This is a genomic window from Pediococcus damnosus, from assembly GCF_001611155.1.
Lineage (GTDB): Bacteria > Bacillota > Bacilli > Lactobacillales > Lactobacillaceae > Pediococcus > Pediococcus damnosus.
In genome coordinates, this window is the sequence record NZ_CP012294.1 from 1038087 (window position 1) to 1095757 (window position 57671).

The 57671-nt window shown below is 38.9% G+C and carries 55 protein-coding genes, 1 tRNA gene, 3 rRNA genes, 1 pseudogene and 1 other annotated feature (2 of these 61 cut by a window edge); of the genes and pseudogenes, 49 read left to right on the forward strand and 11 right to left on the reverse strand.

The annotated features are described in order from the left end of the window. The 9 genes from ADU73_RS04995 to ADU73_RS05035 form a co-directional block, all read left to right on the forward strand. Positions 1-167: the 3' portion of an MFS transporter gene (locus ADU73_RS04995; protein WP_062913237.1), read on the forward strand. Its footprint begins 1414 nt before the window's first position; the window shows 167 of its 1581 coding nt (coding positions 1415-1581); its start codon lies beyond the left edge, outside the window; it ends in the stop codon at positions 165-167. Positions 168-297: 130 nt separating this feature from the next. Next, a complete protein-coding gene (locus ADU73_RS05000; RefSeq protein ID WP_046872391.1) occupies positions 298-1185 on the forward strand; it encodes a LysR family transcriptional regulator in 888 nt (295 codons plus the stop codon). Continuing rightward, entirely contained in the window at positions 1186-1773 is a 588-nt protein-coding gene (locus tag ADU73_RS05005) for a pentapeptide repeat-containing protein (protein WP_046872392.1), read from the forward strand. Between the two features lie 147 nt (positions 1774-1920). Continuing rightward, positions 1921-2466, forward strand: a complete 546-nt coding sequence (locus tag ADU73_RS05010) for a flavodoxin (protein WP_081036065.1) — start codon at positions 1921-1923, stop codon at positions 2464-2466. Then, positions 2450-3193, forward strand: a complete 744-nt coding sequence (locus ADU73_RS05015; RefSeq protein ID WP_046871352.1) for an SDR family oxidoreductase — start codon at positions 2450-2452, stop codon at positions 3191-3193. The genes ADU73_RS05010 and ADU73_RS05015 overlap by 17 nt, the downstream gene beginning before the upstream one ends. Before the next feature lie 593 nt (positions 3194-3786). Further along, entirely contained in the window at positions 3787-4200 is a 414-nt protein-coding gene (locus tag ADU73_RS05020) for a cupin domain-containing protein (protein WP_046871353.1), read from the forward strand. A 3-nt stretch (positions 4201-4203) separates the two neighbouring features. Then, the gene (locus tag ADU73_RS05025; protein WP_046871354.1) at positions 4204-4527 is read left to right on the forward strand and encodes a carboxymuconolactone decarboxylase family protein; all 324 of its coding nucleotides are present in this window, start codon (positions 4204-4206) and stop codon (positions 4525-4527) included. A 62-nt stretch (positions 4528-4589) separates the two neighbouring features. Beyond that, positions 4590-5456, forward strand: a complete 867-nt coding sequence (locus ADU73_RS05030) for a DUF3737 family protein (protein WP_046871355.1) — start codon at positions 4590-4592, stop codon at positions 5454-5456. Then, complete coding sequence (locus tag ADU73_RS05035; RefSeq protein ID WP_046871356.1) at positions 5456-6628, forward strand: MalY/PatB family protein; 1173 nt, start codon at positions 5456-5458, stop codon at positions 6626-6628. Before ADU73_RS05030 ends, ADU73_RS05035 begins: the two co-directional genes overlap by 1 nt. A gap of 79 nt (positions 6629-6707) precedes the next feature. Here the strand turns inward: ADU73_RS05035 and ADU73_RS05040 are convergent, their stop codons facing one another. After that, on the reverse strand, positions 6708-7157 hold the full coding sequence (locus tag ADU73_RS05040; protein WP_046871357.1) for a DUF2188 domain-containing protein: 450 nt from the start codon (positions 7155-7157) through the stop codon (positions 6708-6710). Between the two features lie 324 nt (positions 7158-7481). Here ADU73_RS05040 and ADU73_RS05045 point away from each other — a divergent pair, with 324 nt between their 5' ends. The 7 genes from ADU73_RS05045 (at position 7482) to ADU73_RS05075 (ending at position 10943) form a co-directional block, all read left to right on the forward strand. After that, positions 7482-8312, forward strand: a complete 831-nt coding sequence (locus ADU73_RS05045) for a DUF2812 domain-containing protein (RefSeq protein ID WP_046871358.1) — start codon at positions 7482-7484, stop codon at positions 8310-8312. Between the two features lie 35 nt (positions 8313-8347). After that, complete coding sequence (locus ADU73_RS05050; RefSeq protein ID WP_046871359.1) at positions 8348-8611, forward strand: bacteriocin immunity family protein; 264 nt, start codon at positions 8348-8350, stop codon at positions 8609-8611. Positions 8612-8686: 75 nt separating this feature from the next. Continuing rightward, positions 8687-8998: a hypothetical protein gene (locus ADU73_RS05055; protein ID WP_046871360.1), complete on the forward strand. Its 312-nt coding sequence runs from the start codon at positions 8687-8689 to the stop codon at positions 8996-8998. A gap of 71 nt (positions 8999-9069) precedes the next feature. After that, positions 9070-9621: a hypothetical protein gene (locus tag ADU73_RS05060; protein WP_144010446.1), complete on the forward strand. Its 552-nt coding sequence runs from the start codon at positions 9070-9072 to the stop codon at positions 9619-9621. Positions 9622-9660: 39 nt separating this feature from the next. After that, entirely contained in the window at positions 9661-10224 is a 564-nt protein-coding gene (locus ADU73_RS05065; RefSeq protein ID WP_046871362.1) for a hypothetical protein, read from the forward strand. Between the two features lie 60 nt (positions 10225-10284). After that, the gene (locus ADU73_RS05070; protein WP_046871363.1) at positions 10285-10488 is read left to right on the forward strand and encodes a hypothetical protein; all 204 of its coding nucleotides are present in this window, start codon (positions 10285-10287) and stop codon (positions 10486-10488) included. A gap of 230 nt (positions 10489-10718) precedes the next feature. Further along, on the forward strand, positions 10719-10943 hold the full coding sequence (locus ADU73_RS05075) for a hypothetical protein (protein WP_046871368.1): 225 nt from the start codon (positions 10719-10721) through the stop codon (positions 10941-10943). Positions 10944-10962: 19 nt separating this feature from the next. Here ADU73_RS05075 and ADU73_RS05080 read toward each other — a convergent pair whose 3' ends face one another. Further along, positions 10963-11607, reverse strand: a complete 645-nt coding sequence (locus ADU73_RS05080; protein WP_062913238.1) for a helix-turn-helix domain-containing protein — start codon at positions 11605-11607, stop codon at positions 10963-10965. A 310-nt stretch (positions 11608-11917) separates the two neighbouring features. Between ADU73_RS05080 and ADU73_RS05085 the strand changes: the two genes are divergently transcribed. From ADU73_RS05085 to ADU73_RS05095, 3 genes are all read left to right on the forward strand, one after another. Further along, complete coding sequence (locus ADU73_RS05085; RefSeq protein ID WP_046871364.1) at positions 11918-12238, forward strand: hypothetical protein; 321 nt, start codon at positions 11918-11920, stop codon at positions 12236-12238. A gap of 46 nt (positions 12239-12284) precedes the next feature. Continuing rightward, positions 12285-12599 (forward strand): hypothetical protein, encoded by a 315-nt coding sequence (locus ADU73_RS05090; RefSeq protein WP_046871365.1) that lies wholly within the window; start codon positions 12285-12287, stop codon positions 12597-12599. 168 nt (positions 12600-12767) lie between these two features. Further along, positions 12768-13052 (forward strand): hypothetical protein, encoded by a 285-nt coding sequence (locus tag ADU73_RS05095; RefSeq protein ID WP_046871366.1) that lies wholly within the window; start codon positions 12768-12770, stop codon positions 13050-13052. A 223-nt stretch (positions 13053-13275) separates the two neighbouring features. Here the strand turns inward: ADU73_RS05095 and ADU73_RS05100 are convergent, their stop codons facing one another. Together ADU73_RS05100 and ADU73_RS05105 are read right to left on the reverse strand one after the other, a co-directional pair. Then, positions 13276-13905, reverse strand: coding sequence for a helix-turn-helix domain-containing protein (locus ADU73_RS05100; protein WP_056986033.1), 630 nt, complete (start codon positions 13903-13905; stop codon positions 13276-13278). A 61-nt stretch (positions 13906-13966) separates the two neighbouring features. Then, positions 13967-14683, reverse strand: coding sequence for a CPBP family intramembrane glutamic endopeptidase (locus tag ADU73_RS05105; protein WP_046872319.1), 717 nt, complete (start codon positions 14681-14683; stop codon positions 13967-13969). Between the two features lie 183 nt (positions 14684-14866). On the opposite strand from ADU73_RS05105, the gene ADU73_RS05110 reads away from it, so the two are divergent. The 3 genes and pseudogenes from ADU73_RS05110 to ADU73_RS05120 all read left to right on the forward strand — a co-directional run bounded on the left by ADU73_RS05110 (position 14867) and on the right by ADU73_RS05120 (position 18608). Further along, the gene (locus tag ADU73_RS05110) at positions 14867-15418 is read left to right on the forward strand and encodes a GNAT family N-acetyltransferase (protein ID WP_046872320.1); all 552 of its coding nucleotides are present in this window, start codon (positions 14867-14869) and stop codon (positions 15416-15418) included. 644 nt (positions 15419-16062) lie between these two features. Beyond that, positions 16063-17424, forward strand: a complete 1362-nt coding sequence (locus ADU73_RS05115; RefSeq protein WP_046872321.1) for a sugar porter family MFS transporter — start codon at positions 16063-16065, stop codon at positions 17422-17424. Between the two features lie 28 nt (positions 17425-17452). Then, positions 17453-18608 (forward strand): annotated as a pseudogene (locus ADU73_RS05120) (glycosyltransferase family protein). A gap of 530 nt (positions 18609-19138) precedes the next feature. Here the strand turns inward: ADU73_RS05120 and nagE are convergent. Beyond that, a complete protein-coding gene (gene nagE / locus ADU73_RS05125; protein ID WP_046872323.1) occupies positions 19139-21142 on the reverse strand; it encodes an N-acetylglucosamine-specific PTS transporter subunit IIBC in 2004 nt (667 codons plus the stop codon). 435 nt (positions 21143-21577) lie between these two features. Here nagE and licT point away from each other — a divergent pair, with 435 nt between their 5' ends. The 8 genes from licT to efp all read left to right on the forward strand — a co-directional run bounded on the left by licT (position 21578) and on the right by efp (position 31425). After that, positions 21578-22420: a BglG family transcription antiterminator LicT gene (gene licT, locus ADU73_RS05130; protein ID WP_046872324.1), complete on the forward strand. Its 843-nt coding sequence runs from the start codon at positions 21578-21580 to the stop codon at positions 22418-22420. 91 nt (positions 22421-22511) lie between these two features. Further along, positions 22512-24461 (forward strand): PTS beta-glucoside transporter subunit IIBCA, encoded by a 1950-nt coding sequence (locus ADU73_RS05135; RefSeq protein WP_046872325.1) that lies wholly within the window; start codon positions 22512-22514, stop codon positions 24459-24461. A gap of 14 nt (positions 24462-24475) precedes the next feature. After that, entirely contained in the window at positions 24476-25918 is a 1443-nt protein-coding gene (locus ADU73_RS05140; RefSeq protein ID WP_046872326.1) for a glycoside hydrolase family 1 protein, read from the forward strand. Between the two features lie 182 nt (positions 25919-26100). Next, the gene (locus ADU73_RS05145; RefSeq protein WP_046870766.1) at positions 26101-26298 is read left to right on the forward strand and encodes a hypothetical protein; all 198 of its coding nucleotides are present in this window, start codon (positions 26101-26103) and stop codon (positions 26296-26298) included. Positions 26299-26402: 104 nt separating this feature from the next. Next, complete coding sequence (gene ltrA, locus ADU73_RS05150) at positions 26403-27788, forward strand: group II intron reverse transcriptase/maturase (protein WP_046870767.1); 1386 nt, start codon at positions 26403-26405, stop codon at positions 27786-27788. A gap of 178 nt (positions 27789-27966) precedes the next feature. Then, positions 27967-29796, forward strand: coding sequence for a glycoside hydrolase family 53 protein (locus ADU73_RS05155; protein ID WP_052694541.1), 1830 nt, complete (start codon positions 27967-27969; stop codon positions 29794-29796). Between the two features lie 104 nt (positions 29797-29900). After that, positions 29901-30548, forward strand: a complete 648-nt coding sequence (locus ADU73_RS05160; protein WP_046872039.1) for an FMN-dependent NADH-azoreductase — start codon at positions 29901-29903, stop codon at positions 30546-30548. Positions 30549-30846: 298 nt separating this feature from the next. Next, positions 30847-31425 carry an elongation factor P gene (efp, locus tag ADU73_RS05165; RefSeq protein WP_046872055.1) on the forward strand — a complete coding sequence of 193 codons (579 nt, stop codon included), beginning with the start codon at positions 30847-30849 and terminating at the stop codon, positions 31423-31425. Positions 31426-31517: 92 nt separating this feature from the next. Here efp and ADU73_RS05170 read toward each other — a convergent pair whose 3' ends face one another. After that, positions 31518-31922: an iron-sulfur cluster biosynthesis family protein gene (locus ADU73_RS05170; RefSeq protein ID WP_046872040.1), complete on the reverse strand. Its 405-nt coding sequence runs from the start codon at positions 31920-31922 to the stop codon at positions 31518-31520. A 702-nt stretch (positions 31923-32624) separates the two neighbouring features. Between ADU73_RS05170 and ADU73_RS05175 the strand changes: the two genes are divergently transcribed. The 6 genes from ADU73_RS05175 to ADU73_RS05200 all read left to right on the forward strand — a co-directional run bounded on the left by ADU73_RS05175 (position 32625) and on the right by ADU73_RS05200 (position 38239). Next, on the forward strand, positions 32625-34070 hold the full coding sequence (locus ADU73_RS05175) for an ABC transporter permease (protein ID WP_056986292.1): 1446 nt from the start codon (positions 32625-32627) through the stop codon (positions 34068-34070). 69 nt (positions 34071-34139) lie between these two features. Beyond that, on the forward strand, positions 34140-34796 hold the full coding sequence (locus tag ADU73_RS05180) for an ABC transporter ATP-binding protein (protein WP_062913239.1): 657 nt from the start codon (positions 34140-34142) through the stop codon (positions 34794-34796). 99 nt (positions 34797-34895) lie between these two features. Further along, positions 34896-35582 (forward strand): response regulator transcription factor, encoded by a 687-nt coding sequence (locus ADU73_RS05185; protein ID WP_062913240.1) that lies wholly within the window; start codon positions 34896-34898, stop codon positions 35580-35582. Further along, positions 35582-36847, forward strand: a complete 1266-nt coding sequence (locus ADU73_RS05190) for a sensor histidine kinase (protein ID WP_056986294.1) — start codon at positions 35582-35584, stop codon at positions 36845-36847. Before ADU73_RS05185 ends, ADU73_RS05190 begins: the two co-directional genes overlap by 1 nt. Before the next feature lie 182 nt (positions 36848-37029). Then, positions 37030-37290, forward strand: coding sequence for a hypothetical protein (locus ADU73_RS05195; protein ID WP_046872044.1), 261 nt, complete (start codon positions 37030-37032; stop codon positions 37288-37290). A gap of 145 nt (positions 37291-37435) precedes the next feature. Continuing rightward, on the forward strand, positions 37436-38239 hold the full coding sequence (locus ADU73_RS05200; protein WP_046872045.1) for a Cof-type HAD-IIB family hydrolase: 804 nt from the start codon (positions 37436-37438) through the stop codon (positions 38237-38239). Between the two features lie 65 nt (positions 38240-38304). Here ADU73_RS05200 and ADU73_RS05205 read toward each other — a convergent pair whose 3' ends face one another. The 3 genes from ADU73_RS05205 to ADU73_RS05215 all read right to left on the reverse strand — a co-directional run bounded on the left by ADU73_RS05205 (position 38305) and on the right by ADU73_RS05215 (position 40680). Further along, a complete protein-coding gene (locus ADU73_RS05205; protein WP_046872046.1) occupies positions 38305-38832 on the reverse strand; it encodes a hypothetical protein in 528 nt (175 codons plus the stop codon). An 86-nt stretch (positions 38833-38918) separates the two neighbouring features. Further along, on the reverse strand, positions 38919-39512 hold the full coding sequence (locus ADU73_RS05210) for a hypothetical protein (RefSeq protein WP_046872047.1): 594 nt from the start codon (positions 39510-39512) through the stop codon (positions 38919-38921). Positions 39513-39633: 121 nt separating this feature from the next. Continuing rightward, positions 39634-40680, reverse strand: coding sequence for a tagatose 1,6-diphosphate aldolase (locus tag ADU73_RS05215; protein ID WP_062913241.1), 1047 nt, complete (start codon positions 40678-40680; stop codon positions 39634-39636). A gap of 149 nt (positions 40681-40829) precedes the next feature. Between ADU73_RS05215 and ADU73_RS05220 the strand changes: the two genes are divergently transcribed. Next, positions 40830-41282, forward strand: coding sequence for an ASCH domain-containing protein (locus ADU73_RS05220; protein WP_046872049.1), 453 nt, complete (start codon positions 40830-40832; stop codon positions 41280-41282). On the opposite strand, the gene ADU73_RS05225 is transcribed toward ADU73_RS05220, so the two are convergent. Continuing rightward, positions 41279-41776, reverse strand: a complete 498-nt coding sequence (locus tag ADU73_RS05225; protein ID WP_062913242.1) for a methylated-DNA--[protein]-cysteine S-methyltransferase — start codon at positions 41774-41776, stop codon at positions 41279-41281. The two genes, ADU73_RS05220 and ADU73_RS05225, sit on opposite strands and share 4 nt — an antisense overlap. Before the next feature lie 96 nt (positions 41777-41872). Here ADU73_RS05225 and ADU73_RS05230 point away from each other — a divergent pair, with 96 nt between their 5' ends. From ADU73_RS05230 to ADU73_RS05245, 4 genes are all read left to right on the forward strand, one after another. Continuing rightward, positions 41873-42583 (forward strand): AzlC family ABC transporter permease, encoded by a 711-nt coding sequence (locus ADU73_RS05230; protein WP_046872051.1) that lies wholly within the window; start codon positions 41873-41875, stop codon positions 42581-42583. Further along, positions 42568-42894 (forward strand): AzlD domain-containing protein, encoded by a 327-nt coding sequence (locus tag ADU73_RS05235; RefSeq protein WP_046872052.1) that lies wholly within the window; start codon positions 42568-42570, stop codon positions 42892-42894. Before ADU73_RS05230 ends, ADU73_RS05235 begins: the two co-directional genes overlap by 16 nt. Before the next feature lie 47 nt (positions 42895-42941). Beyond that, positions 42942-43145: a binding site (T-box leader), on the forward strand. Positions 43146-43211: 66 nt separating this feature from the next. Then, positions 43212-44465, forward strand: a complete 1254-nt coding sequence (gene tyrS, locus ADU73_RS05240; RefSeq protein ID WP_062913243.1) for a tyrosine--tRNA ligase — start codon at positions 43212-43214, stop codon at positions 44463-44465. Between the two features lie 475 nt (positions 44466-44940). Then, positions 44941-46251, forward strand: a complete 1311-nt coding sequence (locus tag ADU73_RS05245; RefSeq protein ID WP_062913244.1) for an IS1380 family transposase — start codon at positions 44941-44943, stop codon at positions 46249-46251. Between the two features lie 296 nt (positions 46252-46547). Here the strand turns inward: ADU73_RS05245 and ADU73_RS05250 are convergent, their stop codons facing one another. Then, positions 46548-47453, reverse strand: coding sequence for a LysR family transcriptional regulator (locus ADU73_RS05250; RefSeq protein WP_062913245.1), 906 nt, complete (start codon positions 47451-47453; stop codon positions 46548-46550). 129 nt (positions 47454-47582) lie between these two features. Here ADU73_RS05250 and ADU73_RS05255 point away from each other — a divergent pair, with 129 nt between their 5' ends. From ADU73_RS05255 to ADU73_RS05290, 8 genes are all read left to right on the forward strand, one after another. Beyond that, positions 47583-48776: an aminotransferase-like domain-containing protein gene (locus ADU73_RS05255; RefSeq protein ID WP_062913246.1), complete on the forward strand. Its 1194-nt coding sequence runs from the start codon at positions 47583-47585 to the stop codon at positions 48774-48776. A 368-nt stretch (positions 48777-49144) separates the two neighbouring features. Next, positions 49145-50722, forward strand: a 16S ribosomal RNA gene (locus ADU73_RS05260). Positions 50723-50949: 227 nt separating this feature from the next. Continuing rightward, positions 50950-53873: ribosomal RNA gene (locus tag ADU73_RS05265) — 23S ribosomal RNA — on the forward strand. A gap of 91 nt (positions 53874-53964) precedes the next feature. Next, positions 53965-54081: ribosomal RNA gene (gene rrf, locus ADU73_RS05270) — 5S ribosomal RNA — on the forward strand. The 16S, 23S and 5S rRNA genes sit together here with 1 tRNA gene alongside, the layout of an rRNA operon. Before the next feature lie 77 nt (positions 54082-54158). Further along, a tRNA-Thr gene (locus ADU73_RS05275) sits at positions 54159-54232 on the forward strand. A gap of 235 nt (positions 54233-54467) precedes the next feature. Continuing rightward, positions 54468-55844 (forward strand): cytosine permease, encoded by a 1377-nt coding sequence (locus ADU73_RS05280; RefSeq protein ID WP_046872124.1) that lies wholly within the window; start codon positions 54468-54470, stop codon positions 55842-55844. Between the two features lie 29 nt (positions 55845-55873). Next, positions 55874-57109 carry a cytosine deaminase gene (gene codA / locus ADU73_RS05285; RefSeq protein ID WP_046872125.1) on the forward strand — a complete coding sequence of 412 codons (1236 nt, stop codon included), beginning with the start codon at positions 55874-55876 and terminating at the stop codon, positions 57107-57109. A gap of 157 nt (positions 57110-57266) precedes the next feature. Continuing rightward, positions 57267-57671: the beginning of an ABC transporter permease/substrate-binding protein gene (locus ADU73_RS05290; protein ID WP_062913247.1), read on the forward strand. Its footprint extends 1125 nt past the window's final position; only the first 405 of its 1530 coding nucleotides appear in the window; it begins with the start codon at positions 57267-57269; its stop codon lies beyond the right edge, outside the window.

Below are 57671 nucleotides of genomic sequence, written 5' to 3' on the forward strand. Positions count from 1 at the left end.
CCCATGAATTTCAGCAGGTCGTGATTAGAGCCTATGATAGCGGCATGAGAACCGTGTCAATTGTGGCAGCAATCATCGTGATTGTTGGGGGCCTCGCAGCTGCAATCTTGTTGAAGAATCATGTGAGCTCGGTTGAAATTTCAGAAAATAATAAAAATGTCGAATAAGAATCATACTTAGAAACGAAGGGATTTGCCTTTGTTTCTATTTTTTTGTGTTCATAAAAGGCATGAACGCTTAAGATCCATGCCACTGATGTATACTTGAATTAATAAAAATCAGAAAAGAGGAAGTCAGATGGAATTACGGTTATTGCGTTATTTCTGGACAGTAGCTGATACGGGCAACGTTTCAAAAGCTGCAGAGCAATTACACATCACACAGCCTACGCTTAGTCGTCAGATTAAGGAATTAGAAACAGAATTGGGCTCACCATTATTTACGCGTGAAAAAAATCGTTTGGAACTAACTGAAGCAGGTTTGTTTCTAAAAAGTCGAGCAGAAGAAATTTTGGACCTCACCCAGGCCACGCAACAAGCCTTTGTGGATCGGCGGCGCCAATTGTTCAGTGGCCATATTCGGATTGGCTGCGTGGAAGCTGACAACTCTGACACCATGGCAATGATGCTGGAGGAATTTATTCGGGATTATCCGGAAGTTAAGTTTACCGTTTTGACGGGGACAAGTGATTACATTACGGATCATTTGGATAAAGGCTTGGTTGATATGGCCATTTTATTAGAGCCGATTAACACCGATAAATATCATACTTTGACGTTACCACGAACCGAAAAATGGGGTCTACTAGTCTCACAAGATTCATTTTTAGCGCAAAAAGAATCAATTACCCCTGATGAGTTGGGTGGCGTTCCGCTGATGATGGGTGCCCGTTCGGAGATCAGTACGCTGCTTTCTAGTTGGACCGGGAGTTCAGTTGATAATTTAAATGTCATTGGCTATTTTAACCTTCATTATAATATTTTGCCGTTAGTGGAACGGCAAATTGCGGCGGCTTTGGTCATTGAAGGAGCTACGATTGACAGTAACGTCCGAAAACTTAAATTTTTGCCTTTGAATCCGGAAGTAAAAACAAATTGTGTGCTGGCTTGGCGGAAAAATCGAGTCTTGTCGCCGGTGGTTTCAGAATTGGTGAAACGGTTTAAACAGGCATTTGAGGAGAAATAGATGATAAAAGATAAGAAACTCCAAGTAGCTGAGATTGTCTCAGGGGAGCGCTACGAAAATTGTACGTTCTTGGCAACGCCTGAAAAGTTCAAGGTTTCGGACGTAAGTTTCAATGACTGCACGTTTGAACAAACCGACCTTAGTTCTGGTGAGTGGTTGGACTGCACATTTGAACGCATGAATTTTGCGAATTATCATTTTGAAAAGAGTCTTTTTTATCGAGATCACTTTAATACCTGTAATTTACTGGGCACTGATTTTTCTGATAACAACTGGAAGGACAGCAGTTTTGATGATTGTCGGGTGGATTACGCTAATTTTAGTGAATCGAAATTTACAAAATGTACCGCCCAAGCTTCTAGTTTTAAAGAAACCTACTTTAGATACGTTGAATTTAAATCCGGATTTGTGACCAAGGACTGTGATTTTGATGCCGCTAGTTTTATCGGCTCGAAGCTAAAAAAAGTTGACCTATCTAAAAGTGAATTTGAAGTCTTGGAAGTTTTACCAGAGGATCTCGATGGATTAATTATTAATCAATTTCAAGCAAGTGCGCTGGTTGGTGTGCTAGGCGTGGTTGTTAAATAGATGGTATGAGTGATTAACCGCAATGGGTAATCACTTTTTTGTTGCTTAGACTATGCTTTCTGGGCATATGTGCCATTTATTTAAGCATTAGACGCCTAGTCACATGCGCTGTAGGATAACCTATGTAGTCAAGCGGCGTTACTTGGAATGGAGATGGGAAACGTGCCGGTAGTGGTTTATTTTTCACATAATGGAGAGACATTGCTGGATGGCAAACATCAACAGGTTTCGTTTGGAAACACTGAAGTGGTTGCGAAAGCAATTGCCCAGGTAGTGGATGGTGAACTTGTGCAGTTGATCCCCAAACAGGCCTATCCAGTTGACTATCAAGCAACGTTGGCGCGCGCTAAACAGGAAATGAAATTTGAACAATCACCAGAAATCGGGTCAATAAAACATGATTTTCAAAATGAGGATGTCATTTATTTAGGATATCCGATTTGGTGGGGAGCGTTGCCAATGGTGATTCAAACATTTTTGCAGCAAGTCGATTTAAGGGGCAAAAGTGTTTATCCGTTTTGTACGCATGAAGGTAGTGGGTTCGGGCGTAGTTTTCAAGAACTGCAGGAATTATTGCCAGAATCTGATGTCCAAAAAGGATTAGCTGTGCGGGGTTCGCGAGTGACCTGTGCGCAATGTGCAGTGAATAATTGGTTAGGAAAAAAAGGAGAAAAATATGTCAGTAAAAGATAAAGTAATGGTTATTACAGGAGCTTCAAGTGGCATCGGCGAAGCAACCGCTAAGTTGGTTGCTAAAAATGGTGCTAAAGTAGTTTTGGGTGCGCGTCGCGAAACACGTTTACAAGAAATTGTGAAGGACATTGAAGCTGATGGTGGCCAGGCTGCGTATCGCGTGACTGATGTTCGCAAACCAGATGAAGTTCAGGCTTTAGTTGATTTAGCTAAATCAAAGTTTGGTGGACTGGATGTTATTTTCAACAATGCCGGGATCATGCCCAATTCACCAATTAGTGAGTTACGAACAAAGGATTGGAATGACATGGTTGATATCAATCTTAAGGGTGTTTTAAATGGCATTGCCGCCGTAATGCCAATCTTCACGAAACAAAAGAGTGGCCAAATCATTACCACTTCTTCGGTCGCTGGAATCAAGAGTTTTGCTGGATCCGGTGTGTATGGCGCCACTAAATTTGCGGTTCGTAATTTGATGGAGGTCATTCGGATGGAAAGTGCTCAAGAAGGGACAAATATTCGAACGGTGTCTTTGTATCCTGCCGCAATCAATACCGAATTATTAGGCTCAATTACTGATAAAAAAGTGGCTGATAATATGGGTGAGTTTTACAAGCAAGTTGGGATCACACCTGACGCGGTAGCCCGCGTAGTTAACTTTGCGATCGATCAACCAGAATCAGTTAATGTGAATGAATTTACAATTTATCCAACGAAACAAGTTTAAATACTTGCCTAAAGGTTGAAAGTACAAAAATGACTTCAGTTACTACCATTAAACGGTTTAGTCCACCGAAATTAGGTTAACTGTCGTTCTACGGCTCACCCGGTCTGGAACGGGGTGGGCACGATTTGAAGCCAAGAGGAACACTTGTCTTCAAACTCGGCCTTATCCTAAGCGATGAATTGCTAAGGATAATTTCACCCCTGAGACCAATCGCCTCCGGACTAAGAATGTTTGATGTTTCAATAATGCTCAGTAACGCTGATATAACAACCTTTATATTGCTGTGTAGATTGCAAAGATAAGACTTAGTCTGGAAGCAAATGGGCTCAGTAGTGCCGTTTATCTTAGCGGGTTTCGCTTAGATAAAGGCCGAGCTTAGAGACGTGTATTTCGGCTCTAAGTCGTGCCCACTACGTTCCAGCCCAAATTTGCTGGAAGACGGCATTTTAGACTATTTTTTGTAGGCTAAGTCGTTTAACATCAGTTATCGAAGTGATTTTGATACTTTCAACCTTTAATACTTGCGTTAAAGTGCACTCTAAGGTTTACCATAATTAGTGAATAGTAAAAATTGAATTTGGAGGAATTTTATAATGGTAAAAAATGAAGAAGCAGTAAAAAACGGTTTGTTTGCAGTCGGTGCTAAAAATGAGGCCTTTCAGCAATTTTTCCAAGGCCAAAGTTATTTAAATAATTTGGTTGGTGAAAAAGATATTAATGTCGGGGTTGGCAATGTTACTTTTGAACCTGGTTGTCGTAACAATTGGCATATCCATCATAATGGGTATCAAATTTTATTGGTGACCGGCGGCGAAGGTTGGTACCAAGAAGAAGGTAAACCCGCACAAAAATTACATCCTGGTGATGTGGTTGTGACTCACGATGGTGTGAAACATTGGCATGGTGCTACTAAAGACAGTTGGTTCTCACATGTTGCCATCACGGCGGGAACACCAGAATGGTTAGAACCAGTTTCTGATAAAGAATATAACGCATTGGAGGACTAGAAAATGGCTAAAAAACAAACTGCAGGACGTGACAATTTAGGTGAATTTGCGCCTAAATTTGCTGAATTAAATGATGATGTCCTATATGGAGAAGTTTGGTCTCGTGAAGATAAATTATCAGCACGTGATCGTAGCATGATTACCTGTGCGGCTTTGATGAGCCAGGGATTATTCCCACAATTGGAATCACATATGAAGCTTGCCAAACAAAATGGCGTGACTAAGGATGAAATGGTCGAAATTATCACCCATTTGGCCTTTTATGCAGGTTGGCCAAAGGCATGGTCAGCATTTGGACTTGCTAAAAAGATTTATGCAGATGATTAATTAAGTTAAGGTTTAGAAGATATTTTTTCTAAGCCTTTTTGTGTTTAAGAAGGAGAGAACGAATGACAGAGTATACAGATCAGTATTTTGAAGGCGAACGACCCCTGTTTGCCGCAAAGGATGCCGTAATTACGCGCACCACGTTTGGTGAGGGGGAATCACCACTAAAAGAGAGTCACAATATTGAATTGAAGGATTCTATTTTTAAGTGGAAATATCCATTGTGGTACAGCAAACATGTTAATGTCGATCACACAATCTTTGAAACCATGTCCCGATCGGGGATTTGGTACACGGATGATATTACGATTACTAATAGTACCTTACAGGCTCCGAAGTTGTTTCGGCGCGCGCATCACATTGCGCTGAAAAATGATCACTTTTCCGATGCGGACGAAACGTTGTGGAATTGTTCTGATATTCGCATTGAAAACGTTCAGGCGCGTGGCAACTATTTTGGGATGAATAGTGACAATATTTATGTAGATCATCTGGATTTAATGGGTAACTATGCGTTTGATGGTGCCAAAAATGTGGAAGTGCATAATTCAACTTTAGTTAGCAAGGATGCTTTTTGGAACTGTGAAAATGTCACTGTATATGATTCAGTAATTAATGGTGAATACTTAGGTTGGAACACGAAAAATCTGACGTTAGTTAATTGTACAATCGAAAGTGATCAGGGTCTGTGTTACATCGATCATTTAGTTATGAAAAATTGTCGTTTGCTGGAGACGGACTTGGCCTTTGAATATTGTCGTGATATTGATGCTGATATTCAGTCTAATATTACCAGTGTGAAGAATCCGATCAGTGGGAAAATTCATGCGCAGTCAATTGGCGAGGTGATTTTGGATACCACCAAAATTAATCCAGATCAAACAACAATTGTGACAGATAAAGGAATTTCAAAAAAGAGGTCAGCATAATGGGTGAGTTTGATCAATTAATTTCTCGTCGCGGGACAGATTCCATCAAATGGCACGTAAAAGATGGCGAATTACCCATGTGGATTGCGGATATGGACTTTAAAGCGGCCCCCGCAATTCTAAAAGCAATGCGTGAAAAAGTTGATTTTGGGGTATTTGGCTATGAAGAACCGCAAGCTGCTTATTTTGAAGCAGTGGCCCATTGGTATGCAACGGAACATCAAGCTCGTCCGCAAACGGAGTGGATGCTATATTGTACAGGCGTTGTACCTGCAATCTCAGCTGTTGTCCAACACATTAGTCATGTCGGTGATAACGTGGTCGTTCAGGCGCCAGTTTACGATATTTTCTATCATTCCATCGAAAACAATGGCCGCCATGTGCTATCAAGTGACTTGGTTTATGATCGCCAGGCGCACAGCTACGCCATTGATTTTGCAGATTTAGAAAAGAAATTGGCGGAGTCCCTAACAACGTTGATGATTTTATGTAATCCGCATAATCCGATTGGTAAGGTATGGTCACGTGATGAGTTGATTCAAATTAGTACTTTATGCAAAAAACATCATGTTGTTTTGTTGAGCGATGAGATTCACGGTGATTTAGTATTTGGTGAGCCAACGTATACACCCTTATTTTCATTGCCAGCTGACTTGATTCAACACACAATTACGACTGTTTCACCAAGCAAGAGCTTTAATGTGGCTGCTTTGCATGCGGCGACGGTGATTGTACCCAACGAAAATTTGCGTGAATCAGTTAATCGAGGCATCAATAACGATGAACTGGGCGAGCCCAATCTATTGGCAATTCCGGCGACCATTGCAGCGTATACGCAAAGTGCTGATTGGCTACATGCCTTAAAAGCTAAACTGGTTGAAAATCGAAAAGTGGTTGATCAGTTTGTTTCAACTGAACTTCCTGAAGTTCAATTGGCATCCGAAAATGCCACGTACTTATTGTGGTTTGATGTGAGTCAAGTTACTGATGATGCCGAAAAACTAACGGCATTTATCCGCGAACAAACGGGGCTGTTTTTGTCAGCAGGGACGGTTTACCGTGGTAATGGTCGTTACTTCTTGCGCATGAATATTGCGTGCCCAACCAAGATGGTTGAAGATGGCTTACACCGATTGAAAAAAGGTATTACAGAATTTAAGACACAAAAGTAAAAAATGAACTAATCTTTGAAGTTCAAGATTACTAGATAGTAATCAAGAGCACATCGATTAGTTCATTTTTTTGGATAGATTACTGGGGATGCGTTTCATCTTGTAAGGTGCCATCCTTTTTGTAAACTTTAACGGCTGAATCTTTGTTTTTAACAATTTCACGAGCTCGTTTGATGGCAGCTTCTTTGGTGGAAAAACTTTCACTAGGTTGTTTGCCACCCTCAGCTTTAACTTGCCATTGCTTATCTTCGTAGTAGACAGTTTCCTTGGCATCTAAAAGACGAGAATGGCTTTTATCGCCATCATGGTTATCGTGTTTTGTCGGGCTAGGTGTGTTCTTAAATGCTGTTTTTTCTTTGGGACTTGCATCGGCATACCAGCGTTCGGCCTGTTTCATGGCAATGGGAATGACGCGATCATCGGGATAACCGTCAGCAAGCAAAGCGTTAGCGATATCAATGGCCTTTTTCCGTTCAAGCTCTTTCATATTCTTCATTGAAGCGGGGTAATCTTGTGCGTCCCAGGACATAAAAAATCCTCCTTAAAATAACGATTAGTGGTTGTCTATAGTTAATAGTATATAGATGTGAAGGATTAGGAGAAAAACATTTGCTTAAAAAGATCAGTGCTTAATTTTATATAATTGAACTTCAATCGCCCTACTAGATTTAAAAGGCGAGGAGGCTTATTAGCGGAGACAGAAGGTATTTTACAAGTCTTATAAGTACAGACAAAAGAATTGAGTTTTTCTGAGTGGATGGTGCTAATATGATTTTTGAAGAGAGGGCCTTCTTTTTGTAAGAAACAAAAGTAAGCAACTAAATTTGAATTTAAAAGATATGGGGATTTTTAAATGAAAAAGGTTAAATTTTTTATTAAAGGATCGAAAAACGAACAGGACTGGCTAAATAATTTTAGTGAAAAAGGGTGGAAATTATCCCATGCTGGTAAACTAATGTATTCTTTTGAATTCGATAAAACTCCATCATATATTCTAACTAATTATTCAAAAGAATTAGTTGCGGAAAAGACATCCAAAAATTCGAGAGTTGAATTAATTCAAAACTTAAAAATAAAAAAGCCAAGTTTTTTTGTACAATATTACAGTACAACAGACGAGCACTTAGTTCTACCTAAAGGGGAAAGTGATCTAATTGTTAGCGGAAAAATCGCTAATATCTATAAAGATAGAGCTACTTTATCACAAATAATATGGGTTTTTGCCGGATTTTTATTATTCTTAGGTAGGATAATTTATATATCAGTTAACCATTTGGCACCAATGCAGGGGTTGGGAATGCTAAGTAATTTTGTGAATAGCAATTTATTTTGGATGTTACTTATTTCTTGGTTATTGATTTTGCTGGTCATTCTAGGGGCTTCAAGCAAATTTAGAAAAATAGATGCGAATTACAGAATGCAAACCAAGGACTACCAGGGAACTTATTTACCTAATAAGTATGTTGAAATTAATACTGATAGAAAACCATTTGATATCCAACTTTTTGCTGATGTTGGTATTTGGCAATTGGTGACTGATGATGGCAATGGAAATTTTTATTATCGACTACAGACGTTGTATACCGATGAAGAAATCGAGAAAAAAATAAGAGAAAAAGCTACCAATGTTAAAAACATAAAGATTACTAAATGGTTGGGATCATTTTATTTACCAATTGGATAGCCAAAATGTTTCTATTTTTAATTGGAGGAATTAGTATGAAGAAGAAAGTCGCAATTTGGAGCGAAATGGATAATTTAATTAAGGATTCAGGGACGCCTGAAAGGGAACGTGAATTATTTTTAAGAGCGAGAAAGGAACTTGACCAAGGTAAAAATGAGCAGGCGGTTGCAGCTCAGCTTAAATCTGGGTTGTCTTTCTTGTCTTTTAAAGAAAAGTTATCTCCAAAAACGGTCTCTTTTTTCACTGAGATTTCCCGTCTTTACTTAGGATACGGGAGAAGAGATATGATTAATTTCTGATTTTTTGAGTAACAGAAATTTATTTTAAAGAGATTACTGGTTTTAATTGAGTAACTGAATTGGGGGGGAGAAGTGATGACGACTTCACTAAATAAAAGAATTATTGCTGAATTAGTTAGTTTCAGAAAAGCGTTAATTATTCAAGAATCGTCTGATAGTACCAAACGAGCAGTCGAATTAACTGAAAATGAAATTAAAGCGCTAGACAATCCAAAATTGAATGATAGGAATATTTCGATTTCGGCGGAACAATATATGCAACGTATCAATTTCTTGATTGGATTTCAGGGGCTCAACCTAGAAGAGGCTGCTAAATGTCACTGGAATGCATTTAAACTGTTGGTACCACAGAGAAGATCATATATTAATGAAATGTCTTTTCATTAACTAAGTAGCCATACAAAGCATCAGGATGTGCATGTTATTGCGTTAAAAGAACACGGGGGAGAAAAATGAAATTGTTTACTGATATTAATATTTTTAAGCAAAGTCCAGTTTATTACATTCCCGCTCAGAATCAAGAAAAGCCAATGCAAAGTACCTTCGTTATTGGATCAAAAGAGTTTCCTGATCAAGGCAATAAAATTGGGAGAGTAATTTTAGATCGTCTTTTAGTTCCGAAATTCAATCAAAATGTGATCGTTAAGATTGATAAAGCTATTGAAATAATTTCTAAAGATGAGAAAGTCCAGTTGGCATTTACCGATATAAAAGAAGTTGAAGTAGGACTGATGAAAAAGTATAATGCTGATTTTCAGGGACCACAACCGACATTTAATTCCACGGTTATTTTTACTACAAACCAAATGGATTATTATTTTTTAGTAAAAACTAGTGAATTATCGATACAAATTGCGAATGGTATTTTGGGGCATGTGAAAATTGCCGATCCATTAAATTTGAAACAGTTCTCTAGTTTGAAAAATAATTCAAGAATTGATGAGGCAATAGACAGAGCTGAATTCGAAAATGTTGTTCAAGGAACAACCTATGAACAACTGACACAGTAGAAATTTTGGTTGGACAAACTGGAAAAGAAGAGAAGAACAATGAGTGAAATAAGTAATGCTTTTTCTACACCTGCTTGGGGATCAGTTCCCGAAAATATTTTATTGTTGAATAACCGCGTTATGGATGTGAAAACGGTAAAGGTAAATGAAAACACATTTCCTAATCAGGGGATGTTTGCGCATCTGTTTAAAAAAGGTGTTCTAGTTTCAATAGAAGCCAATGGGATTCAACTTAAGCAGGATGGTAACTTGAAAATTGATTTGAAGAGTAAAGATTTGAAAAGGCTGGTTATTTTCCTGGATAAAAGTTATGCCCAGAATCAATTACCAACGAACGGCCCCAGGTACAGAACAGTTATCAATATACAAACAAAGGCTGATAATTATTATTGGAGAGTCTTTGGTGTTCACGCCGGAAAATATTTAGTTGACCATCCGAATGTTGTAGCCGGTGTGCATATCGAAGATCCAATGAATATCAAACAATTCCAAGGTAATGATGACAATGAATTAATGAAACAGGTGAGCAAATTAGGGTATAAGTCATTGGTTAAGGAAACAGAATTTGAATTTTTAGATAAGGATACACCGTTTCATAAATAAAGAACTAGGAAGATACAAGCAGATCAAAAAATTAATGTGATATTTAGGAGGATGAACATAATGAATTTTGAAAAATTAGTAGGGGTTGTTTTCTTGCTATTGGCCATTTGGCAGTTTTATGCGTTTGTTAAAGGGTTTAAAACCTTACGTACTAAATCGAACAAAGGGACAACTGCCTTTTCAATAGCTGGAACTTGGTACGGATTGATCTTTGCAGTAATATTTCTTGGATTTGGAATTGCCTTGGTATTGGGTGGCTTGTAAAAAACAAGAAAATCAATTAACACAGTTGTGGTTTTCGCGAATTCAATTACAATGACTTCGAATAGTTGGGTATTTTGAATCTAGATTTAGAAAAATAACTGAGAATCTGAATTTGATTCTTGGTCATTTTTTACGGGTGTTTTGGTTATGCCATGACTAATATAGACCTTATAACTCCTAAGAAGTATAAGAAACAGTATTGGAATGCAATTTACATGGAGATAATAAAAATGGATTCAGGAAATTTACTAGGGCTTGGTTTTGTTCTGCTAGGAATGTGGCAATTCGTTGCATTTTTTAAAACTTTTAACGCATATCGTAAGCACGCAATTAAAGGAACTAGTGGTTTTGCACCTTATGCATTTTGGAGTGGGTTAGTTTATGCACTTATATTTTTAGGTATGGGAATTTCTCTGATTTTTAATAGATTAGCTGAATTTCTTAGTGGTATGTGAGTTAACTGTTTTAAATGGCTTAATAGTACCCAAGAGATTCTGATCTCTTTAAAGCATCACGACCAAAAATGACAATTAATAGACTAAGGTCCATTAATAAAATGAGCGTAAATCTACCCATCATAAAATCACCTACAGAGCTAATATCGTTATTTGCTAGGCTATATATATAGCTATCATTAAAAAAATTTAAGATAACATGAACGAAAAAAATAAGGATAAAGCTCAAAATAACTTTAATAGAATATTGGTGTTTTCGCATTTTTTTCCAGTTATCATAGTAAGACATAAAAATTGTGATATTTATGGCAAGAAGCGCGGGAATTAATAAAAAGTGAATACCAGCAATTCTAAAGAATTCAACGTAGCTTAATAACCACAAAATGAAGTTCAGAATGTAAGCTCGTTTCGCAACTTTATGAATTTGAAGGCTTTTTTCGTTTTGTTCCTTGTAATAACTTAATACCCGATTATCCCGTAGCAGAAGATCTAGCGAAACACCGTATAAATCACTTAACTTCACGAAACTATTTACATCAGGATAACTGCGACCATTTTCCCAGCCCGAGATTGTTTTACGCGAAACATGTAAAGTTTCCGCCACTTGGGCTTGTGTTAAAGATTTATTCATTCGACACTGTTTGAGCTTTTCTGATATTTCCATATTAAAATCTCCCCTAAAACTAGTTTACTACATAATGGTAATTTTTCATGCTCTAAATTGGTAAAGTGTACAGCACAAGCGGTGTCTTAATTTATAAGCCCTCTATGTCTTCATTACTCAGCTTGAAAGATTGCTTTTTTTGATTAAAGTTAGAGTTGTTCCAAAGAATTTGAAGTGTTTCTAAGAAGTGAAGATGAGTTTTGCGTGAAAGGCTAGTAGTGGGGGAGAAGCTTTTTAAAGTAATTTCGGATTAAAAAATTATTGTGATGGCGCATGAATAATGCTCGTCACTAAATTCTTGGGGGAGTTTATGAAAAAATTGAAGTTAAAAATTACTTTTGCCATTTTTATATACGCTGTAGTCATACTTGGAACTTTTACAGATATAGCGAATCCGATGCCGTCAATTGCTATGTATATATTGGCGCTTGTAGCTAGTGTCATACTGGTATTGAAGGAATCTAATCGAGTTTACAAATATTCACTTTATCCAGCGTTGGTATATGCGATTACGCAGACATTTGGGATTTTATATGAACCACAAAGTATGAGTATGGTGGCGGATAAGCTTTATTCTTTGGTTCTTTTATTCTTGTACGCTTTATTTTGTGGATTTCATAAAAAGAAGTAATGGCTTTTTTGATGTAATAACGGAAAGCCATTTTGGGGAGATTAATATGGATAGGCAACAAAAAGTACAGGGTGATTTAAATATATTTCGGACCAGATTAGGAATGTTAGAAAATACCTATGAAAAGCAAAGAGCGTTAGAAATCACTAGCGATTTTCTCGAAGCAATTTCTAAACACGAGGTAAGTGATTTTGTCCTCAGTGCTAAAGGCAGGACATTTATTAAAGAAATTACTGTTTTAAGAGGATTTACCACGCATAAAATTAAGTTAGATACCCAATCTATTGCTTTGTTTGAAGAAATTCGTGATTTAATTCCAGCATCCCAGAACGAAGTGAATACTATATTTATGCCATGGTGATGAGTTAAAGATAGAGAGCAATCAGGTTACAATGTGTTAACACAACTACACCATGTCAAATCTCGGTTTAAGAACGTAGAGATTTTTCAAAAAATAAAAAGTTATTTTAAGCAAAAACCGCGATTATTATAGTTTATAAAATTACTAGAGTGGGATGGTGAAGTTCATATGGAATTTAGGAATGAAGCTATTTTTGCAATGAAAGATCTAAGTGTGGAATTAAATAAATATCATTATGGATCTGAGACCGCCAAATATGTTAGGGAAACTTTGGCAGAATTACAAAAGAATGAAGGTGTGGCCTTTACTGGTACTTTGCAAGTCTTTTTTAATCGTGCCCCTGTTGTCAAACTATCTGAATCTGTTGAATTTAATGAATCAGAAGAAAAATTATGGAGAAATGTATTTTCTTTCAATAACTTAGGAAATAATCTTTGGGGGGCTAGATTGTAGTTCTTTAATGCAAACTCGTTTAAATTAACTGCTAAGTTCAGTCTATGGAAAGAAGTGTTTAGTTTGCAGGTACTAAGTTATTCAACGGCTATTTCTGTTTTTAATAAAGCTAAAAGAAATTAAGAGTCTATCAAATTAAAAAAATTTGATGGCTCTTATTTTTGGTAAAAAATTATATTGATCCTGAAATATTGATGGTTTTGGTAACCATGTGTGGATTAATTTAATCTTGGCTTTTTAAAATATCGGTACAGAAAATAGTGATGACTAAGCTAAAACTTATAATAAAAATTAGAATGAATCGGCCAAGCATCATTCCAGTTATAAAATTAATGTCATTATTGCGTATTTGATAAATAAAATCTTGATTAATAAAACTTAATAAAACGTTTATTTCAAAAAAGAGTATAAAGATAATAGTAGCTCTAATAAAACGTTTTTTTTCTTTTAACCTGTGCCAGTTTTCATAATGAGAAGAAAAAGTGATTATATTAATTAGAAGCAGCAAAGGTATAAGCAAAGAATGAATGCCAGCAATTCTAAAAAGTTCTATATAGCTAGCGCCTAGTAAAACAATATTAAAGATGTAGGAATATTTAGCAATTTTACGAATTTTAATATTTTTTCTGTTTTGTTGTTTGTAATAATTTAATACTTTATTATCACGCAGCAGTGAATCCAATGAAACTTTGTATAGATCACTCAGCTGCACAAAGCTGTTTACATCGGGATAGCTACGCCCATTTTCCCAGCCAGAAATTGTCTTTCTAGATACATGCAGAATTTCAGCAACTTGAGACTGTGTTAAGGATTCGTTCATACGACAGTTTTTTAGCTTTTCGGATATTTTCATTTTTAAATTTTAAATTTTCTTTCTATTTGATTTTCTAATTAGTCGAACGGAATTTGATTTATTAAGTAATGGAGATCATTCCAATAAAGTTAATTATGATGTGTGCAACGATTGGGTAAATAATGTTTTTGTCAGTTTTTTCATACAGAATACCCAGTAATAGCAGGGGCGCATATACGATCATTCCTGTTATTATTGTTTTTATAGTGATATTACCGTTAATAATGTGAGAACCAATGAATAATAGAGTTGATGCCAAAAGTGCATATAAGTTGCCACGTTTTATGTTTAACTTATTAAAAATAATTGGAAAGAAGATTTTTTGAAAGAAGTACTGAAATATTATTTCCTCTAAAATTGGTGAAATCAGGATAATTGTAACGGCCAATAAAACTAGTAACGAGATATGTGAAGCAGCAGCTGAAACACTATTTTCGGTTGAATGTTGAGCGGCGGGAACAGAAATATGTAATACCGAGATGACGATGTTATATAAAATAGCTGAAACGATGCATAGCAAAGTTGCCAACCAATTTTTAATACTTTTAAGATTTATAAAACAAGTTTTTAAATAGTTTCTGATAAAAAATATAAACACGGCGATTTCAATCCAAAATCTTAAAATTGAAAAAAGGGTCAATAATAAGGCTATTGTTTTGTTAGCTGGTGAAGTTTGGGGCATCATCAGACCGATGCCGTCATTAATAAATAAATCGAGTGCAGGAAATAATAATAGCCCTACAAATAACTGTTTTTGTGACTTCCATGAATTGAACATAATATTCTTCCCCCCCAAAAAAATTAATCAATAAATCAAGTTTACCACTGATTTATATGAACAGTTGGCGTCCATAAATCTGCACGACGATTTCTAACTTAAAAAATAAACAAAAAAATTGTCTAGGTGAAATCAAATTAAGCACTTATAATATAATTAATCAGATAAAGGAGGGTGTGAAGCATGTTTGCATACACGATAAATAAAGATTTAAAACTTGTATTACCAAATCCAGAACGAGATGCAAAACAATTATTTGAACTGGTCGACAACAGTCGGAAATCAATGCAGGTTTGGTTACCTTGGGTGGCAAACTTGAAAACAGTTGATGATGAAATAAAGTTTTTAAAGCATGTTAATGTTAATTTTGGAACCGGTGAGTCGTTAAATGTGGCAATTTATCAAAAGCAACAGCCAGTTGGGATGATCAGTTTTAATCACATTAAAAGAAATAACATGAGCACCGACATTGGCTATTGGCTAGCTGAAAGTGCTCGCGGACAAGGAATAATGCATCAAGCTGTTCTAGCAATGGTCAAAATCGGGTTTGAGGATTATGGGTTAAATCGTCTTGAAATTGAAGCGGCTGTTGGCAATCATGAAAGTAACCATGTTGCGCAAAAAGCAGGCTTTAAACTAGAAGGAACTTTGCGTGAAGACATACTACTTTTAGATGGCCGGTATCATGACCATAATTTGTATTCTTTATTGCGAAAAGAGTGGCAAGACAAGTAGTTCTGAACTTCAATTGTTTGAACTGTAGCAAATCATGAACTTAAATTAAGCTCGGAAAAACATCACTAGTTTCTTTTTTGAAATTGATTTTTTTGCTAAAACTGAAGTTCAGAAAAACAACTTTTTAAAAAGATGATTTAAAAAAAACTTTAAAGACAATGCGCAACTTGATGTAAACTGTTTTAGATGCTGATAAATTGGGATTTATAGGTGATATGTAAACCAGACGTTGCCCCCTGTAAACCAGTAAATAACATCATGTAAAGCCTAAGTTGCTACCTACTCAATGAAATGAAGTTAAATATGCAAAGCTAATAATAGCTTTGTCAGTTTATTTTCTTGAAACAATTTTCATACATAAGGTTGTGCTAAAGAGACGAAGAAAAATAATTGTAGTTCAGGTACGGATTCACAAATATGTTGATACCAGTAACCTAATGGGAGCTAACGCATTAGGTTATTTTATTATGCAAAAATATCCATTTCTCATGAAAACGCTTTACAGGGGCCTTTTCTTGCTGCTATAAAAATTCGGTGTTACGGTTTATTTGGATGATATTTTAATTTAGTGTTAGGGAGATTCTATATTGCTAACCCGACTAAATTACTATAGGTCTTTTTTTGTTTTCTAAGGAGTGATTTTTTTGCATCAGAGAACGCGAAATTTGCGACATACAACAAGTGTCATTACGATTGGTGGACTGCTTTTTGGTTATGATACAGGAGTTATAAATGGGGCTCTCCCATTTATGTCCAGCGCATCTCAATTGAATTTGAATGCGGCAAATCAAGGGCTAGTCTCAAGTGTTTTAATATTAGGGGCCGCTTTAGGGTCAATGTTTACCGGTAAGGTTTCCGGAATTTATGGTAGACATCGCGTAGTGCAATGGATTGCAAGTTTATTTATTGCAGCTAATGTCCTATGTTCCTTGTCTCCTAATAAGTATATTTTTATTGTGTTCCGATTTATTTTAGGAATTGCGGTTGGTGCTGCATCCGAAGTAATTCCGGTATATTTATCGGAAATCTCGCCAATTAATGCTCGCGGGATGGTTGTAACACGCAATGATTTTAAGATTGTGTTGGGACAATTTTTCGCCTACGTTGTGAACGCGATTATTGGTGGATTGTTTCCAAATGTGATGTGGATTTGGCGAGTGATGCTAGTGATGGCAAGTTTACCAGCTCTAATTTTACTTTTGGAAAATCGATCTATTCCAGAAAGCCCGATCTGGTTATGGAAGAATGGGTATTTGAAAAAAGCTAAGGCCGTGATGTCACGTTACTTGCGGCCAAGTGAGGCCAAAGAAGAAGCTCATGAACTTCAAGCTGATCCGGAAGTGGAAGCGCAAAGTTTTCAATCCGTAGTTTTTTCCAGCAATATAAAACTTGTCTTGGTTGGCGTTGGGCTTGCCATTGTTCAACAAATCACTGGAATTAACGCGATTATGTATTATGGGACGTTAATGTTAGAGAGAACTGGATTAACGCGGAGCTCCTCATTATATGGGAACATTATTATTGGGCTAGTCTCAGTAATAAGTGTTAGTGTCAGTGTTCGAATCGTTGGGCGTTTTTTACGGAAAAAGCTTTTACTGATTGGTTTGTTAGGCAGTACAACCATTTTAACTTGTTTGAGTATTGTAACTCATTTACTCAGCGGTCCGCGTTTGACCGTGGCGGTGCTGAGCTTTATTACCTTATTCCTTATCTGTCAACAAGGTTTGATTAGCCCACTAACTTGGTTAATTTTATCAGAGCTATTTCCAGTTGACATTCGCGATGTTGGGATGAGCATTTCAACCTTCTTTGTATGGATGGCTGATTTTGCAGTTAGCTTAGTTTATCCCAGCTTAATGAGTGCATTAGGATTATCATCGGTATTCAGGATCTTTGCCGGATGCGGTGTATTATGTATTCTATTTGTCTATCTATTTGTTCCAGAAACGAAAAATAATTTGTTGACCTCCACTCAGCAGGGCCATCAAGCTGTAAAAAGTGCTTAAGTGCTGAAATAATTCGGAGGTGAATGCGATGAAACCAGTAAAAACGGCGACCGTGGATGTTCCCCAGGGTGATATTCATGATTACGATTCAATTTTAAAATATTTTAATGATGAACCAGTTAAACAATCAAAAAAGGATCATTATCATTCGATTACGTTTGTGACGACCGGAATTATTGCTTATGATGGGGGGCCAGACCACCATGCTTCATTTAGGAACCTTGCTAAGTAAACAAGGTTACCATGTTTACTATTTGAGTTATGTCCCTCAAACGGTTGATGAGATGGAACAAAACGCTGAATTTAATTATGAAGGTTATGAAGGAACATGTGTAGACATGTCGCAACTTGATAAACATAATTCAGATATTTGGTTGGCTACATTATGGGAATCGGCGTATGTTATTAAAAATAAGCCGGGATATAAGATGTATTTTGTTCAAGATTATGAACCTTATTTTTATCCTTTTGGTGATCGTTATCAATTAGCCAAGAAAACATACGAGCTTGGTCTTCACATGGTTTCTTTGGGCCCTTGGTGTGCGAAAATGATTAAGGAAAATTGTAAAGTTAATAGTCCGATTGATGAAATTAATTTTCCTGTTAATTTGGAACAGTATCCTTATCAGGCTCATGACCTCAGTAAGTATCCAGATAAAAAAGTAATTGATGTTGCGGTGTATACGAAATGGAGCAGTCCAAGACGAGCACCGATCAATATTCAAATGACATTAAATAATTGTCAAAATATTTTGGCAAAGCAAGGATTGAAGTTAAATCTTCATTACTTTGGAACGGACAAGAAAGCACAGTTCATTAATGGTGAGAATTTAGGTAAGTTAACTAAACCAGAGATGATTAGTTTGTATAATCGTTGTGATTTTGGAATTGCTCCATCAATGACCAACTTTTCGTTAGTGCCATTTGAAATGATGAGTTGCGGTCTTCCTTTGATCGATTTCAAGGAAGGCACTGGAAGCTATTTCCTACCAGAGGGCGCATATTTGAAGACTGGATTTAATGAAAAAGATCTAGCCAAAACCTTCTTACAGGCAAAACAAAATCCTTTGGAATTGGAACATATGGTGCAAAAAGGCGTGGATCATTTGCAGTCCATCACTTGGAAGCAAACACTCACTGACTTCGAAGCCATTATTGAAAAGATTTCGGCGGCTGTAGCATAGATAAGTAACAAAAAAGATTGGCGTCATGATCACTTGGATCACGATGCCAATCTTTTTACTTATTTATCTAAAGGTTGAAAGTACAAAATCACATCCAATTACTTGGTACAAAAACATTCATGGTAACAAAATTAGATTAAAATACCGTCTTCCGGCGAATCTGGGCCGGAACGTAGTGCGACTTCTTGCGGCTATCCTTGCCACAAGAATCGACAGCGTATGGAGCATTAAGGGCTTTCGGTACGAAAACCCTTAATGCGTAATAGTGGGCACGACTTAGAGCTGAAATTCACTTCTCTAAGCTCGGCCTTTATCTAAACGATAAATCGTTAAGATAAACGACACTACTGAGCCCATTTGCTTCCAGACTGTTTCAAGATTTAAAACTAATTATATATTTAACGCAAAAATTGTTATACCAATGTTTATGCGAAGTATCTAAAGACAACGGTAATTAAACTAATTTTTGTGGATTAAACCGTTTAATAGCAGTAACTGAAGTCATTTTTGTACTTTCAACCTTTAGTTATTTATTTTGTTGTAGCTTCTAATACTTTTACTTCAGGAGTAATTGGATTATGAACGGCTTTGAATTTCAGTAAGGAAACAGCATCCATATTGGTGATAATGACCATCATTGGGGTCTGTTTACCGGCATCTCGGATGGCTTGAAGATCAACGTGGGCAACTAGATCGCCATGCTTGACCTTTTGCCCGTCGGTTACCTTAACGTCGAAGGGCTTACCCTTTAGTTCGACGGTGTCGATTCCCATGTGTAAAAGAATTTCCAATCCGGAATCAGTGGTAAAACCAATTGCATGTTTAGTAGGGAAGACGGTGGATACTGTACCATCAACGGGCGAAGTGATCTCGCCAGTTTTAGGTTCAATTGCGAAACCGTCACCTAACATTTTTTGTGAAAAGGTTGAGTCATTTACATCTTCAATGTTCATATACTGACCCTCAGCGACGCTATAAAATTCACTGGTGACCGCTGATTTAATTGAAGAATCAGTTGGTGTAGCAACAGACTTTGCTTCAGGCTCTTTTTCGGCCGTGTTTTCAAGTGTAGATAACGGCGTTTTTTCATTAAAGAGTTTGCTTAGTGCATCAGCGACAAACTGAACTTCGGTTCCAATAATAATGTGAAGGTTAACTTTATCTAGTTTATTTAAACCAACTGCCCCACTTCGTTTGATCGCACCTTCATCAATTTTGTCAGTGTCTTTAAGTTGCAAACGAAGCCGGGTCGTACAATTGTCGACAGCTGATATGTTATCAACCCCACCAATGGCAATATAGATCTTTTTGGCCTGAATTGAGTATTTATCATCGGTATCACTTGTTTGAATACTTACCTGTGCATCATCAGCGTCTTCGTCGGTAACTGGTTCGCGGCCAGGTGTCATCAAATTGAATTTTTGAATGGCAAAATTGAAACCAAAGTAATAAATGGCCGCCATGACAAGCCCCTGAGGAATCAACATTAAGGGATGGTTGGCGATGGGATTCTTGAGGCTCAGCACATAATCAACGAGACCGGCACTAAATGAAAAGCCGGCGGTCCAATGCATGAAGGCCGCAAATGCCATTGATAAGCCTGTAAAGAATGCGTGCAGTACGTATAAAGGCCAGGCTACAAACATGAATGAGAATTCCAGCGGTTCGGTAACCCCGGTAAAGAAAGAAGCAAAGGCCCCAGCTAACATGAGGGAGCCAACTTCTTTTTTACGTTCAGGGCGAGCATTTTTATAAATAGCGTAGGCCCCAGCTGGTAACCCAAACATCATGACGGGAAAGAAACCGGCTTGATACATCCCAGTAACTCCTTTTGGTCCTTCATGCGCCAAAAACTTCCCAATATCATTAATCCCAGCAACATTAAACAGAAAAACGGAGTTTAAAGCTTGATGAAGACCGGTGGGAACAAGAAGTCGGTTGCAGAACGCATAAATTCCAGCGCCTAGCGGACCTAAGCCGACAATAAATTTCCCAAAGACAACCAAGGCATGATACAAAGGTGGCCAAACAACCAACAAAACTGCACTGATTGCCAACATGACAACGGCTGCGAGAATTGGAACTAGTCGTTTGCCACTGAAGAACGATAGTGCCATCGGTAATTTGGTTTCATGGAAACGATTATACAAGGCAGCCGCGATCAGACCGGACATAATCCCAATAAAAACATTGCTGATTGCAGCAAAGGAAGGATCAACTGCTGAAACTTTAATTCCCATGAGCGTGGCCACAGAACTTGTTTTGAGGACGTTTGTAGGGACTTCAAAAGCAACAAGCCCGGCTAATGCGGCAGCACCATCTTTATCTTTGGCCATGCCGAGCGCAGTTCCGACCGCAAATAGTAAAGGCAACTGCGTTAAAATGGCGTTCCCACCCGCCTGAAGGAAACGGGCAATAAAGCCATTATCTGCTGCTGCCCACCAAAAGCCGACCCCAACTAAGAGCGCCGCGGCTGGAAGAACGGCAACTGGCAGCTGTAAGGAACGACCTAATCTCTGAAAATATGTTTTCACAATGAAAGCCTCCTGAAAATAAATGAAAAATTTTAAAAATAATTTCATTTATTAGTCTAGGACAGGCTAAATAAAAATGCAAGTGGTCATGTTACATAATGTCACATATGCAGGCGTTTATAACGATAAATTAAAAATTGGTGTACCTAACAATTTACCGATCTTAGTTGCCTTGAAAGCCTGTTTTCAGAATTAAAGATGAAAACAAAAGCTAAAAGTGAAAAAGTTTGACAGCGGATACACACGCTGCTAATATAGAAACATTGTCACAATGTTATTGCGTTCGGGTAAGCATGAGTGATAAAAGATAAATAAGTCCAAGAAGATGAAAATCTTTAGCGGATTACATTGAATACAATAAGGTGTTATCAAAATTTTGAGCATGGTTTATTCACGATAGAAAGTTAAAGTGAATAAGTCCTCTAGGTGATTATTGTGAAAATAAAACGCGTTTTAAACAATAACACGGCCATTTCAGAAAATCATAATGGTTTGGATGTTCTATTGATGGGGCCGGGAATTGCATTTGGTAAGAAAAAGGGTCAAGAGGTTGATATTTCCAAGGTAGAAAAGACGTTCATTATTAAAGATCAAGACACAATGAACAAATTTACAGACCTGGTTATGGATGTCCCAATGAATGAGATTTTAATTGCAGAGAAGATTATCAACTTTGCTAAAATCAAATTGGGTAAGCAGCTAAATGAGATCATTTATGTAAATTTAACGGATCATCTGCATACAACAATTCAAAGATATCATGAGAAAATTGTTTTAAAGAATCCGTTGAAATGGGATATTGCCCGTTTTTATCCGGATGAATTTGCAGTTGGTCAAAAGTTTGTTGAAGTCGTTAAAAATGAGCTTGGAATTACGCTGGAAGATGATGAGAGTGCCTTTGTGGCATTACATTTTGTTAATGCAGAAACCGAAACTGGCGACGAACAAAATTTAGCGTATGACGTAACCAACATGATCAAAGAAGTTGAAGACATCGTGAAGGATTACTACAATACGGAGTTTGACGAAAGCTCGCTAAATTATTATCGGTTCATCACCCATTTGAAGTTTTTTGCGCAGCGTGTTCTCCAAAACAAGCATTATGACGACGATGCCGATGAAGATCTGTTACAAACGTTGAAGAAAAAATATGCTGTTGCGTATAACTGTGCTCGAAAAATTCAGACTTTTGTTCGGAAAAAGTATGATTACGAGATCAGTAGTACGGAATTATTATATCTGACGGTGCACATCAGGCGCCTTGTCAAAAACTTATAGGGTGTTATCTTAATTGAGCATGACCTAAGTAGCTTATTTAGCTATTTAGGTCTTTTTTTGTCAAAATTTGAAAAAAGAAAGGATTGATCACATGGATTATAAAGATTCCGCAAAACAAATTTATAAAGCAGTCGGTGAAGATAAAAATATCAATTCACTGATTCATTGTATGACGCGGTTACGTTTTCGACTCAAAGATGAAAGCATTGTGAATGATGATACTGTTAAAAAAATTCCTGGAGTAATGGGGGTTAATCATCAATCTGGTCAGTACCAAGTAATTATGGGTAATGATGTCTCTAATTATTATGATGAAATTTTGAAATTAGGTAACATTAACACTGGTGATGCAGATCAAACTTCTGATCAATCTGATCAAGGAGAAGAAAAGAAGAAAACAAATTGGTTTAATCGTTTTGCCAACTTTATTTCATCTTGTATGTCACCCATAATTCCAGCTTTAATCGGTGGTGGGATGATCAAGGTTATCTTGATCTTGCTGCCAATGTGGGGTTGGATGAGTGAAAAAGGTCAAACCTATGCAATTTTGAACATTTTTGGTGACGCGCCATTTTACTTCTTACCAATTATGTTGGCATATACGGCGGCTCAATACTTTAAAGTAACACCGATGTTGGCTATGACAGTTGCCGGAATTATGATTCATCCAAACTTTACAGCAATGGTCAAGGCTGGCCATGCGGTTCATTTCATGGGTTTGCCGGTAACATTGGTAAACTATTCGTCATCTGTTATCCCGATTTTAATGGTTGTTTGGGCCATGAAATATATTGAAATGGGTGTTGATAAGATTTGTCCATCTTCGATTAAGAGTATTTTGAAACCGCTACTGGTTTTGTTCATTACCGGAACCTTGGCTCTCGTCGTCATTGGACCAATTGGAACTTACGCTGGCAAATTACTTTCCACAGTTATCTTGTTCATTCAAAGCAAAGCTGGCTGGCTTGCCATGGCATTGATGACGGCCTTTATGCCATTGATTGTAATGACAGGAATGCACTGGGCATTTGCACCAATTTTCTTGGCCGCATCTGTTGCGAACCCAGATAGTTTGATTTTACCTGCTATGTTAGCTTCTAATATTGCCCAAGGAGCTGCTAGTTTAGCAGTTGCTGCCAAAACTAAGAATCGCAACACCCGTCAAGTTGCCGGTGCTGCTAGTATCTCAGCCTTGTTAGCAGGGGTTACAGAACCTGCGTTATATGGTGTAACCTTAAAATATAAAAAGCCATTGTATGCTTCTATGATTTCAGGAGCTATAACTGGATTGTTTATGGGAATTGTAAAATTGAAATCCTTTACTTTCGCGGTTCCGTCATTACTTTCATTACCTCAATTTGTCAGCAAAACAGATAGCAGCAATATTGTTAATGCAGTTATCGTGGTAATTGTTTCCTTTGTATTAACATTTGTCCTTACCTGGGTATTCGGAATTGATGAAAAAACACCAGCTACGGCTTCAGCTACAGATACAACCACAGCCACAGATGCAACCACGACAGCTGATGCACAAGATACACCAAAAACTACAAAAGTTGTTACAAATAATGTACATTCAGGATCTAAAGAAACAAAGAAAGTTTATAGTCCCGTTAAAGGTGAAATGATTAACCTAGAGAGTGTTTCTGATGACACGTTTGCTAAAAAGATGTTAGGTGACGGAGTGGCCATTATTCCTGAAGAAGGTAAAATTTATGCGCCATTTGATGGTCAAATTATGACCGTCTTCCCAACTAAACATGCGATTGGCTTGAAGAGTGATACTGGAATTGAATTATTAATTCATATTGGTTTAGATACCGTTAATTTGAAAGGTGCCCCATTCACGGCTCATGTGAAGGACAATGATCAAGTTAAAAAAGGTCAATTATTGATGGATGTTGATTTAGACGCAATTAAAAAAGCTGGTTATGATATTACAACGCCAATCGTTGTTACCAATACCAAGGACTTTGTTGAAATTGTATCTAATGACAAGACAACCGTCACAAATGATGATGTTGCTTTGTACGTTATTTAAGGAGGAACTCAGTTATGAGTAAATTTCCAAAAAACTTTATGTGGGGTGGCGCCACGGCTGCCAACCAATTGGAAGGTGCCTATCAAGAGGGTGGCAAAGGTTTATCAATTGCCGATGTTTTGCCTGGTGGTCCAGATCGTTTTAAGCTAGTTGATGAGCCTGATTTTGATTGGACAATTGATGAAAAACATCATACGTATCCAAATCACAAGGGGATCGACCATTATCATCGTTTTAAGGAAGATATTGCCTTGTTTGCTGAAATGGGATTCAAATGTTACCGTTTCTCAATTGCTTGGTCCCGAATTTTTCCAAACGGTGATGAGAAAACGCCTAACGAAGCTGGTTTGAAATTTTATGATCAGGTTATTGCAACTTGTCAGAAATATGATATTGAACCCGTTATTACAATTTCACATTATGAAATGCCTTTAAACCTAGTAAAAAAATATGGTGGCTGGAAGAATCGTCAGTTGATCACATTTTACGAACGATTTGCGCGGACGGTACTGACCCGCTACTACAAGCAAGTTAAGTATTGGATGACTTTCAATGAAATTAATAGTGCGCTGACCTTCCCCGTCATGGGACAAGGATTGGTTGCTTCTAACGGTGCCAATGACAAGCAAAACATCTATCAAGCTTGGCATAATCAGTTTGTGGCGGGAGCTAAAGCCGTTAAAATTGGCCATGAATTGGATCCTAATTTGCAAGTTGGTTGCATGCTGTTGTATGCAACAACCTATTCATATGATTCTAATCCGGTCAATCAGATGGCAACGCTGGAACAGAATCAGGCGTTTAACCATTTTTGTGGCGATGTCCAGGTGCGTGGTGAATATCCTGCGTATACCGAAAAACTGATGAACAAATATGGTTTTAGTTTTTCAGATTTAGAAATTGGTGACGATGATTTGGCCATTCTTAAGACCAATCCAGTTGATTACATTGGATTCAGTTATTACATGTCTTCAACGGTTGATGTTGCCGATTCAAGTCTTGAACAGGCTTCTGGAAACTTGATTGGTGGCGTTAAAAATCCATTTCTAAAGACCAGTGACTGGGGTTGGCAGGTTGATCCGATCGGTTTAAGGATTGCTTTAAACGAATTATATAATCGTTATCAAAAACCAGTATTTGTGGTTGAAAATGGTTTAGGCGCTGTTGACAAACCAGATAAAAATTTCCATGTTCAGGATGATTATCGAATTGATTATCTTCGTGAGCACATTGAAGCCATGGCAGGTGCGGTAGCCGATGGAGTTGATCTAATGGGCTACACACCATGGGGATGCATTGATTTGGTTAGTGCCTCAACTGGCCAAATGTCGAAACGTTACGGCTTTATCTATGTTGATTTAGATGATCAAGGTAACGGAACGTTGAATCGTTATAAAAAGGCTTCTTTTGATTGGTATAAAGAAGTTATTGCCAGCAATGGTGAGAATTTAGGATAGATAAAAAGTAGCTAACGAAATTTTCGATTTCGTTAGCTACTTTTTTGGGTGCGCCCGGCATGGGCGCTAACTAGGCGGTGAAAGTCCGTTATGGGCCGTAGTAGTCGGAACCATGAGCCAATGGCAAGGGTGTCCACTGTGAAGTGGAATCCGAAGGAAGCCGCAGGCGAAGTACTGCACCGATGAACAAGAAGTGGCTACAAGGCCGAAATGACTGGATAAGGTTGCCTAACAAACTGAAGTCCGATACTACTCGAAGTCATGACGGTAAAGCCAACGGTGAGATGGTACGAAAGTTAGCGTTCTTACCCGGGGAGACCTGTATTACACGTTTCCGACAAGAGGAACGTTATGTTCCACAAAGACAAGCACTTCAGTGATGGAATGTTGAGTAATGCAGGAGTCAGCCGAGGTCATAGTAGTCCACGAAGTGAACGAAGGACCGAACAGTAATAACTCGTAATTGATATTGGAGGTGGAAGCAGTGCGAAAATCGCAGAAAACAGAACAAATAGCTGACCACCGATGGATGGCAGGTCTGGAAGACCAAGAGCATATCGGGGCGCGTAGCACTGCCTCTGGTGAAAATACAAGAATGAGTGGCATTAAGTTTCAAGACTTGGTTTTAGCCCGAAATAATCTGAATTTAGCCTATCAACGGGTGACCAAGAATAAAGGAGCAGCTGGTTTAGACGGCATGACCGTTGAAGACCTTTTGCCATACCTGAAAGAACACCGGAAAGAGCTACTTGAACAACTAGCAAATGGCACATATAAACCAGCGCCGGTTAAACGAGTAGAGATTCCCAAGCCCAACGGAGGTACCCGTAAATTAGGAATTCCGACAGTTGTTGACCGTATGGTCCAACAGGCGGTAGCCCAAGTTATGAGCCCAGTGTTTGAGCAAGCGTTCTCAGAGAGTAGTTTTGGTTTTCGTCCAGGAAGAAGTGCCCAACAAGCCATTAAACAGGTCGTTTCATTTTATAACGAAGGATTTCACCGAGTGGTTGACCTAGACCTAAAAGCGTACTTTGATACTGTGAACCACGATTTATTAATTAAGTTCATTGAACAATACGTGAATGATCCATGGTTAACAAAATTGATTCGTCGATTTTTAACCAGTGGGGTCATGAATCATGGCTTATTTGAAAGCAGTGAAAAAGGAACTCCCCAAGGAGGTCCACTTTCACCATTGTTAGCCAACATTTATTTGAACGAACTTGATAAAGAATTGACAAAACGAGGCCATAAATTTGTCCGATATGCGGATGACTGTAATATTTACGTTAAAAGTCAGCGAGCTGGGCAACGAGTTCTTGAAAGTATCTCTAATTTTCTGGAAGGTCGACTAAAAGTAACGGTCAATCAAAAGAAGACACAGGTTGGATCACCTCTACGACTAAAATTCTTAGGATTTTCATTGGGAGTCGGACATGGTGGTGCTTATGTACGACCAGCCAAAGAACCCAAGCTTAGAATTAAGCAAGCGCTTAAGCAAATTACTAAGCGCAATCGTGGGGTGTCAACTGACAAGATATTTCAAGAAATTCAGCAAAAGATGCGCGGCTGGATCCAATATTTTTCTGTTGGAAAGATGACTACTTTTATTCAGACATTGGACAAATGGTTAAGGTCTCGTATACGGCAGTATATCTGGAAACAGTGGAAGAAGACCAAGACAAAGATAAATAACTTGAAACGATTAGGATTATCTACAAGTGATGCGGTTAAGTCTGCCAATACCCGTAAGGGTTACTGGCGTACAGCGCATAGTAAAACCTTGTTATATACCTTAACAAATGAAAAACTGGAACGCCTTGGATTAATGAATCTAACCAAGACACTCCAGTTCATTCAAAGTGCTTAAATTACTGAACCGCCGTATACGGATCCGTACGTACGGTGGTGTGAGAGGTCGGTAGTTGAATTAATCAACTACCTCCTACTCGATTTTAATAAGGTCTTGACGATCTTTTTTGGAACGCTTACTATTAATTTGTAAGAAAAACTTACGAGGTATAAATATTATCTGGGGAGATAATCATATGCGAAAATGGCGTAAACATCTTGCCCAGGCACTGTTAATTGGTGCTGGGCTTCTAGTTGCTTTAAGTGGTGCAACGACTTCGGTTTTTGCTAACGCTGATGGGACAACCAATGTAAAGAATGACAAAGCTACTGTAAAACCAGTTCATGGTGTAACTTCAAATTCCATTCGTGGAGTGGATATTTCTAGTTTACAAGCTGAACTGAATGCAGGTGTTAAATTCTATGGTTACAACGGTAAACAACAGGATATTCTGCAAACTTTAGAGGATTCTGGTGTTAACTATGTTCGATTACGAATTTGGAACGATCCGTATGATAGTGATGGTCATACATACGGTGGCGGAGATGCTACTTTAGATAATGCTGTCAAAACAGCTAAAGATGCAACTTCTCATCACATGAAAGTATTGCTTGATTTACAATATTCTGATTTTTGGGCAGATCCTGCAAAACAAGCCCTTCCTAAAGCTTGGAAAAACTATACATTTGCACAAAAGAAAACAGCTGTTTATGATTATACTGAAAAAGTATTGAAGACCATGAAAGCAGCCGGTGTTGATGTTGGGATGGTCCAAGTAGGGAATGAAACGACTAAAGGGATGATGCAGGAAAAGGATCCTGCTAAATACATGCAGTTTATTGCTGAAGGTGTAAATGCTGTTCATAAGTATGCCCCTAACGCTTTAGCTGCAGTTCACTATGAATCACCAACAGCATCTTCATTTGCAAAAATTGCTGCTGAGTTGAAGACTAATAAAGTAAAGTATGATGTCATGGGAGCTACTTTCTACCCACATTGGAATGGACCAGATTCCAAGTTAATTGGTGCTGAAAAAGTAATTACACAGACTTATGAAAAGAAATTTGCGGTTATGGAAATGAGTTATCCATACACGACTGATGATATGGATGGACAGTCTAACATTGTCGGATCAATTGCTAACCCGCCATTCCCAATTTCAGTGCAAGGGCAAGCCAATGCAATTAGTGATACTTGGAAGACTGTTATGCAAAACGGAAATGGTAAGGGCCTTGGTGGTTTCTACTGGGAGCCGGCTTGGATTCCAGTCAAAGCTGGCTGGGATAATTATCAATTCAACCGTGATGCAAGTGTGAAATATGGTACTGGTTGGGCAACTAAATATGCTGCTAAGTATTACGGTGATGCAGGATATTCTGACCAGGAAGCTAATGTTAATCAATATTGGGGAGCTTCATCGTATGATAACCAAGCTCTTTTTGACCCGCACGGTTACCCACTTCAGTCTTTGCTGACGTTTAAGAAAATGATTACTAATAATTATGTTTCAAAGAGTGCCAAATCGCCTGTAGATCGTTATGTAGCTAAGAAAAATAACGCATATGCATATACGTTTAAAGGCTCAAACGATAATTTCACCTTTAAAAAGGCCTTTGCGGTCAGCTCTTTGAAAGGTATTTACAAGATTGACAAAGCTGAATATGTGGTTAAAGCAGACGGAAAAACATATCTGTACTATCACATTACCTCTGGCAAAAAGACCGGTTGGATTTGGCATTCATATCTACAAAAGAAACCTAATAAAATAGCAAAAACGACTAAAGTAAATTATAAGCACCGTTATGTTGTTAAAAATAAAAAGGGAAATGTATACGGATTTCAGGGTGGTTCAAATGATTTTCAGTTTGTGACATTACATTATTTGAAGAACTATCCTAAGACCCATTTTGTTGTGACACGGGTAACTTATGTGAAGAAATATGATGGTAAAACATACAAATATTATTATGTTCATTCTTTGAATGGTAAAGTACATGGTTATGTTTGGAATGGCTATTTAAAGTAGCAACTATTTAAAATTCTTACAACTGTGATTTGGTTGTAAGAATTTTTTTGTTTTAAAGAGTTGTGGTATCTTAAAGGCGTAGAAATTCAAGTGGAGATGATGAAATGAGTACGGTTCTAGTTATTAAGGCGCACCCTGCAACCGAAAATGTCGCTAATTCTGTTGTGATTGGGGAACGTTTTGTTGAAGCATATCGAAAGGACCATCCGCAAGATCAGATTATTGAACATGATTTATATGCAGAAGGTGTTCCAGAGATTAACAGTAGTAATTTAGATAGTTGGACGAAACTGACAAACGGGACGACTTATCAAGATTTATCCGAGAACGAACAAATTTTACTAAGTCGGCAACAAAAATTGCAAGATCAATTTATTCTGGCCGATAAATATGTGTTTGTTAGTCCCATGTATAATTTGTTTATCCCTAATCGTTTGAAAATGTACCTAGACCTTGTGATTGTTTCTACGAAAACCTGGGTTGAAGGTGAACACGGCCCCGAAGGTACGCTGCACAATAAAAAAGCTCTTCATATTCAGTCATCCGGCGGAACCTATCACCATACGGATAACGAATTTATGGCAAAACTTGATTTAGGTGACAGCTATTTAAAGGCATTGTTAGGACAAGTTGGAATTAAAGATTATCAAGGCATCTACTGTGAAGGTAATTCGCATCGTGATCCAGAAGATATGGCCGCTAATCGCGAGATTGTGGCAAAACAGGCAGGGAAAATTGCCAAAACATTTTAATGATAAGAAGAGCACAGAGATTTTTCTCTGTGCTTTTTAAGCCTCTTCAATAAGTTATTTTTGATTCGAAATGTTCCACATGAAAACTTTTAACTAAGCTAAATAAGTACAGAAAATAACGTTATAGAACGGTTATAATTATCAGTACTGTAAGGAAGCGCTTTGTTTTAGCCATTTTAGTGTTAAACTAGATAATGGATATTAAAACGAAGGGAAGTCGATCATATGAGTCCTGGAGCGAGATCGTTAAATGAAGGTAGTTTTAAATAAATTCGAAGCGACATACAAGGAGAAAAAAATGATTGAAGCAATAAATCTTAAAGCAGGTATGACATTTGTAGAAAACGGTAAGTTAATTAAAGTGCTAGCTTCCGAACATCATAAGCCAGGAAAAGGTAACACTGTTATGCGCATGAAGTTGTATGACTTGCGTTCTGGTGCAACTGTTGAAAAGACGATGCGTCCTGAAGAAAAAGTTGAACAGGCTGTTGTAGATACAAAAGATGCTCAATATTTATATACACAAGGCGACGTTGCGGTATTTATGGATATGGAAACATATGAGCAATACGAAATTCCAACGGCAACTATTAAAAATGAAATGAAATACATGCTTGAAAATATGAATGTTAAGATCGACTATTACAACACTGAGGTAATTGGAATCAGTTTACCAAATACAGTTCAGTTGAAAGTGAAAGAAACGGAGCCTTCTATTAAGGGCGCAACCGTAACTGGATCTGGAAAAGCTGCAACAATGGAAACTGGCTTGGTTGTTAACGTTCCTGATTTCATCAAGGAAGGCGAACTTCTCGATATTAACACCCAAAAGGGAACATATCTAAGTCGTGCTTCAAAGTATGATGAAAGTAAGTAATAATTAATTTTAATAGTAATCAAAAAAGATGGCTTCCATAAAGGAAACCATCTTTTTCATACTCATTTAGTCTATAAAATTTCAAAAGCTTATTAACAGATCTTTCCGCCTAAAGTTTTCATTTCGTCTGTCATTGCTTGTTTATCTTGTGTAGGCGCCTCGTAGTTTTCAACGGTAACGGCACCATCTAAGACGCCACTGTCATCGGTAAGTTTTAAGGCAGCATTTTTGTAATCAAGTGCTAAGCCATTGCCGAGGAATGTCGTTTCTGGATCGCCAGTTGTCATGTAAAGATTAGCGTTGTTGTCAAGAGCCACCGCATAGTCTGAGTCGGATTGGTCAGTCACAACTAGTTGAAACTTATTACCGATCGCACAAGAACCGCCTAATTTAGAAAACTTACTAGAGCCGTCGTCCAGAGCTAAGAATACGTGCTTGCCTGCTGGAATCTTTTTTGCTAAATATGTTTGGGCTTCATCTTTAATGTTAATTTTCATTATGCTCACCATCTCTCAAATTTTTGTTGTACCTTTGACAACAAGCATAGTTTACTCGCTTACTTTAAATAAGTAAAGAGGACTGCTCAAAATATTTAAAAAAAGTTTGTTATCTTTAATCTTCATTTAAAGTGGAGGTCTTAGTATGAATTTATTCATTAAAGAAGGAGGCGGGTTTTTATAAACCTTCCTAATTTGGAAGATGATGGAATGTATTTCCATATGTTCAACTCCCCTGTAAAAATTAACTTACATCATTGAAAGCTATTCAATTAGCTCAAAGACCGAATCATACCGCGAATGTGATTCGGTCTTTTTCTGTCCTAATTATTATCTTTAAAATAGTGTTCTTGCCAATTATTTCTATCGAGAGAAAAAAAGTTATTTTTATTCCCAGTCTTAATCTTCATTTAAAGTTGAGGTTTTAAGATGAATTTATTCATTAGGAAAGAAGTGATTTTTCGTCACCTTCCAATTTGGAAGAAGATGGAATGTATTCCATATGTTCAACTCCCCTGTAAAAATTAACTTACATCATTGAAAGCTATTTAGTTAGCTTAAAGACCGAATCATACCGCGAATGTGATTCGGTCTTTTTCTGCATTTTGGAAGCCCAAAAGTTCATCTTCTATAGGTTGGCCTTAATTTTCGTTTAACGTAGACTCCTTAAAATGAAGTTTATCAATCCAAGGAGATGACAAAATGAATTATTTAAAACGGGCAATGCTTTACTTGACCCATAAAAAAGGTCAGAGCTTATTGTTGTTGTTAATTATGTCAGCAATCTTAGTTTTTGTATTATCGGGATTAATTATTCAAAATGCTGCAGTGTCAGCAACCAATAGTGTGACCAAATCGGCAGGAACCACGATCAGCGTATCAGCCAATCGAAACAAAATGTTTTCAAAGATGCGCTCAGGCACATCCAAATCGAAACCAAAAACGATTACAACGCCGACAGTTTCAAACGAGAAAATTAAAAAGGCTGGTAAGTTAAATACGGTTGCTTACTATAATATTACGAATACGGCCTCTGTAAATGCTAGTTCGTTTGACACGGTATCCACAAGTACGGGGACTTCCGGCGGTGGTATGGGGATGAAAGGTGGCGCTTCAGCAGGCGATATTAGTATTGACGGGGTTTCAAGTACTAAGCTAACCTCTGCATTTGTTTCTAAAACAAATAAGATTGTTTCTGGACGAAATATCACCACAAGTGATGTCAACACCAAAAATGTTGTGATTGAAAAAGAACTGGCGACGCAAAACGGAATTAAAGTTGGCGATTCAATGACAGTAAAGATGACAAGTTCGGGTAAGAAATCACTTAAACTGAAAGTTGTCGGAATTTACAAGGCCAAATCAACCAGTAGCAGTGTGCCAGGTAGCGACCCAAGCAATACAATCTATACAAGTTATACGTTACCCGCGACAATCACGGGAACGGAGGGTAAATCAAGTACAGTAACTTATATACTTGAAAATTCAGCTAAAGAAAAAGCAACCACTAAAAAAATTAAAAGAATCATTAACAATAGTTCGTTTTCTGTAAGTTCAGATGATGCCAGCTACAAGCAATTATTACAACCAATGAAGAATGTCCAATCATTCGCTAAGAAGATTGTTTGGTTAGTCGCAATTGCTGGAACAATTATTTTGGCATTAATCATCATTTTATCAGTAAGAACTCGGCAACGAGAAATCGGCGTGCTAGTTTCCTTGGGTGAATCGAAATTTCACATCGTTGCGCAACTATTTTCTGAATTGTTCGTCATCTTAATTGGAGCAATGGTTGTAGCCCTTCTTTTAGGCAGTTTTGTAGGTAACAAGGTTGGCAATCAGTTGTTGTCACAACAACAAACCACATCGGTTTCCACAACTTCAGGATCAAATGGCGGTCCTGGTGGTAGTGGAGCACCAGGATCCAGTCAAACTGGTGGCGGCATGCGGGGTGGGATGGCTACTCAATCCGCAGGAACCACGAGTGCAGCAAACAAAAAAACACTGAAAACTTTGAACACAAGTATTACCCCAAGTTCGGTAATCAAGTTAGGCGGCATGGGATTAGTCATCATTGCCTTAGCTGTTTGTGTTTCGGCAATTAGTATTTTGAGGCTGCGACCAAAGGATATTTTGATTGGTGAATAATGGTCTTTAGAGAGTTTTTTATTTTTAAATGTAATCGCAACAGATAAATGCACACAAGGAGTTGAGAAAATGTTAACAGTTAAGAATTTAACTCACTGGTATGGAAAGTCAGAAAAGCCGCTATATGAAAATGTAAATCTAAGTTTTGAATCCGATAAAGTGTACACGATTGTCGGTTCATCCGGTTCCGGAAAAACAACTTTTTTATCTTTCATTGCTGGTTTGGATAAGCCTCAAAAAGGAGACATATTCTTAGATGGGACAAATATTAAGAAGCTTGGCGCAACAAATTATCGGAAACATAAAGTGGCCATCGTTTTTCAGCAATACAATTTGTTGACCTATATGTCTGCTCTGGATAATATTATGACGGCTCTGTCTGTGACAGATTCCGAACACAAAGGTGAAAAGCAGTATGCATTAGATGCGTTGAAAAATGTCGGCATTGAAAAATCTGATGCCGAGAAGAATGTTCAGAAACTGTCTGGTGGGCAGCAACAACGCGTGGCAATTATCCGTGCGATGCTAGTGAATGCCAACATTGTCATTGCAGATGAACCAACGGGAAACCTGGATGGTGAAAATTCAAAAATGATTATTAAATTGTTTCAAGATTTAGCTCATGCACATCACAAAACAGTCATTATTGTGACTCATGATCCAGAAATTGCGGATCATGGTGATGTAAAAATTAGTTTAGAGAATCGCCAGTTTGTGGTGGCTTAATTTAAAAATGAGGTTGAGGCAATTGGTTTCTTTGTCTTAACCTCATTTTATAGGGTAAAATAGGTAAGAGACAAAAATGAAAGAAATTAGGGATGTAAGATGACAGATATCGTAAAAATTTTATTAATTGAAGATGATCATCAGCTTTCAGACAGCGTGCGTGACTTTTTAGTTGATATTGGTTCAGTCAAGCAAGCATTTGATGGTGAAGAAGGCGAATACTTGGCGACAGAAGAACCTTATGATCTGTTCATCGTTGATTTGATGTTGCCACTGATGAATGGTTTGGAAATCATCAAAAAAATTCGTGAAGCCAAAATTGAAACGCCAATTTTAGTTTTAACTGCTAAGGATAGTTTGGAAGATAAAATTACCGGCTTTGACACTGGCGCGGACGATTATTTGACAAAACCGTTTCATCGGGAAGAATTAATTGTGCGGGTGAAAGCCTTGTTAAAACGAAGTGGTGTTTATCAAGATGATAAGCGGTTGGTGATCGATGATAATATGTGGTTGAATACAGAAAATCGCCAGGTGATGGTTGATGATCAGCCTTTAAAGCTGGTGGGTAAAGAGTATGAGATCTTGGCTTATTTGGCGCAAAACAAAAATATTATTGTTTCTCGGGAACAAATCTTTGATCGGATTTGGGGAATGGATTCAGATACGACAATTAATATGGTGAATATTTATATTAGTAATTTGCGTCGTAAACTTGAGAAAGCAGGTCGTCCTAAACTAATTCAAACCTTACGTAATGTAGGATTTCTTTTGGAAGTGAATTAATGGATAAAATAGTAAATAGAAAGCAGCAAATTAAATTATTTCTTATAGAGTTCTTTAGTTTTTTAATTGTTTTTACGATTTTAGGAACAATTATTTTTGTGTTTTACCAACGTAATACTTATAACAGCGTTGATAGCACGTTAACTCGTCGAACACAGATGGCATCAAATAGTACCAATATGATGGGGCCACCAGATTTTCAAACCATCACAATTTACTACAATTTTAAGGGAAAAATCTTGAATTCACAGTATTTGAATAACATGGCAAGTACAGTTTCCAAGATTAAGGTTAATAAAGATAAGTTGAATAAAATCTATAACCTTGAAGTTGGCGAAACCACGTTACGTTGTGCCTATGTAAAAGTTCATTCGCAAATGACTGTTGATCGAAACGGGGAACCAATCAAAAGAAGCCAACGGCCAAAGTATGTGCTAGTTTTAAGAAATGTAACACCTGAGCTTCAGGGTGTAGAACGATTTAAGGAACTTTTACTAGCATCCTTTATTGTCTTTGGACTGATTGTGTTTATTATTAGTTACATTATTTCAGGATACAATATGAAGCCCGTATTGAAGGCTTGGAAACAGCAGGAAGAGTTTGTTGATAGCGCGGCACATGAAATTCGGACGCCATTGACAATTATTCAAAATAAACTGGAAGGCCTGATGACGAAGCCAAATGATACGATTAAAGAGCAGGCCAGCGCAATTATCATGTCACTTTCGGAAATTAGGCGGCTCAACAGTTTGACCAGTGATATGTTAACACTGGCGCGGGCAAATTCTAATGTAATTACGTTAGAAAAAACGCCGGTTAATTTTACTGAGTTTATGAATCAAATCCTGGAGCCTTATGCAGATTTGATTGAGAGCCAAAATAAGAAATTAGTAACTTCAATTAACGTGACAAAACCAGTGCTAATCGATGCCAAGCGCGTCCATCAGTTAATCGTCATCCTGTTGGATAATGCCATTAAATATACCCCAACGGGAGCCACGATTACGGTGAATAGTAGTATTGAAAACCGCAATTTAAAGATTCAAATTTGCGATACTGGAATTGGGATTAGTGATAAGAATAAAAAATCAGTTTTTAAACGTTTCTATCGAGAAGAAAAATCTGGCAATAAGAAAACCGGGGGTAACGGATTGGGCTTGTCCATTGCTGAATGGATTGTTAGCGCCCATAAAGGCCATATCAAAATAACTGATAACCCGGGCGGCGGTTCTATTTTTACGGTGCTTTTACCAGTTGCAAAATAATTAATTTTAAAACGCATTTAGCATTTCAAGATGAAATGGTGAATGCTTTTTTTTGGCTACTTACTGATATATTATCAAAAACCATAACTTCATTGTTTAATTATATTATGGACACAAAAAATTCATACTTTTCCTTTAAAGCCTATCTTATAATAATTATAAGAAAATATGGAGGAAATATAATGCGAGATGAAGAGTGTACCTATCAACGGTTTGAAGTTACTTGTAGTCAGTGTCCAATGGTAAAAAGTGGTTTTGGTGGAAGAGCAATCAAAGAGTATGAAAACACCTATTTGATTGAACTTGACATGAACACAGTCTGCAAGGAGGATCGTCATTCTTTGATGCGAATTCCAGATTTCAATGGTCGCGTTGTGATTAGTAAAAAATACGTGCAGGCAATTGAAGATGAAATTGATAATTCTAACGAAAAATTAGCCTAAAACCGGGCGCTTACTTTAATTTGTAAGCGCCTTCTGTTATGATTGAGAGAATCGTGCTTAAGTAGATATACAGCTATTTTTGCATGGCATGCTAGACTACTTGGCAGTAACAATAGTTTGGTAATGTATTTTGAAGGAGAGAATCATGACAGACAGATTAATTGCCGTCGATATGGACGGAACTTTTTTAAATAGCCACCAAGATTTTGATCGCGAGTATTTTTTGAAATTATATCCGCAAATGCGTGAAAAACAGGTGACTTTTGTTGTGGCAAGTGGGAATCAGGATTCACAATTACGAGCATTTTTCCCAAAAACTGCCTCACAAATTTGGTTTGTTTCAGATAATGGGGCCCTGGTGAAAAAACCAGATGAATCCGTAATGTATTCGGCCAAAATGGACCCAGCTGTATATCAGCACGCAATTCAGTTTTTAACTGATTTGCCGGATGTTCATCCAATTGTCAGTGCAGTTAAGAGTGCATACATTTTGAAATCTGAACCAAAGTCTTTTTCTGAAATGACGGCTAAATATTATTATAAATTACAATCGGTTAAATCATGGGATGATATTGATGACACGGTCTTGAAGTTGGGCATGTCATGTCCGGATGACCAGACGGATACAATTTTACAAATGCTCCAAGATGAATTAACGGGTGATCTGTTACCAGTTTCATCTGGGCACGGGGACATTGATTTAATCATTCCCCATACCCATAAAGCCAATGCCATTAAACGGATTACCAAGCAGTTGCACATTCCAATGGCAAATGTGGTGGCCTTTGGTGATGGTGGTAATGATGTGGAAATGATAAAAGAAGCCGGACAAGGGTTTGCTATGGCAAATGCACCACAGGAGATCAAAGCAATTGCAGATGAGATTGCGCCGGATCATGATCGAAATGGGGTATTGACTACGATTGAAAAGCTTTTAAAACAGTGGTAAAAAAATAATGTACTAAAAAACTTCCGCCAATTAACGATTGAGCGGAAGTTTTTTGATGGTTTAATTTAATGTTTGGAATGAATATAACGGATTCGGAAAAAAGTTCCAAGGACAAAGGTCACTAACATGATCAAATAGGTCCATCCCTTGTAAGTCGGAAGTAGTTCCCGAGCCTGCAGTAAATATTGATTCTGAAAAGCATTTTGGTATTCACTAGTTAGTTTGGTTTGAACGCCAGCACCAATTGAAGAATTGATGATAAGTGTTGAAATGCCATCAGATTCAAGTTGTTGTTTGACGCTATTTTGAAAACCAGTTGGGTCAACTTTAATTTCTTTTCCCTCATAAACCTGTTCAACAGCCGTCTTTAAGTCAGGTTTAATGACGTTAGAGGTTACTTTAATCGTGTAACCGTCATATTGTGGGATTTTTTCATTGACTGTATCCGTGATTTTATCGACAACCGGGTCACTGGTAGCTACGATCACCCCAAAATTCTTGTTAAAAACCGTGAATAAACAGATCGTTGCTAAAATAAAAATGACATACAGAAATGTGGAAAAAGCTCGTGAGCCATATTTGGGTTTAATCATATTTTTATGCTGTTCTCTGATAATTGGCGCCTCCTTGATGAATATGAATACGTTTCCCCCAAGATTAAGCCCCAAGCTTTGGTTTGTCAATTTGACATAAGCTGATAAGGTTCCTCTTCTGGATTAAATGTGGTGGCTAACCAGCTGAGTGGCGTACCTTTAACGATATTCTCGTATCCCTTACGTGCAATTGCATCATTCATGTCTTCTAAGGATAAGTTACTACCAAACTGTTTAAGTTTCATCGGGTCATTGACGACAGTGTGATTAAAAATTGGTGATGCCAATAAAATCACTGCCGGCAATGGTGTTGGGGTATCAAAATAGTAAGTGGTATCCGGAAATTCCAGGATGGTAATGGTATTGTTTGAAACTCGCCCAGGATAGTAAACAGCAAAGCCACGCAAGATCAGAACAGTGAGTGAGTTCAACTGAGTAATAGGATAACTCTTGTATGCTGTTCCTTCTATTAAAATTGTGATTTTATCTTTATCAAATGCGACGGTGGTTTTGGACCGCATTTTTGGATGAGCAACGCGGTGCTTTAAAACGCTTTTGCCACCCCGTGGATATTCTTCGCCATCAATTTGAATATGAGCCCAAGATAAAAATGGATCAACGCCCGTTTGTTGAGGTTTAAATGTAATTTGAGATTTTAAAATATCAGGACTAATGTTCATAAGAATCTACCTCCCCTTAACTTAAAATAGAAATATGAAAACGGTTACGTAATATCACACCGATATCGTAACACCATCTTCATAAAAACACAATCTATTTAAGCTTTTTATATGAGAGGATTTAAAGTTCAATCGGATTATCGAAAATATCTAAACTCTTTTTACCTCCAAAGCGGTCATACCAAGGAGTTGCATAATTTTCAAGAATATCATTTAAAGCTGTTAAATTAGTTTTTCCGGTTGTCTCTAACCAAGTTTTTAATCCTTGCTCATCGCTTGTTGCATAAGTGTGGATGGCTTCTTGCCATAAGGATTGTCCAGCTAAGATACCGGCAAACTTGGCGCCAGATTGGCCAGCAAATTTAACGGCCGCCATGAAGGTTTCAATTGATTCTGGACCACTTTCATATAAGAAAGGTCGAGTTGTGATATCACTGGCCTCTTTAAAGAGTTTAGCAGCTTCCCGTTTTGAATATACTGAGGTGATTTCAGAATCAGTAAAGCCATCCACAAAGTTAAAATCAATCGGGGTTTCAATTTGAAGAATGTCAATGTGATATCGTGATTTGGTTAATTCTTTGAGCGTATCGATGATTAGCATTGGTCGAATTTTAGCAAATTCTGCACTTTTTCGATCTATGATGGTATCGTCGTAAACCACTGGCTCAATAAAAAGTGGTAAGTCCGCCGCTAAGGCTTCTGCACCTACACGTTCCAAAAAAGCCTGTTTTTGATCGTTAATTTGAGCATCACCATGAGGATTATAAGCAATACGAACCTTAACGCCGTTTGTCGATGTGTGGGCAAGCCGATTTAAAGAAAGATTTGATAAGAGCCGTGGAAAATGAGTATTTTTAGAATTATCAGGCTCAGAACAATCATAGGCAGTGATGAGACCAGCCTGGGCAGTTTTCGTTTTCATAGCTTCGGTGCCTAATTCTTGATCTAATAGGACCCCGGAAGCGAAAGGCGAGAGATATTCAGAAACTAATTGTTTAAATTCGTAACATTTTTTCTCATTAAATTGATTACCAGTTTGTTCCTGTGCTTGAGCCATTGCCTTTTGAAACGATTTACGCTGATCGAGGCCTAAAATCGTTAAGGTACCTTCGTCGTCAGCTAATTTTTGAAGATTTTCAAATTTACCACGTGATAATTTTGTTTGCATGAGCTTACTCCTGTCTTTTTTAAAATATCTAAATCAACCGTATCACAATGCACGAAAAGATGAAATTGATCTGTTATTGAAAACCTGATTTTTAAACCTGAACGGCTTTAAAATGATATAATGATGAAAAATATTCACGAGGTGATTTTATGGACCATAAAGCAGAAATTGAAAATTATTGGCAAACATTTACCAGTAAACATAATCTTAAAAATGTTAGCTATAGTGCCTGGGCGTTTGGTAATACCCCGGAAATGGCGAACGAGTTAGCAGATCTTACCTTTAGAGGGATTAAAACAGCAACAACGTCAGCATACGACTTATATGAAGATAATGAACCTTATCCACAAATCGGTGAATACAACATTATTTTGGATGGAAGCGGCCATCCGGTATGCATTACTAAAACAGTTGTTACCGAAATTATGCCATATAAGCATGTAACGGCTGAACATGCCTACCATGAAGGAGAAGGAGACCGGACTTTAGCTTATTGGCGCAGTGTTCATAAGCCATTCTTTAAAAAAGAATTCAAAGAAGCTGGGCAAACCTTTACTGAAGACATGACCTGTTTTTGTGAAGTGTTCGAGGTCGTCGGTTAGGCATTTTTAACCCGAGCTTCGAGGGCCAATAGATCACGTTTCAAAGGCAATCCACCGTGATAACCACCGAGCGAGCCATCCTTTCGAAGGACACGATGACAAGGGACAACAATTTGATTGGAGTTTCTCCCGACGGCATTGGCAACGGCCCGTGTGGCGGTTGGCCGCCCAATTTTTTCGGCTAAGGCGCTATAGGTGGTCGTTTTCCCATATGGAATGGTCTGTAACGCATGCCAAACAGCATTTTGAAACGGTGTGCCCTCAAATTCAATTGGCAGAGTAAACTGCTGGGACTTTCCGAGCAGTAAATTTTTGAGTGCTGTTTTATAGGGAGCTGTTTTTGCAGGATCTTTCAGAAATTGGGCGTTAGGAATAAAATGATGCAATTCGTCTTCTGAATTATGGGATCCCACAAATGCCAGCCCATGATCGCCAACAGCTATTAAGTAGGTATATCCTGAGACAGTTACACGATCAATATATAATTTTTTCATATTCAAAGCCTCCATTAATAACATGATTTTGTCTAAATTATAACAAATAAGTGGACAAATAAATTCAAAAAGAAACTAAGCGATAGGGATGATGGCGTGAATGATCAGTTAAATTTTAAGACGGGGGTCAAAGAGGCACTTCCCACGGTATTTGGTTATATTGGGATTGGCCTAGCTTTTGGCGTGGTCGGGAAAACAAGTGGGTTAAGTGTTTTAGAAATCTTTTTAATGTCTTTAATTACATATGCGGGTTCCGCGCAATTTATTATGGTGAGTTTGTTACTAGCTGGCAGCTCAATTCCATTCATTATGTTATCGGTTTTTCTAGTCAATGCCCGTTTTATTTTGATGAGCACTACGGTAGCCCAGTATTTCCGGAAGGACTCTTTAGGACAAAACATTGCCATTGGCTCATTGCTAACCGACGAATCGTTTGCTTTAAGTATGAACAAATTGAATTTTACGAATCATCAACTAAAACCAGGGTGGATTCACGGTGCCAATATTGTCGCTTATTTAACCTGGGCGTTAGCGACTGCCGCCGGGGGATTACTTGGTAATTTAGTGGGTGATCCGAAAGCGTTTGGCCTAGATTTTGCTTTAGTAGCCATGTTCATTGGGCTCCTCTATCTGCAAATGATCACGGATAAAAGTAAGGCTTTTAGTTTTCAAATTATAATGGTCGTGATTGTCTGTTTTTTGATGTATGGCTTAACAATTTTCTTTACAAATAATGTAGCGCTGATTGTGACAACGTTGGTAGGCTGCTTTTTAGGGATGGTGATTGAGCAATGGCGCTCACGGTAAAAGTATTATGGGCAATTATAGGCTGTGGCATTGTGACTTGGCTATCACGGGTAATCCCGTTTGTGCTGGTTAAAAACTTTGATTTGCCCAAATGGTTAATTCATTATTTAAGTTTTGTACCACTGGTGATTATGACGGCGTTAATTATGGAAAACATCTTCACTCATCATGCGGGTTCACTACCAACGGTCAATTATGAAAACTTGCTGGCTACAGTTCCGACTTTTGTGGCAGCTATTATTTCTAAGAGCTTAATTGTAATTGTTGTGGTTGGAATCGTTAGTATGGCGCTGATTAGACTGGCTTTTTAAGATTTAGCTTGACTTCCGAATGTAACTCTCTTATTATGAAAATAATATCAAAGGCAATGCGGTAGCCGAAGTAGCAGATTACCCAACATTTCAGAGATCTGGTGGAATTGCGAACCAGAATGTGGTGGTTGTGAATTACAGTTATCAAGCTTCTAAATTCAAGAATTAGCGATTCATCTCGTTATCGATGTTGAGTGGTTACAGTTAAATGTAATAACTTGGGTGGTAACGCGGAGAATTTCGTCCCTAGAGTCTTTATTGACTTTAGGGACTTTTTTTATCTTATTAAAAATATAAAAATATCAGGAGGTATGATTATGAACATTATTGATGAATTAAAATGGCGGGGCGCCGTGAACCAAACGACTGACGAAGAGGGCTTACGGAAGTTAACAGATAAGAAACAAATTGGCTTGTACTGTGGGGTAGATCCAACGGGTGATAGTTTACATATTGGTCATTTGATTCCATTTATGATGCTGAAACGATTCCAGTTGCAGGGCCATCATCCTGTGATTGTTATCGGTGGCGGAACCGGTGCGATTGGGGATCCTTCTGGTAAAAACTCAGAACGAGTTTTACAGACGATGGATCAAGTTAAAAATAATGAAAACGCGTTGTCTGCTCAGATGATTAAGTTATTTGGAACGGAAAACTTTACCATTGTAAACAATTACGATTGGCTCTCAAAACTAACTTTGTTGGATTTTCTGCGCGATTACGGAAAGCTATTTAACATTAATACCATGTTGAATAAGGAAGTTGTCTCAAGTCGTTTGGAAGTCGGCATTTCTTTTACTGAATTCACATACCAGATTTTACAGTCGATTGATTTCCTTCATTTATATCGCCATGAAGATGTTCAGCTCCAAATTGGTGGTGCTGATCAATGGGGAAACATCACTTCTGGAATTGACTTAATTCATAAAGTCGAAGGCTCTGACACAGATGTGTTTGCACTGACAATTCCGTTAATGTTGAAGGCTGACGGGACAAAGTTTGGTAAAACTGCTGGTGGTGCTGTTTGGCTGGATCCCAAAAAGACGTCACCTTATGAATTCTACCAATTCTGGATTAATCAAGATGATCGGGATGTTGTGAAATACTTGAAGTACTTTACGTTTTTGGATGAGGCTGAAATTGATGAGTTAGCAGAAAAAGTGCAAACCCACCCAGAAAAACGGGAAGCCCAACGCCGATTAGCAGAAGAAGTGACCAAATTTGTGCATGGCGAACAAGCGGTAGTGGAAGCTCAGCACATTACTAAGGCGTTGTTTTCTGGCGAAGTGCAAGAGCTAACGGCTGAAGAAATTGAACAAGGATTCAAGAATATGCCTTCTGTCGAGGTTAGTGCTGAGAAGAAAAATATTATCTTGTGGTTAGTGGATGACACAAAGATTGAAGCGTCAAGACGACAAGCTCGTGAAGATGTAAAAAATGGAGCAATTCGTATTAATGGTGAAAAGATCCAGGATGTGGAAGCAGAAATTGATCCGAGTGCGCATTTTGATGGCAAGTTTGTGATTGTGCGTCGAGGAAAGAAAAAGTACTTTTTGGCTAGAATTAAATAAGTGAGCGAGGCAAGTCGCTAAAAGACAGAAAATAAGCACGCTGTATGCGGGATCGCAATCCCGCGGAAAGCGTGCTTATTTTCTGCCTTTTGACTTGCCGAGCTGTCCGGAGGCTCAGCGGAAAAGTGCAGGTGGAAGCGACAGCGTACGGAACATAAGAGCTTTTCGGTACGAAAAGCATTCCATTGAATGGACGCAGCGTAGGATCGCAATCCCGCGGGAGTCGTGCTTATGATCAGCCTCTTGTTTTACCGAGCTGTCCTAAGGCTCAGAAAAATGACTAGCTGTTAGTAAAGATTATCTTTATCCTGAAATATTCATAGTAAAGGACCCAACGTCAGTGAATTACCACAGTCACTGACGTTGGGTCCTTTTTTATTTGCACCTTTTGGGTGCGCAAATTTTGTATGCAAAGAGCTCCCTTTTCTGATATAGTTATTATCGCTAAAAAAGAACCATCAGAAGGAGAGCTCCTATGACAACTTTACAGGAAAAGCAAGTCCATTTCAATTCTAAATTACATATTTCTCACACTGGTGGTGAACTTTCCAGTGATGCAGGCTTAGTGCTCATCAAAGAGATCATGCATAAACTTGATTTCGCAAACCTTGCTGAAAAACTAGTTTCATTTAAAGACCAGCGACGCTATTACCAGCACAGTAATGTTAGTCTAATGGAACAGCTATTATTACAGAAGATTGCTGGCTACGCCACCGATCAGGTTGCTACCAGTTTGCGTTTTGATCCTATTTTTAAATTGCTACTTGATAAACCTGCTATAGCTTCGCAAGCTTCTATTTCGCGATTTTGGCAACGTTTTGATGAAAAATCTGTCGCTTCTTTACAAGTGTTAAACCAGACTCTGCTTGACCGAGGACGCCTGACTACTAATCAAACGGAACTAATCATTGACGTTGATTCGACTCATTCTGATACCTTCGGTAATCAAGAAAGCAGTGATTTCAATGCTCACTATCAAACGAACGGCTTTCATCCATTGGTTGCTTTCGATGGTCAAAATGAAGCTTTTTTAGCGGCCCAATTGCGACCAGGCAATGTTTATACCAGTAAGGAAATCCGTCCATTTTTAGAACCTCTATTACAACACTATCAAAATAGTCTGCCTTGTACTGAAATCCTGGTTCGTGGAGATAGTGGCTTTGCCACACCAGAACTCTATGATACTTGTGAAGAAAACAAGGCATTTTATTTGGTACGTTTAAAAGCTAACCGCCGATTGCGTGATTTGGCTGAGGGCTATGTACGAATTGACGATAAACAACAATGGGATCAAACCGAGATTCACTATTATTCGGCTAAATATCAAGCTGGTTCTTGGAATCAACCTCGCCAAATCTATATTAAATCAACGCGTGAAGTTGGTGAATTACTCTTTAATCATGAATATGTGCTTACCAACTTAACCAAATTAACACCGGAAACAGCCTTCGAATTATATCAACATCGTGGTCAAATGGAAAATGATATTAAAGAAGCCAAAGAGGGTTTCTTTTTCGACAAAACTAACAGTACCGGTTTTATTGAAAATCATGCACGGATGATGCTGAGTGTCTTAGCTTATAATTTAGTAAGTCTCTTCAAACAACTATGCTTACCACCGCAACACGTCAGTGTGCGTGTTGGAACGCTCCGTCTTTGGCTGTTTAAAATTGCAGGAAAGTTAGTTCGAAGTGGTCGAAAACTATATTTAAAATTAAGTAGTTCGCACGTTTACCAAAAACTGTTCTATCAGGTATTGGCCAAGATTCAACAATTACATTGGTAACTATCGAATTGTGTCAAATTAATCAAAATTTTCAAAATAGCTCTTAATGAGTTTATTTGGAGTACATAAATTTTGACCTGCACATCACTTTCGATTTAAAAACTTGCTATTTCCTTGTTGTAGAAGCCCCAAAGTTAAACCCATTAAAAAAAATAGCCCTTGCAAGGGCTATTTTTTAAATACATAAGCATTATATTTCGATCTATGAATATTTCAGGTTTATATAGAAGAAAAATGAAAAAAGCGACTAGTGGCCAAGCACAGATATTGTTTTGCGTAACCTAGTCGTTTTTTGGCTATTTAACAGGTTTACCCAAATAATCATCGTGATAGCGATCCGCCAAATAAGTGTGAATTTCTGCTAACATCAATTTTGTTGAGGGTGCTTCTGCTTGGGTTTTGTTGGCACTGAGACAAATCGTGCGGTAGTACTGGTGAGAGAATGGATAGACATTAACATCACCGGTTAGTTTTTGAAGGGCTAGTTTAGGCAAAATACCAAATCCGAGGCCACTTTCTACCATTGAAAGGATAGACTGGTCATCGATAGAGTAAGAAATGGCATTCAGAGCAACATTATATTGATCTAATGTCTTTTTTGTGTCGCGATCATAATCAATTTGCTGCAAGATAAAATGATAATCACCGATGTCATCAGTGGTGATGTAAGTTTTGTTTTTAGGAACAAAGTCAGCAGGGGTCACACAGTAAATGGGATCAGCAACTAAGGGCTCAGTGTTTAACTGTGAATCCACGGGTAAGGTGGCAAACCCGATATCGACGGTCCCAATTCGTGCCATTTCGGCGATTTCTGAAAAAGTTCCTTGTGTAATCGACACATCAACACCGGGATACTTTTTCTTAAAATGTTGAATAATAGATGGAAGCCAGTTAATACAGACACTACTGAATGCGCCAATGCGAACGGTACCTAAGTTTAAACCACGAATTTGATCGGCGACCTGCTGTAGTTGTGCTTCGCTATTTAGAATGTTTTGGACGACCGGCAAAATTTGCTGACCATCAGGAGTGATTTCCACACCAGTGCGGTTACGAATAAACAAAGGAAAGCCAAGCTCGTTTTCTAGTTGACTGATTGCATGACTTACCGCGCTAGGAGTGACATTTAGAATCTTGGCAGCCTGACCAAAGTTTTTAGTTGTGACAACTTGTGCAAAAATTTCATAGGAAAAATTAGCCATAATAGTCTCCAATTCAATTTAGTAGTGAAAAGCATTCACATTTTATTGAGAAAGTTGAGTTTTACTTCATACTAAATAATTAGTATCATAGAGTCAATAACTAAAATAAATAATATGGAGGGAATAAACATGGAAGAAGAATTTGCAAGTCGTGTTTCGTTGACTTCAAAAAGTGGGTTGAATGCAATATACCCCAGTCGGGATCCGGAGATGATTTCATTTACTGGAGGATTTCCTGATGCAAATTTATTTCCCACACAAGAACTCGGTAATAGTTTTCAAAATGTGATTGGTGGTGCACAAACACCTTTTCAATATCAAATTGGCCAAGAGTCGGAGCCTCTGCGTGAACAGATTTCAAAGCTGTTGGCTGCGGATGGCACCCAGGTAAGTCCTTCTAAAATTATGGTTACTCAAGGTGCACAGCAGGGCTTAGATTTAGTTGCAAAATTATTAATCAATAAAGGCGACGGTTTGGTCGTTGAAGGCCCAACCTATATTGGTGCTTTGGCTGCCTTTGATGCTTATGAGCCGACTTACTACACTGTGGAGATGGAAGAAGATGGCATGAATCTTGCAGATTTAAAGAAGATTTTGATCCAACAACAAGTAAAATTAATTTATACAATTCCAGATTTTCAAAATCCCACAGGAACGGTTATGTCACTTGTCAAAAGAAAACAACTGATCGAACTAGCAAATCGCTATAATGTTTTGATCATAGAAGACGCTCCTTATCGATGGTTACGCTATGAAGGAAAGTCTTTACCAACCTTAAAATCACTCGACACGCAAGACCGTGTGATTCAGTTAGGCAGTTTTTCCAAAATTTTAGCACCAGCCCTTCGATTAGGGTGGCTTACAGCAGGAAAAGGTCTCTTTGAACGTCTTCAAGAATTAAAAGGCGGGTCTGATTTAGAGACTTCAAGTTTAATGATACAAACGGTTAACTACTATTTAACGCATTACGATCTTGATGCGCATTTAAACCAGTTACAAAAGAGTTATCAAGTGAAACGAAATGCAATGATGACAGCAATGGAGAACTATTTACCAGATTTTGCGCATTATACGAGACCACAGGGAGGATTCTTTACTTGGCTGACTGTTCCCAAAGACCTTGATTTAGAAAAGATCCAAAATAGCCAATTAAAACCAAACTTTCATGTCATGATGATTCCGTCAACGAACCTTTTCCCTGATAAGAAGCATTGTAATGGTGCAAGAATTAGTTTTAGTAATGTAACCCTTTCACAAATTGATTCAGGAATTCAACGACTAGCCAACGGCCTATCTAGTGGTTATCAAAAGCAGTCAGTCTAAAATTGGTATAGGTGGTTTTAACGGATGAGTTTTGAAAGAAATGAAATTAGTTTGAAAAAGTCCTTGACGAAATGTTCTCAGGTTGTTATATTTATATACGTTGCCTGACGGAGAAAGGCGTGCCAAGTTAAAAAAAGAAGCAAAAGTTTTTCTTGACAAGCTTTTAACCAGATGGTATACTAATTAAGTTGTCTCGGTTGATAAGCAATTGAAACCGAAAAGACAATTGGTAGACCTTTGAAAACTGAACAAAGTTTCGACAAAGTAAAATGTGTAGGGTCTTCAAATGAAAATTTTGAAGCAAACATTTGCGAAGTCAATTCGTTTTAAACAATGAAACAACAAATGAGCTTGTAAAAACTCAAGTATAATATGAGAGTTTGATCTTGGCTCAGGATGAACGCTGGCGGCGTGCCTAATACATGCAAGTCGGACGCACTTTCGTTGATTGAATTAGAGATGCTTGCATCGAAGATGATTTCAACTATAAAGTGAGTGGCGAACGGGTGAGTAACACGTGGGTAACCTGCCCAGAAGTGGGGGATAACACCTGGAAACAGATGCTAATACCGCATAATAAAATGAACCGCATGGTTTATTTTTAAAAGATGGCTTCGGCTATCACTTCTGGATGGACCCGCGGCGTATTAGCTAGTTGGTGAGATAAAGGCTCACCAAGGCTGTGATACGTAGCCGACCTGAGAGGGTAATCGGCCACATTGGGACTGAGACACGGCCCAGACTCCTACGGGAGGCAGCAGTAGGGAATCTTCCACAATGGACGAAAGTCTGATGGAGCAACGCCGCGTGAGTGATGAAGGTTTTAGGGTCGTAAAGCTCTGTTGTTGGAGAAGAACGTGTGTGAGAGTAACTGCTCATGCAGTGACGGTATCCAACCAGAAAGCCACGGCTAACTACGTGCCAGCAGCCGCGGTAATACGTAGGTGGCAAGCGTTATCCGGATTTATTGGGCGTAAAGCGAGCGCAGGCGGTTTTTTAAGTCTAATGTGAAAGCCTTCGGCTTAACCGAAGAAGTGCATTGGAAACTGGGAAACTTGAGTGCAGAAGAGGACAGTGGAACTCCATGTGTAGCGGTGAAATGCGTAGATATATGGAAGAACACCAGTGGCGAAGGCGGCTGTCTGGTCTGTAACTGACGCTGAGGCTCGAAAGCATGGGTAGCGAACAGGATTAGATACCCTGGTAGTCCATGCCGTAAACGATGAATGCTAAGTGTTGGAGGGTTTCCGCCCTTCAGTGCTGCAGCTAACGCATTAAGCATTCCGCCTGGGGAGTACGACCGCAAGGTTGAAACTCAAAAGAATTGACGGGGGCCCGCACAAGCGGTGGAGCATGTGGTTTAATTCGAAGCTACGCGAAGAACCTTACCAGGTCTTGACATCTTCTGCTAACCTAAGAGATTAGGCGTTCCCTTCGGGGACAGAATGACAGGTGGTGCATGGTTGTCGTCAGCTCGTGTCGTGAGATGTTGGGTTAAGTCCCGCAACGAGCGCAACCCCTATTATTAGTTGCCAGCATTAAGTTGGGCACTCTAGTGAGACTGCCGGTGACAAACCGGAGGAAGGTGGGGACGACGTCAAATCATCATGCCCCTTATGACCTGGGCTACACACGTGCTACAATGGACGGTACAACGAGTTGCGAGACCGCGAGGTTAAGCTAATCTCTTAAAACCGTTCTCAGTTCGGACTGCAGGCTGCAACTCGCCTGCACGAAGTTGGAATCGTTAGTAATCGCGGATCAGCATGCCGCGGTGAATACGTTCCCGGGCCTTGTACACACCGCCCGTCACACCATGAGAGTTTGTAACACCCAAAGCCGGTGGAGTAACCTTCGGGAGCTAGCCGTCTAAGGTGGGACAGATGATTGGGGTGAAGTCGTAACAAGGTAGCCGTAGGAGAACCTGCGGCTGGATCACCTCCTTTCTAAGGATATTTAGAAACGGAAACCTACACATATGTCGAAACTTTGTTTAGTTTTGAGAGGTCTACTCTCAAAACTTGTTCTTTGAAAACTAAATAATATCGAAAAATTTTCTAATTTTAATTATCAGATAATTAAACCGAGAACATTGCGTTTTATAGAGTTTTAAAACAAGATTAGTTCAAAAATAATCGCTAAACTCAAAACCACTTTATCTTTGATAAAGTTAGGTTAAGTTATAAAGGGCGCATGGTGAATGCCTTGGTACTAGGAGCCGATGAAGGACGGGACTAACACCGATATGCTTCGGGGAGCTGTAAGTAAGCTTTGATCCGGAGATTTCCGAATGGGGAAACCCAACAACATTAATCCGTTGTTACCGCCACGTGAATACATAACGTGGTTGGAGGTAGACGTGGGGAACTGAAACATCTCAGTACCCACAGGAATAGAAAGAAAAATCGATTCCCTGAGTAGCGGCGAGCGAAAGGGGAACAGCCCAAACCAGGAAGCTTGCTTCCTGGGGTTGTAGGACCGAACATTTGAGTTACCAAAGATTTTCATAGCCGAACAGTCTGGGAAGACTGGCCAGAGCGGGTGACAGCCCCCGTAGGCAAAATGAAAATCCCTCAGTTCAGGATCCTGAGTACGGCGGAACACGTGTAACTCCGTCGGAATCCGGGAGGACCATCTCCCAAGGCTAAATACTCCCTAGTGACCGATAGTGAACCAGTACCGTGAGGGAAAGGTGAAAAGCACCCCGAAAGGGGAGTGAAACAGTTCTTGAAACCATGTGCCTACAAGAAGTCAGAGCCCGTTAATGGGTGATGGCGTGCCTTTTGTAGAATGAACCGGCGAGTTACGTTTGCATGCCAGGTTAAGTTGAAGAAACGGAGCCGTAGCGAAAGCGAGTCTGAATAGGGCGACTGAGTATGCAGATGTAGACCCGAAACCAAGTGACCTACCCATGTCCAGGTTGAAGGTGCGGTAAAACGCACTGGAGGACCGAACTCGTGTACGTTGAAAAGTGCTGAGATGAGGTGTGGGTAGCGGTGAAATTCCAAACGAACTTGGAGATAGCTGGTTCTCTCCGAAATAGCTTTAGGGCTAGCCTCGGACTTAGGATCATGGAGGTAGAGCCACTGTTTGGACTAGGGGCCCATCTAGGGTTACTGAATTCAGATAAACTCCGAATGCCATTGATTTATGTCCGGGAGTCAGACGGTGAGTGATAAGATCCATCGTCGAAAGGGGAACAGCCCAGACCACCAGTTAAGGTCCCTAAATATATGTTAAGTGGAAAAGGATGTGGAGTTGCATAGACAACTAGGATGTTGGCTCAGAAGCAGCCATCATTTAAAGAGTGCGTAATAGCTCACTAGTCGAGTGATTCTGCGCCGAAAATGTACCGGGGCTTAAACATATTACCGAGACTGTGGATGCCACCGTAAGGTGGCGTGATAGGAGAGCGTTCTAAGGGCGATGAAGGCAGACCGTGAGGACTGTTGGAGCGCTTAGAAGTGAGAATGCCGGTATGAGTAGCGAAAGACAGGTGAGAATCCTGTCCACCGAATGACTAAGGTTTCCTGGGGAAGGCTCGTCCACCCAGGGTTAGTCGGGACCTAAGTCGAGGCCGAGAGGCGTAGACGATGGATAACAGGTTGAGATTCCTGTACTAGTTAAACTTGTTTGAACAATGGAGGGACGCAGGAGGCTAAGAAAAGCACACAGTTGGATAAGTGTGCCCAAGCAACAAGTCTTAGATAGAGTTAAATGCTTTATCTTTTCAGGACAAGTTGTGATGGGGAGCGAAATTTAAGTAGCGAAGTTTCTGATGTCACACTGCCGAGAAAAGCTTCTAGTTAGAGTTTAACTACCCGTACCGCAAACCGACACAGGTAGTCGAGGAGAGTATCCTCAGGTGAGCGAGAGAACTCTCGTTAAGGAACTCGGCAAAATGACCCCGTAACTTCGGAAGAAGGGGTGCTGATCGCAAGATCAGCCGCAGTGAATAGGCCCAGGCGACTGTTTATCAAAAACACAGGTTTCTGCAAAATCGTAAGATGAAGTATAGGGGCTGACACCTGCCCGGTGCTGGAAGGTTAAGTGAATGAGTTAGCTTCGGCGAAGCTTTGAAATGAAGCCCCAGTAAACGGCGGCCGTAACTATAACGGTCCTAAGGTAGCGAAATTCCTTGTCGGGTAAGTTCCGACCCGCACGAAAGGTGTAACGATCTGGGCACTGTCTCAACGAGAGACTCGGTGAAATTATAATACCCGTGAAGATGCGGGTTACCCGCGACAGGACGGAAAGACCCCATGGAGCTTTACTGTAGCTTGATATTGAGTGTTTGTACAACTTGTACAGGATAGGTAGGAGCCGTAGATATCGGAACGCTAGTTTCGATGGAGGCGTTGGTGGGATACTACCCTCGTTGTATGAACCCTCTAACCCGCGCCACTAAGCGTGGCGGGAGACAGTGTCAGGTAGGCAGTTTGACTGGGGCGGTCGCCTCCTAAAGAGTAACGGAGGCGCCCAAAGGTTCCCTCAGAATGGTTGGAAATCATTCGCAGAGTGTAAAGGCACAAGGGAGCTTGACTGCGAGACAGACAGGTCGAGCAGGGACGAAAGTCGGGCTTAGTGATCCGGTGGTACCGTATGGAAGGGCCATCGCTCAACGGATAAAAGCTACCCTGGGGATAACAGGCTTATCTCCCCCAAGAGTTCACATCGACGGGGAGGTTTGGCACCTCGATGTCGGCTCATCGCATCCTGGGGCTGTAGTCGGTCCCAAGGGTTGGGCTGTTCGCCCATTAAAGCGGTACGCGAGCTGGGTTCAGAACGTCGTGAGACAGTTCGGTCCCTATCCGTCGCGGGCGTAGGAAATTTGAGAGGATCTGTCCTTAGTACGAGAGGACCGGGATGGACATACCGCTGGTGTACCAGTTGTTCCGCCAGGAGCATCGCTGGGTAGCTACGTATGGATGAGATAAACGCTGAAAGCATCTAAGTGTGAAACTCACCTCGAGATGAGATTTCCCATTCCATTTATGGAAGTAAGACCCCTGAGAGATGATCAGGTAGATAGGTTGGGAGTGGAAGTGTAGTGATACATGGAGCGGACCAATACTAATCGGTCGAGGACTTAACCACAAAGTGGTGTTTTCAAGAGAAGGATTCGATATTATTTAGTTTTGAGAGAATAAATTTCTTTCACACGAGCCGCGTAAGTGGATCGGAGAAGTGTGGTGACGATAGTGAGAAGGATACACCTGTTCCCATGTCGAACACAGAAGTTAAGCTTCTTAACGCCGAGAGTAGTTGGGGGATCGCTCCCTGCGAGGGTAGGACGTTGCCATGCACTTAGTAAGTTCCCTTAGTTGGGAGCTTTTTTTGTGTCTAAATTAAGGTATGGTATACTTATTGAAGCAATTTAATGCCACTGTAGCTCAGCTAGGTAGAGCACTTCCATGGTAAGGAAGGGGTCATCGGTTCAAATCCGATAAGTGGCTTAAAGAGAAAAATTTGGTAAAAGACAAATCATGGAAAAACCCATGATTTGTCTTTTTCAATTTAAAATTAGAACAGTTTTTTAAAACATCTATCGAAAAATAGATAGAAATAACTAAAAATGTGAACTGAAAAAAACACTATTTTTATTAACCGCTATCAAAAGGCCTCGATTTTTTTCCTGAGAAGTGTATAATCAATAAAAATGTGTCAAAATTTTTAAAGGAGGAACTTTTTATGGAAACCAAAGATCGATACGCTGTGGATATTGTACCAGTCGAAGAACGTCATATGTCCTATTGGGATATGTTTGCTACTTGGGTTGGTGCTAATGCGAACAATGGAACATGGTTTGTCGGCGGAATTATTGCTGCCTGTGGGTTTTGGGGTGGCATTCATGCCTTAATTATTGCTTCAAGTATTTCATACATATTTTTATCATTGGTTGGTTATATGGGATATAAAACAGGGGTTTCAACCATGGCTGTTTCCCGTGCTTCTTTTGGAATTCGAGGAAGTATTGTTCCCTCTATAGTTAATGTGACCCAATTTGTTGGTTGGACAGCGGTTAACACTTTTATTGCCGCAACTTCAATGTCATATATTTTACATTCATTATTAGGATGGCCAGTTTATGGTCAACCTGGTGGTGCCAAAGGATTAATTTTTGGAATTTTGGTTATGAGTATTTTACACTTAATAAGTATTTCTGCCGGACAACGGTCGATTCAAATCATAGAACGAATAGGTATAATTCTTGTTATTATCTTCGTTTTATGGGAATCGATCGTTGTTTTTCGTGATGTATCTTTTTCTCAAATTGCTAATTGGAAAGTGCCAAGTCACCAAAAAATGCCATTCGGTAGTGCAATTGATACATTAGCAGCATTCAATCTAGCTTGGGTCACTGCAGGAGCAGATTTTACGCGCTTTACAAATAAAAAGGGTACGGCAATTACCGCACCGTTCCTAGGAGCAGATCTTGGCGTGTTCTGGTTTGCCTTTATCGGCCTGGTTGCGACAATCAGTATTGCGATCACTTCTGATGTTTATGATGCCAATAATTCTGATCCCAGCACGATTGCAAATCGTTTAGGACTCGGATCAATTGCCATGGTTGTGATTGTGTTAACTAGCATGACAGCCAATGCAGTTAATTTACAAGCTGCGGGGTCAGCCGTAAATAATATTTTTCCAAAAATAAGTCTGAAAAAGTCTTTATGGATTGTGACAATTCTAGCTACCTTAGTAACGTTTATTCCAGTATTTGTGGGAAGTTTCCTGGATACTTTTACAGCTTTTCTAGATTATGTTGGTATGGTGCTTGGGCCCATTGTTAGTATCATGTGTGTTGACTTTTACCTGGTACGAAGAAGAAACTATCAACCAACAGAGCTATCTAAAAAGGGCGGTCGGTACTGGTATCGTGGTGGGGTTCACTGGCTGGCGTTTTGCTTGTGGGTTGTTGGTGTTCTGGTCTACTTGCTCCTCCAACGCGTACCCTGGATTCAAAATCATACAGGAGCAACATTTATTACGATGATTCTGGTTGGGATTGCTTACTATTTGGTTATGAAAATTAAATGCAACATATTACTTAGTCATCAAAATTAAACCTACTAAAAATACAAGGAGTGCAAATAATGTTAATCAAAAATGTTTATATTGAAAACAATGAAACTAAACAGGTTGTGCGAATTGAAGATGGCAAATTTACAGAAATCGATACGCAACTTGCAGCTCGTGAAAATGAAAAAGTAATTGAAGCGGATGGTAAATTATTATTACCACCGTTTGTGGATTCCCATGTCCATTTAGATGCCACTTTAACCGCTGGTGATCCTGAATGGAATCAGAGTGGCACTTTATTTGAAGGTATTCAAATTTGGTCGGAAAGAAAGAAAAAGTTAACCCGTGAGGATGTTAAAAAAAGAGCTAAGGCCACGCTTCGTAAACAAATTGAAAATGGCATTCAGGTTGTACGTAGTCATGTGGATACAACGGATCCCACGATGACAGCTTTAGAGGCTTTACTGGAAGTTAAAGCTGAGATGCAAGATGAGGTAGAAATTCAACTGGTTGCCTTTCCACAAGAGGGTGTTTTATCTTATCCCCACGGAAAAGAACTACTGGAAACCGCCGTTAAAGAAGGTGCCGATGTTATTGGCGGGATTCCTCACTATGAATTCACTCGTGATTATGGAGTTCAATCATTACACTACATCGCAGAGTTGGCTGAAAAGTATGACCGATTGATTGATGTGCATTGTGATGAAATTGATGATCCCAATTCACGCAACTTAGAGGTACTTGCAACGCTGGCTTATGAAACAGGGCTATCAGACCGGGTTACTGCCAGTCACACAACGGCAATGGGATCTTATAATAATGCTTACTGCTATAAACTATTTCGTTTATTGAAATTGGCTAATATCAATATGGTGTCTAATCCACTGGTCAATATTCATTTAGGTGGACGGTTTGATACCTATCCTAAACGCCGTGGAATTACACGCATTAAAGAATTAAATGAAGCCGGGATCAACGTCTCATTTGGCGAAGACGATATTAAGGATCCTTGGTATCCAATGGGAAACGGCAACATGATGGATGCCGTCCACATGGGAATTCATGCCGACCAACTGATGGGCTATCAAAGCATTCTGGATTCTTATAATTTTGTGACAAACAATGCTGCCAAAACTTTGCATATCAGTGATCATTACGGAATTGAAGTTGGCAAACCAGCTAACTGCATTATTATGAATAATGATAATTTTTATAATGCCTTGAACGAACATTCGGAAGTGTTGTATTCAATCCGTCACGGAAAAGTGTTAGTTGAAACGAAACCCAAAGAAGTAAAACTTAACTTTTAACGATTCATACAATTAATTTTAGATAAATTTAAAGGCGAAGAGCGGCTACAAAGTCACTGTTCGTCTCTTTATTTACACTGTTTCTTGAGTATATTGTATGGTAATTTAATCGGAATGTGAGAGAATAAAACTATAAACTAATTTTTGGAGCGTTATTATGACGACATTATGGAATACATTTTTAGATCAAAGAACCGAGCTTCTTAAAGCTTTGTGGCAGCATTTACAGATATCATTGACATCTTTACTGATTGCCATTGTAATTGCTGTTCCATTGGCAATTTGGGCAACTCATCACAAAAGCGTGGCCGAAGTACTTTTGCAAATTACGAGTGTCCTCCAAACAATTCCGTCCTTAGCTTTGTTGGGACTTTTAATTCCACTGGTCGGGATTGGGAGTGTGCCAGCAGTTATTGCTCTTGTGATTTATGCATTGCTACCAATTTTTCAGAATACATATGTGGGCATTGACGAAATTGATCCTTCTATAGAAGAAGCGGCAGATGCGTTTGGAATGTCGCGCATGCGCAAACTAATTAAAGTAGAAATTCCGATTGCACTT

What these genes read in the sequence shown, in the direction of transcription:
- ADU73_RS05140 (WP_046872326.1), top strand. Translation starts at nt 24,476, where the DNA reads ATGAGTAAATTTCCAAAAAACTTTATGTGGGGTGGCGCCACGGCTGCC.
- ADU73_RS05210 (WP_046872047.1), bottom strand. Translation starts at nt 39,512, where the DNA reads ATGAACATTAGTCCTGATATTTTAAAATCTCAAATTACATTTAAACCT.
- ADU73_RS05055 (WP_046871360.1), top strand. Translation starts at nt 8,687, where the DNA reads ATGACGACTTCACTAAATAAAAGAATTATTGCTGAATTAGTTAGTTTC.
- tyrS (WP_062913243.1), top strand. Translation starts at nt 43,212, where the DNA reads ATGAACATTATTGATGAATTAAAATGGCGGGGCGCCGTGAACCAAACG.
- ADU73_RS05035 (WP_046871356.1), top strand. Translation starts at nt 5,456, where the DNA reads ATGGGTGAGTTTGATCAATTAATTTCTCGTCGCGGGACAGATTCCATC.
- ADU73_RS05005 (WP_046872392.1), top strand. Translation starts at nt 1,186, where the DNA reads ATGATAAAAGATAAGAAACTCCAAGTAGCTGAGATTGTCTCAGGGGAG.
- ADU73_RS05080 (WP_062913238.1), bottom strand. Translation starts at nt 11,607, where the DNA reads ATGGAAATATCAGAAAAGCTCAAACAGTGTCGAATGAATAAATCTTTA.
- ADU73_RS05095 (WP_046871366.1), top strand. Translation starts at nt 12,768, where the DNA reads ATGGAATTTAGGAATGAAGCTATTTTTGCAATGAAAGATCTAAGTGTG.
- ADU73_RS05255 (WP_062913246.1), top strand. Translation starts at nt 47,583, where the DNA reads ATGGAAGAAGAATTTGCAAGTCGTGTTTCGTTGACTTCAAAAAGTGGG.
- ADU73_RS05025 (WP_046871354.1), top strand. Translation starts at nt 4,204, where the DNA reads ATGGCTAAAAAACAAACTGCAGGACGTGACAATTTAGGTGAATTTGCG.
- ADU73_RS05215 (WP_062913241.1), bottom strand. Translation starts at nt 40,680, where the DNA reads ATGCAAACAAAATTATCACGTGGTAAATTTGAAAATCTTCAAAAATTA.
- ADU73_RS05185 (WP_062913240.1), top strand. Translation starts at nt 34,896, where the DNA reads ATGACAGATATCGTAAAAATTTTATTAATTGAAGATGATCATCAGCTT.
- ADU73_RS05195 (WP_046872044.1), top strand. Translation starts at nt 37,030, where the DNA reads ATGCGAGATGAAGAGTGTACCTATCAACGGTTTGAAGTTACTTGTAGT.
- ADU73_RS05205 (WP_046872046.1), bottom strand. Translation starts at nt 38,832, where the DNA reads ATGATTAAACCCAAATATGGCTCACGAGCTTTTTCCACATTTCTGTAT.
- ADU73_RS05280 (WP_046872124.1), top strand. Translation starts at nt 54,468, where the DNA reads ATGGAAACCAAAGATCGATACGCTGTGGATATTGTACCAGTCGAAGAA.
- ADU73_RS05065 (WP_046871362.1), top strand. Translation starts at nt 9,661, where the DNA reads ATGAGTGAAATAAGTAATGCTTTTTCTACACCTGCTTGGGGATCAGTT.
- ADU73_RS05170 (WP_046872040.1), bottom strand. Translation starts at nt 31,922, where the DNA reads ATGAAAATTAACATTAAAGATGAAGCCCAAACATATTTAGCAAAAAAG.
- ADU73_RS05040 (WP_046871357.1), bottom strand. Translation starts at nt 7,157, where the DNA reads ATGTCCTGGGACGCACAAGATTACCCCGCTTCAATGAAGAATATGAAA.
- ADU73_RS05010 (WP_081036065.1), top strand. Translation starts at nt 1,921, where the DNA reads ATGGAGATGGGAAACGTGCCGGTAGTGGTTTATTTTTCACATAATGGA.
- ADU73_RS05175 (WP_056986292.1), top strand. Translation starts at nt 32,625, where the DNA reads ATGAATTATTTAAAACGGGCAATGCTTTACTTGACCCATAAAAAAGGT.
- ADU73_RS05015 (WP_046871352.1), top strand. Translation starts at nt 2,450, where the DNA reads ATGTCAGTAAAAGATAAAGTAATGGTTATTACAGGAGCTTCAAGTGGC.
- ADU73_RS05180 (WP_062913239.1), top strand. Translation starts at nt 34,140, where the DNA reads ATGTTAACAGTTAAGAATTTAACTCACTGGTATGGAAAGTCAGAAAAG.
- ADU73_RS05070 (WP_046871363.1), top strand. Translation starts at nt 10,285, where the DNA reads ATGAATTTTGAAAAATTAGTAGGGGTTGTTTTCTTGCTATTGGCCATT.
- ADU73_RS05050 (WP_046871359.1), top strand. Translation starts at nt 8,348, where the DNA reads ATGAAGAAGAAAGTCGCAATTTGGAGCGAAATGGATAATTTAATTAAG.
- ADU73_RS05110 (WP_046872320.1), top strand. Translation starts at nt 14,867, where the DNA reads ATGTTTGCATACACGATAAATAAAGATTTAAAACTTGTATTACCAAAT.
- efp (WP_046872055.1), top strand. Translation starts at nt 30,847, where the DNA reads ATGATTGAAGCAATAAATCTTAAAGCAGGTATGACATTTGTAGAAAAC.
- ADU73_RS05145 (WP_046870766.1), top strand. Translation starts at nt 26,101, where the DNA reads ATGAACAAGAAGTGGCTACAAGGCCGAAATGACTGGATAAGGTTGCCT.
- ADU73_RS05090 (WP_046871365.1), top strand. Translation starts at nt 12,285, where the DNA reads ATGGATAGGCAACAAAAAGTACAGGGTGATTTAAATATATTTCGGACC.
- ADU73_RS05190 (WP_056986294.1), top strand. Translation starts at nt 35,582, where the DNA reads ATGGATAAAATAGTAAATAGAAAGCAGCAAATTAAATTATTTCTTATA.
- ADU73_RS05250 (WP_062913245.1), bottom strand. Translation starts at nt 47,453, where the DNA reads ATGGCTAATTTTTCCTATGAAATTTTTGCACAAGTTGTCACAACTAAA.
- ADU73_RS05045 (WP_046871358.1), top strand. Translation starts at nt 7,482, where the DNA reads ATGAAAAAGGTTAAATTTTTTATTAAAGGATCGAAAAACGAACAGGAC.
- ADU73_RS05160 (WP_046872039.1), top strand. Translation starts at nt 29,901, where the DNA reads ATGAGTACGGTTCTAGTTATTAAGGCGCACCCTGCAACCGAAAATGTC.
- ADU73_RS05075 (WP_046871368.1), top strand. Translation starts at nt 10,719, where the DNA reads ATGGATTCAGGAAATTTACTAGGGCTTGGTTTTGTTCTGCTAGGAATG.
- ADU73_RS05225 (WP_062913242.1), bottom strand. Translation starts at nt 41,776, where the DNA reads ATGAAAAAATTATATATTGATCGTGTAACTGTCTCAGGATATACCTAC.
- ADU73_RS05020 (WP_046871353.1), top strand. Translation starts at nt 3,787, where the DNA reads ATGGTAAAAAATGAAGAAGCAGTAAAAAACGGTTTGTTTGCAGTCGGT.
- ADU73_RS05245 (WP_062913244.1), top strand. Translation starts at nt 44,941, where the DNA reads ATGACAACTTTACAGGAAAAGCAAGTCCATTTCAATTCTAAATTACAT.
- ADU73_RS05030 (WP_046871355.1), top strand. Translation starts at nt 4,590, where the DNA reads ATGACAGAGTATACAGATCAGTATTTTGAAGGCGAACGACCCCTGTTT.
- ADU73_RS05105 (WP_046872319.1), bottom strand. Translation starts at nt 14,683, where the DNA reads ATGTTCAATTCATGGAAGTCACAAAAACAGTTATTTGTAGGGCTATTA.
- ADU73_RS05200 (WP_046872045.1), top strand. Translation starts at nt 37,436, where the DNA reads ATGACAGACAGATTAATTGCCGTCGATATGGACGGAACTTTTTTAAAT.
- ADU73_RS05100 (WP_056986033.1), bottom strand. Translation starts at nt 13,905, where the DNA reads ATGAAAATATCCGAAAAGCTAAAAAACTGTCGTATGAACGAATCCTTA.
- ADU73_RS05085 (WP_046871364.1), top strand. Translation starts at nt 11,918, where the DNA reads ATGAAAAAATTGAAGTTAAAAATTACTTTTGCCATTTTTATATACGCT.
- ADU73_RS05155 (WP_052694541.1), top strand. Translation starts at nt 27,967, where the DNA reads ATGCGAAAATGGCGTAAACATCTTGCCCAGGCACTGTTAATTGGTGCT.
- ADU73_RS05220 (WP_046872049.1), top strand. Translation starts at nt 40,830, where the DNA reads ATGGACCATAAAGCAGAAATTGAAAATTATTGGCAAACATTTACCAGT.
- ADU73_RS05235 (WP_046872052.1), top strand. Translation starts at nt 42,568, where the DNA reads ATGGCGCTCACGGTAAAAGTATTATGGGCAATTATAGGCTGTGGCATT.
- codA (WP_046872125.1), top strand. Translation starts at nt 55,874, where the DNA reads ATGTTAATCAAAAATGTTTATATTGAAAACAATGAAACTAAACAGGTT.
- ADU73_RS05000 (WP_046872391.1), top strand. Translation starts at nt 298, where the DNA reads ATGGAATTACGGTTATTGCGTTATTTCTGGACAGTAGCTGATACGGGC.
- ADU73_RS05135 (WP_046872325.1), top strand. Translation starts at nt 22,512, where the DNA reads ATGGATTATAAAGATTCCGCAAAACAAATTTATAAAGCAGTCGGTGAA.